This window comes from Ruegeria sp. HKCCD7221, from assembly GCF_013031225.1.
Lineage (GTDB): Bacteria > Pseudomonadota > Alphaproteobacteria > Rhodobacterales > Rhodobacteraceae > Ruegeria.
On the sequence record NZ_WPZE01000006.1, the window covers coordinates 1 to 57671 of the forward strand.

At 58.0% G+C, this 57671-nt stretch carries 52 protein-coding genes, 1 other RNA gene and 1 riboswitch (1 of these 54 running past the window's edge); of the genes, 18 read left to right on the forward strand and 35 right to left on the reverse strand.

All coding sequences use genetic code 11. The features are described 5' to 3' along the window. Positions 1-139 precede the first annotated feature (139 nt). The 3 genes from fusA to rpsL are packed head-to-tail and all read right to left on the reverse strand — an operon-like array spanning position 140 to position 3133. Complete coding sequence (gene fusA, locus GOX73_RS14595) at positions 140-2257, reverse strand: elongation factor G (protein ID WP_171124295.1); 2118 nt, start codon at positions 2255-2257, stop codon at positions 140-142. An 18-nt stretch (positions 2258-2275) separates the two neighbouring features. Continuing rightward, positions 2276-2746: a 30S ribosomal protein S7 gene (gene rpsG, locus GOX73_RS14600; protein WP_010441203.1), complete on the reverse strand. Its 471-nt coding sequence runs from the start codon at positions 2744-2746 to the stop codon at positions 2276-2278. Positions 2747-2761: 15 nt separating this feature from the next. After that, positions 2762-3133, reverse strand: a complete 372-nt coding sequence (gene rpsL / locus GOX73_RS14605; protein WP_005621086.1) for a 30S ribosomal protein S12 — start codon at positions 3131-3133, stop codon at positions 2762-2764. Between the two features lie 398 nt (positions 3134-3531). Between rpsL and GOX73_RS14610 the strand changes: the two genes are divergently transcribed. Further along, positions 3532-4338: a putative rhamnosyl transferase gene (locus tag GOX73_RS14610; protein WP_171126295.1), complete on the forward strand. Its 807-nt coding sequence runs from the start codon at positions 3532-3534 to the stop codon at positions 4336-4338. On the opposite strand, the gene GOX73_RS14615 is transcribed toward GOX73_RS14610, so the two are convergent. The 5 genes from GOX73_RS14615 to rplJ form a co-directional block, all read right to left on the reverse strand. Continuing rightward, the gene (locus GOX73_RS14615; RefSeq protein WP_171126296.1) at positions 4280-5167 is read right to left on the reverse strand and encodes a DMT family transporter; all 888 of its coding nucleotides are present in this window, start codon (positions 5165-5167) and stop codon (positions 4280-4282) included. The two genes, GOX73_RS14610 and GOX73_RS14615, sit on opposite strands and share 59 nt — an antisense overlap. A 358-nt stretch (positions 5168-5525) precedes the next feature. Continuing rightward, entirely contained in the window at positions 5526-9767 is a 4242-nt protein-coding gene (gene rpoC / locus GOX73_RS14620; protein ID WP_171134991.1) for a DNA-directed RNA polymerase subunit beta', read from the reverse strand. A 50-nt stretch (positions 9768-9817) separates the two neighbouring features. After that, positions 9818-13954: a DNA-directed RNA polymerase subunit beta gene (gene rpoB / locus GOX73_RS14625; RefSeq protein ID WP_171134992.1), complete on the reverse strand. Its 4137-nt coding sequence runs from the start codon at positions 13952-13954 to the stop codon at positions 9818-9820. 248 nt (positions 13955-14202) lie between these two features. Further along, complete coding sequence (gene rplL, locus GOX73_RS14630; RefSeq protein ID WP_170485701.1) at positions 14203-14580, reverse strand: 50S ribosomal protein L7/L12; 378 nt, start codon at positions 14578-14580, stop codon at positions 14203-14205. Between the two features lie 80 nt (positions 14581-14660). Then, the gene (gene rplJ, locus GOX73_RS14635; protein ID WP_170355300.1) at positions 14661-15179 is read right to left on the reverse strand and encodes a 50S ribosomal protein L10; all 519 of its coding nucleotides are present in this window, start codon (positions 15177-15179) and stop codon (positions 14661-14663) included. Between the two features lie 452 nt (positions 15180-15631). On the opposite strand from rplJ, the gene GOX73_RS14640 reads away from it, so the two are divergent. Next, a complete protein-coding gene (locus tag GOX73_RS14640; protein ID WP_171126299.1) occupies positions 15632-16609 on the forward strand; it encodes a phosphotransferase in 978 nt (325 codons plus the stop codon). A 69-nt stretch (positions 16610-16678) separates the two neighbouring features. Here the strand turns inward: GOX73_RS14640 and rplA are convergent, their stop codons facing one another. Then, positions 16679-17377, reverse strand: coding sequence for a 50S ribosomal protein L1 (gene rplA, locus GOX73_RS14645; RefSeq protein ID WP_171124308.1), 699 nt, complete (start codon positions 17375-17377; stop codon positions 16679-16681). A gap of 1 nt (position 17378) precedes the next feature. Continuing rightward, the gene (gene rplK, locus GOX73_RS14650; RefSeq protein WP_113791694.1) at positions 17379-17828 is read right to left on the reverse strand and encodes a 50S ribosomal protein L11; all 450 of its coding nucleotides are present in this window, start codon (positions 17826-17828) and stop codon (positions 17379-17381) included. A gap of 333 nt (positions 17829-18161) precedes the next feature. Between rplK and gntH the strand changes: the two genes are divergently transcribed. Further along, a complete protein-coding gene (gene gntH / locus GOX73_RS14655) occupies positions 18162-19418 on the forward strand; it encodes a guanitoxin biosynthesis MBL fold metallo-hydrolase GntH (RefSeq protein ID WP_171126300.1) in 1257 nt (418 codons plus the stop codon). A 128-nt stretch (positions 19419-19546) separates the two neighbouring features. Here gntH and nusG read toward each other — a convergent pair whose 3' ends face one another. The 11 genes from nusG to ccoN form a co-directional block, all read right to left on the reverse strand. Continuing rightward, a complete protein-coding gene (gene nusG / locus GOX73_RS14660) occupies positions 19547-20080 on the reverse strand; it encodes a transcription termination/antitermination protein NusG (protein WP_171124312.1) in 534 nt (177 codons plus the stop codon). Positions 20081-20279: 199 nt separating this feature from the next. Then, positions 20280-20477, reverse strand: coding sequence for a preprotein translocase subunit SecE (secE, locus tag GOX73_RS14665; protein WP_171126301.1), 198 nt, complete (start codon positions 20475-20477; stop codon positions 20280-20282). Positions 20478-20545: 68 nt separating this feature from the next. Then, entirely contained in the window at positions 20546-20704 is a 159-nt protein-coding gene (gene ccoS / locus GOX73_RS14670; RefSeq protein ID WP_171124316.1) for a cbb3-type cytochrome oxidase assembly protein CcoS, read from the reverse strand. Between the two features lie 4 nt (positions 20705-20708). Then, the gene (locus GOX73_RS14675; protein WP_171126302.1) at positions 20709-22886 is read right to left on the reverse strand and encodes a heavy metal translocating P-type ATPase; all 2178 of its coding nucleotides are present in this window, start codon (positions 22884-22886) and stop codon (positions 20709-20711) included. A 3-nt stretch (positions 22887-22889) separates the two neighbouring features. Continuing rightward, positions 22890-23348 (reverse strand): FixH family protein, encoded by a 459-nt coding sequence (locus tag GOX73_RS14680; protein WP_171124320.1) that lies wholly within the window; start codon positions 23346-23348, stop codon positions 22890-22892. 2 nt (positions 23349-23350) lie between these two features. Beyond that, positions 23351-24778 carry a cytochrome c oxidase accessory protein CcoG gene (ccoG, locus tag GOX73_RS14685; protein ID WP_171126303.1) on the reverse strand — a complete coding sequence of 476 codons (1428 nt, stop codon included), beginning with the start codon at positions 24776-24778 and terminating at the stop codon, positions 23351-23353. Positions 24779-24878: 100 nt separating this feature from the next. Further along, on the reverse strand, positions 24879-25754 hold the full coding sequence (locus GOX73_RS14690) for a LysR family transcriptional regulator (protein WP_171134993.1): 876 nt from the start codon (positions 25752-25754) through the stop codon (positions 24879-24881). A 383-nt stretch (positions 25755-26137) separates the two neighbouring features. Continuing rightward, the gene (gene ccoP, locus GOX73_RS14695) at positions 26138-27001 is read right to left on the reverse strand and encodes a cytochrome-c oxidase, cbb3-type subunit III (protein ID WP_171124325.1); all 864 of its coding nucleotides are present in this window, start codon (positions 26999-27001) and stop codon (positions 26138-26140) included. After that, positions 26998-27210, reverse strand: a complete 213-nt coding sequence (locus GOX73_RS14700) for a cbb3-type cytochrome c oxidase subunit 3 (protein WP_171124326.1) — start codon at positions 27208-27210, stop codon at positions 26998-27000. The genes ccoP and GOX73_RS14700 overlap by 4 nt, the downstream gene beginning before the upstream one ends. An 11-nt stretch (positions 27211-27221) precedes the next feature. Further along, the gene (gene ccoO, locus GOX73_RS14705) at positions 27222-27950 is read right to left on the reverse strand and encodes a cytochrome-c oxidase, cbb3-type subunit II (protein WP_171124328.1); all 729 of its coding nucleotides are present in this window, start codon (positions 27948-27950) and stop codon (positions 27222-27224) included. A 14-nt stretch (positions 27951-27964) separates the two neighbouring features. Beyond that, positions 27965-29572, reverse strand: a complete 1608-nt coding sequence (ccoN, locus tag GOX73_RS14710) for a cytochrome-c oxidase, cbb3-type subunit I (RefSeq protein ID WP_171124330.1) — start codon at positions 29570-29572, stop codon at positions 27965-27967. Positions 29573-29768: 196 nt separating this feature from the next. Between ccoN and GOX73_RS14715 the strand changes: the two genes are divergently transcribed. Beyond that, positions 29769-30608 carry a universal stress protein gene (locus GOX73_RS14715; RefSeq protein ID WP_171126305.1) on the forward strand — a complete coding sequence of 280 codons (840 nt, stop codon included), beginning with the start codon at positions 29769-29771 and terminating at the stop codon, positions 30606-30608. A gap of 42 nt (positions 30609-30650) precedes the next feature. Here GOX73_RS14715 and GOX73_RS14720 read toward each other — a convergent pair whose 3' ends face one another. Both GOX73_RS14720 and fnrL read right to left on the reverse strand, forming a co-directional pair. After that, the gene (locus tag GOX73_RS14720) at positions 30651-30905 is read right to left on the reverse strand and encodes a GlsB/YeaQ/YmgE family stress response membrane protein (protein ID WP_171124335.1); all 255 of its coding nucleotides are present in this window, start codon (positions 30903-30905) and stop codon (positions 30651-30653) included. Between the two features lie 61 nt (positions 30906-30966). After that, entirely contained in the window at positions 30967-31710 is a 744-nt protein-coding gene (gene fnrL / locus GOX73_RS14725; protein ID WP_171126306.1) for a transcriptional regulator FnrL, read from the reverse strand. A 61-nt stretch (positions 31711-31771) separates the two neighbouring features. Here fnrL and hemN point away from each other — a divergent pair, with 61 nt between their 5' ends. Then, a complete protein-coding gene (gene hemN, locus GOX73_RS14730) occupies positions 31772-33127 on the forward strand; it encodes an oxygen-independent coproporphyrinogen III oxidase (RefSeq protein ID WP_171126307.1) in 1356 nt (451 codons plus the stop codon). A gap of 205 nt (positions 33128-33332) precedes the next feature. After that, positions 33333-35261 (forward strand): elongation factor G, encoded by a 1929-nt coding sequence (locus GOX73_RS14735; protein ID WP_171126308.1) that lies wholly within the window; start codon positions 33333-33335, stop codon positions 35259-35261. Positions 35262-35280: 19 nt separating this feature from the next. Here the strand turns inward: GOX73_RS14735 and GOX73_RS14740 are convergent, their stop codons facing one another. The 5 genes from GOX73_RS14740 to GOX73_RS14760 all read right to left on the reverse strand — a co-directional run bounded on the left by GOX73_RS14740 (position 35281) and on the right by GOX73_RS14760 (position 41651). Beyond that, complete coding sequence (locus GOX73_RS14740; protein ID WP_171126309.1) at positions 35281-36858, reverse strand: ABC transporter ATP-binding protein; 1578 nt, start codon at positions 36856-36858, stop codon at positions 35281-35283. After that, entirely contained in the window at positions 36855-37961 is a 1107-nt protein-coding gene (locus GOX73_RS14745; protein ID WP_170386007.1) for an ABC transporter permease, read from the reverse strand. Before GOX73_RS14745 ends, GOX73_RS14740 begins: the two co-directional genes overlap by 4 nt. Further along, entirely contained in the window at positions 37962-39056 is a 1095-nt protein-coding gene (locus tag GOX73_RS14750; protein ID WP_171126310.1) for a microcin C ABC transporter permease YejB, read from the reverse strand. A gap of 1 nt (position 39057) precedes the next feature. Beyond that, complete coding sequence (locus GOX73_RS14755; RefSeq protein ID WP_171126311.1) at positions 39058-40968, reverse strand: extracellular solute-binding protein; 1911 nt, start codon at positions 40966-40968, stop codon at positions 39058-39060. Between the two features lie 173 nt (positions 40969-41141). Next, entirely contained in the window at positions 41142-41651 is a 510-nt protein-coding gene (locus GOX73_RS14760) for a cytochrome c family protein (RefSeq protein ID WP_171126447.1), read from the reverse strand. A gap of 119 nt (positions 41652-41770) precedes the next feature. Here GOX73_RS14760 and GOX73_RS14765 point away from each other — a divergent pair, with 119 nt between their 5' ends. Continuing rightward, on the forward strand, positions 41771-42604 hold the full coding sequence (locus GOX73_RS14765; RefSeq protein ID WP_171124351.1) for a prephenate dehydratase: 834 nt from the start codon (positions 41771-41773) through the stop codon (positions 42602-42604). A 32-nt stretch (positions 42605-42636) separates the two neighbouring features. On the opposite strand, the gene GOX73_RS14770 is transcribed toward GOX73_RS14765, so the two are convergent. Then, positions 42637-43104, reverse strand: coding sequence for an SRPBCC family protein (locus tag GOX73_RS14770; RefSeq protein WP_171124353.1), 468 nt, complete (start codon positions 43102-43104; stop codon positions 42637-42639). 40 nt (positions 43105-43144) lie between these two features. Then, positions 43145-44125 carry an NAD(+) diphosphatase gene (nudC, locus tag GOX73_RS14775; protein WP_171126312.1) on the reverse strand — a complete coding sequence of 327 codons (981 nt, stop codon included), beginning with the start codon at positions 44123-44125 and terminating at the stop codon, positions 43145-43147. Between the two features lie 200 nt (positions 44126-44325). On the opposite strand from nudC, the gene GOX73_RS14780 reads away from it, so the two are divergent. The 3 genes from GOX73_RS14780 (at position 44326) to GOX73_RS14790 (ending at position 47142) form a co-directional block, all read left to right on the forward strand. Continuing rightward, a complete protein-coding gene (locus tag GOX73_RS14780) occupies positions 44326-46170 on the forward strand; it encodes a bifunctional 2',3'-cyclic-nucleotide 2'-phosphodiesterase/3'-nucleotidase (protein ID WP_171134994.1) in 1845 nt (614 codons plus the stop codon). A 39-nt stretch (positions 46171-46209) separates the two neighbouring features. Next, positions 46210-46308: signal recognition particle sRNA small type (ffs, locus tag GOX73_RS14785), an RNA gene on the forward strand. A gap of 120 nt (positions 46309-46428) precedes the next feature. Further along, a riboswitch (cobalamin riboswitch) is annotated at positions 46429-46652 on the forward strand. Between the two features lie 82 nt (positions 46653-46734). Then, positions 46735-47142, forward strand: a complete 408-nt coding sequence (locus GOX73_RS14790) for a hypothetical protein (protein WP_171126314.1) — start codon at positions 46735-46737, stop codon at positions 47140-47142. 2 nt (positions 47143-47144) lie between these two features. Here GOX73_RS14790 and GOX73_RS14795 read toward each other — a convergent pair whose 3' ends face one another. Beyond that, positions 47145-47537, reverse strand: a complete 393-nt coding sequence (locus GOX73_RS14795; protein ID WP_371808650.1) for a dual specificity protein phosphatase family protein — start codon at positions 47535-47537, stop codon at positions 47145-47147. Positions 47538-47811: 274 nt separating this feature from the next. Here GOX73_RS14795 and GOX73_RS14800 point away from each other — a divergent pair, with 274 nt between their 5' ends. The 3 genes from GOX73_RS14800 (at position 47812) to recR (ending at position 50808) form a co-directional block, all read left to right on the forward strand. Next, entirely contained in the window at positions 47812-49572 is a 1761-nt protein-coding gene (locus GOX73_RS14800; protein WP_171126315.1) for a DNA polymerase III subunit gamma/tau, read from the forward strand. A 233-nt stretch (positions 49573-49805) separates the two neighbouring features. After that, positions 49806-50150 carry a YbaB/EbfC family nucleoid-associated protein gene (locus GOX73_RS14805; RefSeq protein WP_170386032.1) on the forward strand — a complete coding sequence of 115 codons (345 nt, stop codon included), beginning with the start codon at positions 49806-49808 and terminating at the stop codon, positions 50148-50150. Between the two features lie 64 nt (positions 50151-50214). Continuing rightward, positions 50215-50808 carry a recombination mediator RecR gene (gene recR, locus GOX73_RS14810; RefSeq protein WP_170415635.1) on the forward strand — a complete coding sequence of 198 codons (594 nt, stop codon included), beginning with the start codon at positions 50215-50217 and terminating at the stop codon, positions 50806-50808. Positions 50809-50842: 34 nt separating this feature from the next. On the opposite strand, the gene GOX73_RS14815 is transcribed toward recR, so the two are convergent. After that, positions 50843-51364 (reverse strand): hypothetical protein, encoded by a 522-nt coding sequence (locus GOX73_RS14815; protein WP_171126316.1) that lies wholly within the window; start codon positions 51362-51364, stop codon positions 50843-50845. Between the two features lie 100 nt (positions 51365-51464). Between GOX73_RS14815 and GOX73_RS14820 the strand changes: the two genes are divergently transcribed. Continuing rightward, entirely contained in the window at positions 51465-51953 is a 489-nt protein-coding gene (locus tag GOX73_RS14820) for a hypothetical protein (RefSeq protein WP_171126317.1), read from the forward strand. On the opposite strand, the gene GOX73_RS14825 is transcribed toward GOX73_RS14820, so the two are convergent. Beyond that, entirely contained in the window at positions 51950-52591 is a 642-nt protein-coding gene (locus GOX73_RS14825; protein ID WP_171134995.1) for a ribonuclease T2, read from the reverse strand. The two genes, GOX73_RS14820 and GOX73_RS14825, sit on opposite strands and share 4 nt — an antisense overlap. 130 nt (positions 52592-52721) lie before the next feature. On the opposite strand from GOX73_RS14825, the gene GOX73_RS14830 reads away from it, so the two are divergent. Continuing rightward, positions 52722-53483 carry a DUF1013 domain-containing protein gene (locus GOX73_RS14830; RefSeq protein ID WP_170485727.1) on the forward strand — a complete coding sequence of 254 codons (762 nt, stop codon included), beginning with the start codon at positions 52722-52724 and terminating at the stop codon, positions 53481-53483. Positions 53484-53535: 52 nt separating this feature from the next. Further along, positions 53536-53925 carry a hypothetical protein gene (locus GOX73_RS14835; RefSeq protein WP_171126319.1) on the forward strand — a complete coding sequence of 130 codons (390 nt, stop codon included), beginning with the start codon at positions 53536-53538 and terminating at the stop codon, positions 53923-53925. Between the two features lie 82 nt (positions 53926-54007). Here the strand turns inward: GOX73_RS14835 and GOX73_RS14840 are convergent, their stop codons facing one another. Both GOX73_RS14840 and GOX73_RS14845 read right to left on the reverse strand, forming a co-directional pair. Then, positions 54008-55039 (reverse strand): permease, encoded by a 1032-nt coding sequence (locus tag GOX73_RS14840; RefSeq protein ID WP_171126320.1) that lies wholly within the window; start codon positions 55037-55039, stop codon positions 54008-54010. Further along, positions 55032-55340, reverse strand: coding sequence for a helix-turn-helix transcriptional regulator (locus GOX73_RS14845; RefSeq protein WP_171126321.1), 309 nt, complete (start codon positions 55338-55340; stop codon positions 55032-55034). The genes GOX73_RS14840 and GOX73_RS14845 overlap by 8 nt, the downstream gene beginning before the upstream one ends. Positions 55341-55464: 124 nt before the next feature. On the opposite strand from GOX73_RS14845, the gene GOX73_RS14850 reads away from it, so the two are divergent. Both GOX73_RS14850 and xsc read left to right on the forward strand, forming a co-directional pair. Then, on the forward strand, positions 55465-56925 hold the full coding sequence (locus GOX73_RS14850) for a PLP-dependent aminotransferase family protein (RefSeq protein WP_171126322.1): 1461 nt from the start codon (positions 55465-55467) through the stop codon (positions 56923-56925). Positions 56926-57050: 125 nt separating this feature from the next. Further along, a protein-coding gene (gene xsc, locus GOX73_RS14855; RefSeq protein ID WP_171126323.1) for a sulfoacetaldehyde acetyltransferase crosses the window boundary here: on the forward strand, positions 57051-57671 show its start. The gene runs 1158 nt beyond the window's last position; the window shows 621 of its 1779 coding nt (coding positions 1-621); its start codon is at positions 57051-57053; its stop codon lies off the right edge, out of view.

A 57671-nucleotide genomic window follows, 5' to 3' on the forward strand; every position in this document is an offset into this window, starting at 1 on the left:
CAATCGTGCCGATGTTGACGTGCGGTTTTGTACGCTCAAACTTTTCCTTTGCCATGATGGCCTCCTTAATTTGCGGGTGCCGGGCTAAAGCCCGGCCTACGGGTATTTGGTGGGCCGGGCCTTAGCCCGGCGCACCGTCTTATGCGTATTTCGCCTGAATCTCGTCCGAGATGTTCTGCGGAACCGGATCGTAGTGGTCGAACTGCATGGTGAACTGGGCACGGCCCGACGACATCGAACGCAGGGTGTTGATGTAGCCGAACATGTTCGCCAGCGGAACGAACGCGTCGATCGCGATTGCGTTGCCGCGCGGTTCCTGACCAGACACCTGGCCACGACGCGAGGTCAGGTCGCCGATGATACCGCCGGTATATTCTTCCGGTGTGATCACTTCGACCTTCATGATCGGTTCCAGCAGTTTCGCGCCAGCTTTGCGCATGCCTTCACGCATACACATACGGGCCGCGATTTCGAACGCCAGAACGCTCGAGTCAACGTCGTGGAACTTACCGTCCAGCAGGGCAACCTTGAAGTCGATCACGGGGAAGCCAGCCAGCGGGCCGCTGTCCATGACCGAGTTGATGCCTTTTTCAACGCCCGGAATGTATTCCTTCGGAACGGCACCACCAACGATGCGGCTTTCGAACGAATAACCTTCGCCCGGTTCAGTCGGCTGGATTTCCAGCTTAACTTCACCGAACTGACCCGAACCACCCGACTGTTTCTTGTGGGTGTAGGTGTGCTCGACCGGCATCGAGATGGTCTCACGATAGGCCACCTGCGGTGCACCAATGTTCGCTTCAACCTTGAACTCGCGCTTCAGACGGTCAACCAGGATGTCCAGGTGAAGTTCGCCCATACCCTTCATGATGGTCTGACCCGATTCCAGATCAGTTTCCACACGGAAGGACGGGTCTTCGGCGGCCAGACGGGCCAGACCCTGAGACATCTTCTCTTGGTCGCCCTTGGTTTTGGGCTCGACCGCGATTTCGATCACCGGATCGGGGAAGGTCATGGTTTCCAGAACCACCGGCTCTTTCGCGTCACACAGTGTGTCACCGGTGGTGGTGTCTTTCAGACCCGCCAGCGCGATGATGTCGCCTGCAAACGCTTCTTCGATCTCTTCCCGGTTGTTCGAGTGCATCATCATCATACGACCGATGCGCTCTTTCTTACCTTTGGTCGAGTTCAGGATCGAGTCACCCTTGTTCATGGTGCCCGAGTAGATCCGGGTGAAGGTCAGCGAGCCAACGAAGGGGTCGTTCATGATTTTGAACGCCAGACCCGAGAACGCCATGTCGTCGTCTGCACGACGTGCGATGTTACGCTCTTCGTTTTCGTCGCCGGGGGCGAAGCCCATGTAATCAACAACGTCCAGCGGGCTGGGCAGATAGTCGATCACAGCGTTCAGCAGCGGCTGAACACCTTTGTTCTTGAACGCCGAACCACCCAGAACCGGAACAAACGCGATGTCCAGGGTCCCTTTACGCAGCAGGGCGCGCAGAGTCTCAACGTCGGGCTCATTGCCTTCCAGGTATTCCATCATCGCGTCGTCGTCCATTTCGACGGCCGCTTCGATCATCTTGCCGCGCCATTCGTCAGCCATGTCTTTCAGGCTGTCGCGGATCGGAGCTTTGATCCAGCTTGCGCCCAGATCTTCACCTTGCCACAGCCATTCTTCCATGGTGACCAGGTCGATCAGACCTTCCAGCTCGGACTCGGCGCCGATCGGAATGCCAACCGGAACAGCACGTGCACCGGTGCGGTCTTCGATCATGCGAACGCAGTTGAAGAAGTCTGCGCCGATCTTGTCCATCTTGTTGACGAAAACCATACGCGGAACCTTATAGCGGTCAGCCTGACGCCACACGGTTTCGGTCTGGGGCTCAACACCGGCGTTTGCGTCCAGAACGCAGACGGCACCGTCGAGAACCGCCAGCGAACGCTCAACTTCGATGGTGAAGTCAACGTGGCCGGGGGTGTCGATGATGTTCAGGCGGTGCTTGGGGGTATCGGCGGTTTTACCGTCTTCGGTGCGCTCCCAGAAAGTGGTAGTCGCAGCCGAAGTGATGGTGATGCCGCGTTCCTGCTCCTGCTCCATCCAGTCCATGGTGGCTGCACCATCGTGCACCTCACCGATGTTGTGGGATTTACCAGTGTAATACAGGATACGCTCCGAGCAGGTGGTCTTACCTGCGTCGATGTGCGCCATGATACCGAAGTTACGGTATAGTTCGAGCGGATATTCGCGTGCCATTTTTGATAAGCCTCTGGATTACCAACGGTAGTGGCTGAAGGCTTTGTTCGCCTCGGCCATCTTGTGGGTGTCTTCGCGCTTCTTCACGGCGGTACCGCGGGACTGTACAGCGTCCAGCAGCTCACCGGCGAGGCGTTCTTCCATGGTGTTTTCGTTGCGGCCGCGCGCAGCGGTGATCAGCCAACGGATGGCCAGTGCTTCGCGGCGTTCGGGGCGGACTTCGACCGGAACCTGATAGGTTGCACCACCAACCCGGCGCGAGCGAACCTCGACCGACGGTTTGATGTTGTCGAGCGCTTCGTGGAACACTTCGACCGGTGCGCGCTTTACCTTGTTCTCGACGCGGTCAAACGCGTTGTAAACGATGCGCTCTGCGACCGACTTCTTGCCGTCGATCATCAGGTTGTTCATGAATTTGGTCAGAACCTTGTCGCCAAATTTGGCGTCAGGCAGGACTTCGCGTTTTTCGGCGGCGTGACGACGTGACATATCAGCCTCTCCTTCTTACTTGGGACGCTTCGCGCCGTATTTCGAACGACGTTGCTTACGATCTTTGACGCCCTGAGTATCCAGAACACCGCGTAGGATGTGGTAACGCACACCGGGAAGGTCTTTCACACGGCCGCCACGAATCAGAACAACCGAGTGTTCCTGCAGGTTGTGGCTTTCACCGGGGATGTACGAGATGACCTCGAACCCGTTGGTCAGGCGCACCTTGGCAACCTTACGCATAGCCGAGTTCGGCTTTTTCGGTGTGGTGGTATACACACGTGTGCAGACGCCGCGTTTCTGCGGGCACTGCTCCAGGTGCATGGACTTCGAGCGTTTTACTTTGGGCTGCCGCGGCTTGCGGATCAGCTGTTGAATAGTTGGCATTCCGGTTTCTTCCCCGTTTTGCAACACACATGACATGCACGCGCATTGCGTGCGGTTAAACTTTGCTGCACTCATGCGTCCACAAGCGCAAAACCCGCGAGCGTTCCCATTCCGAGGTGAACGTCGCGGTTGGTTATCAGAGGGCGCGAACGGCAAAATTGTCCGGGCCTTGACCAGTTCATTACTGAAATCGGTTATGGGGCGGCCCCCGGTACCGAGATGACGCGCGTAATAGGGGGAGTCGGCCCAAGTGTCAACAGCACACCTGATCTGGTGCCCGACTGACGGCTTCGCCTTGAATTATCGCAGTTTGCCCAGCACTTCCAGCACATCAGACGTTGCGAGTTTCGGGTCGTGTGGGCATAGTCCCCGGCAACGCCCCGCCTCATGGATGAAACATGCAAGTTATCGGCTTGTGCCGCTTTTCTTACCCTGCTTATGGCGGCTTTCAGATCGAACATGAAACGATCGAAGAGCGCCGCGCCTATCTCTATAACCCCGCTCGTCTGGAAGAGCGGTTTCGCCTGTTCGAAACAACCACCCTGCCCTGTTTCAAAGAACAGACCGACGAGGATTTTCAACTGCTGGTCGTGATAGGTGATTGCCTGCCCAAGCCCGCCTTTGACCGGCTGCACGATCTGACGGCGGGCATGAAGCAAATCAGGATCATCGCCCGAGAGCCCAAGCGACAGCGCCTCGTCATGAAAGAAGTTCTGAACGCCGCACGTGAAAACCCCGATGCGCCTTGTCTGCAATTCCGTCATGACGACGACGATGCAGTATCCGTTGATTTCGTCGAACGGCTGCGAATTGCCCTGCAGGACGGCAAAGGGCTGATTGAAAAAAATAAAACTGTCGCAATCGACTACAACAACGGATTTCTTGCACGGTTCGGTCCCAATGGGATTTTGGCAGCGCCGAAGTTTCAGCCTTTGCTTGGTGTGGGTTTGGGCATGTATGTGCGCGGCGGGTGTGACCTGACGATCATGAATTTCTCTCATTACCGGATGGGGAATTTCATGCCGGTGATCAGCTATCCTGATGCGCCAATGTGGGTACGCACACTGAACCAGTTCAACGACTCACCCCACGCCCGCAAAAACAGCGCCGAGCTTTTGCCCCTCACGCCGGAACAGGAAGGCGAGTTTATCGCGCGTTTCGCGATTGAACAGGACGCTGTCCGGCGCGTTCACGGAACAGCGTAAACAGACCCGCGCCAACGACAAGCACTGCGCCCAGCATTGTAATTGCGTCCGGCCAGTCACCGAACACCACCCAACCCAGCCCCAGTGCCCAGATCAGGCTGGAATAGCGGAAAGGTGCGATAAAACCCACATCCCCTTCGCGCATCACCATAACGCTGAACAGGTATCCCATCAGAACAAACACGGCGGCGGAGGCGACCAATATACCCGCCTCGGTCGGCACGGGCTGCCATCCCGTTACAAACGTGGCGACACTTGCAGCCAACGTAATCGTCACAGTCGTTGCGAGTGTCACAACAAGCGAAGGCACATGGCTGGACATGCGTCGTGTGATCAAGTCCCGTGCAGTCACCGAAGCCACCGCAATCAGCGCATAAATTGAGAAAACGCTAAAACCCTCGGGGCCGGGCCGCACGATCAACAACATGCCGACAAAGCCCATCCCGATCGCAGCGACCCGTCGCCAACCGATATATTCGCGGAAAAACAGCGCAGCCCCCAGTGTTACAGTCAACGGCAAGGCCTGAAGGACTGCCGTCACATTCGCCAGCGGCATGTGTAGAAGCGCCGTCAAAAAGAAGAATGTGGCCGACAGTTCGGCCAGGCATCGCGCGGCGACAAGCCATTTGTCATGGCGCGGAAAATTCAGATGCAGGGCCCCAAAATGGCGAACCAGCAGGAAAACAAGTACCGTCGCCAGAATACCCCGCATTGCCACCATCTGAAACAAAGGAACCTCGGCCCCTGCAACCTTTACCAAGGTATCGTTGATGGTAAACGCAGCCATGCTGCCCATCATCAACAGGGCGCCTTTCATGTTTGGGGTCATTGAAACAAAACTCGAATATCGTCCCGCACATTCGCGCGGACGAAGCATGACAAGTCAATACTCGACCCCGAAACGCATAATTGTCATTTTGTATAAAATACTGAAATTAAAAATTATTTTTGAGATTACTATTTTTTCCAAGACTATTTTCGAGAAAGACCCTCAAGGTTTCAGGCAATAACCGCATCACCACCAATCCATAGCGTATCGGCAAAAGGTGCGTTTAATGTATTCGCGCTCGACTTTCTGGTCTTAACCCTCAGCGCTTGGCACCCATCATCCGGCGAAGGCGACGGCTTTGACCAAAAGAAAAGGCCCCACGTTTCCGCAGGGCCTGTTCATAGTTCTAAAGGTTCGCTTATTCGCGGCTTTCCGGAGTGTCGACCACCACGTCCAGCTCATCACCAACCATGTCGTCGTCAATGACCGGAGCGGCAAGGGCAGCGGCGGCTTCGGCCTCTTCCCGGCGGGCTTCGATGACCACGTTGTCACGCGATTGCGCAACCTGACGCACGGCTTGTGTCGCACCACCGGTACCGGCGGGGATCAGACGACCGACGATGACGTTCTCTTTCAGGCCAACCAGTTTGTCTTTCTTGCCCTGAACCGACGCTTCGGTCAGCACACGGGTGGTTTCCTGGAACGACGCCGCCGAGATGAACGAACGCGTTTGCAGCGAGGCTTTGGTGATCCCCAGAAGGATCGGTTCGCCCTGTGCCGGACGACCACCGCGCGCGATGGTCTTCTCGTTGGCTGCGTCGAACTCTTGCTTGTCGACATGTTCGCCTTTCAGCAGGGTGGTATCGCCTGAATCCAGGATCTCCCACTTCTGCAGCATCTGGCGCACGATGACCTCGATGTGCTTGTCGTTGATCTTCACGCCCTGCAAGCGATAGACGTCCTGCACCTCGTCGATCATGTAATCCGCCAGTGCTTCGACACCCATGATGGACAGGATGTCATGCGGAGCCGGGTTACCGTCCATCAGGTATTCACCCTTCTGGATGAAGTCCCCTTCGGCGACCGGGATGTGCTTGCCCTTGGGAACCATGTATTCGATGGTCTCCATGGACTCGTCAGCCGGTTCGATGCTGATGCGGCGCTTGTTCTTGTAGTCGCGGCCAAAGCGCACGTAACCATCGGCTTCTGCGATGATCGCGTGATCTTTTGGACGGCGAGCTTCGAACAGTTCGGCCACACGCGGCAGACCACCGGTGATGTCCTTGGTCTTGGCACCTTCACGCGGGATACGCGCGACAACGTCACCAGCTGCGATTTGCTGACCGTCTTCAACCGACAGGATCGCATCCACCGACATCGGATAGTGAACCGGGTTGCCCGCGTCGTTGCGGACCGGCTCGCCATCTTCACCGACCAGAATGATCTCGGGCTTGAGGTCGCTGCCTTTAGGGGCGGCGCGCCAGTCGATCACGATCTTCTGGGTCATACCGGTTGCTTCGTCGGTCTCGTCGCGGACAGCAAGGCCCGAAACAAGGTCAACGTATTTCGCAGTACCGGCTTTCTCGGCGATGATCGGCAGGGTGTAGGGATCCCACTCGAACAGCTTGTCGCCACGGGCAACGGTTGCGCCATCCTTGACGAACAGCTTGGAGCCATAGCCCAGCTTGAAGCTGGCACGCTCTTCGCCGTGTTCGTCGTTGATCACCAGCTTCATGTTCCGGCCCATGACCAGGCTTTCGCCTGCGGCATTGACCAGAATCTGCGGGTTTTCGAACGCGACAACGCCTTCCTGGCTGGCTTCCTGGAACGACTGCTGACCACCTTGCGCAACACCACCGATGTGGAAGGTCCGCATGGTCAGCTGTGTACCGGGTTCACCGATCGACTGCGCGGCGATGATGCCAACAGCTTCACCCGTGTTCACCATGGTACCGCGAGCCAGGTCACGACCGTAGCAGGTTGCACAAACGCCTTCCTCGGACTCACAGGTCAGAGGCGAGCGGATGCGCATCGAGGCAACGCCAGCTTCGTCAATGGTGTCAGCCATACGTTCGTCGATCAGCTGCCCGGCTGCCACGATCACCTCATCGGTGCCCGGACGCAGAACATCGTCTGCGGCCACACGGCCCAGCACGCGTTCGGCCAGCGAGGCGACAACCTCACCATCGTTCACGGCTGCTTCGGCAGTGATCGCACGCTCGGTGCCACAGTCGATCTCACGAACGATACAGTCTTGCGCCACGTCCACCAGACGACGGGTCAGGTAACCCGAGTTCGCCGTCTTCAGAGCGGTATCCGACAGACCTTTACGGGCACCGTGGGTCGAGTTGAAGTACTCGAGAACGGTCAGACCTTCTTTAAAGTTCGAGATGATCGGCGTTTCGATGATGTCGCCGTTCGGCTTGGCCATCAGGCCGCGCATACCACCCAGCTGTTTCATCTGAGTGACCGAGCCACGCGCACCCGAGTGTGCCATCATGTAGACCGAGTTCGGTTCCTGTTCAGACCCATCCTCTGCCCGATCCGAGGATGAGATTGTGCTCATCATCGCGTCGGTCACCCGGTCGTTACACTTCGACCAGGCATCGACAACTTTGTTGTACTTTTCGCCCTGAGTGATCAGGCCGTCCATGTACTGCTGTTCAAAGTCTTTCACCTGATCGCGGGTGTCATCGACGATGCCCCACTTATCGCCCGGAATGACCATGTCGTCCTTACCGAACGAGATGCCCGCCTTGAACGCTTCTTTGAAGCCCATCGACATGATCTGGTCACAGAAGATAACCGACTCTTTCTGACCGCAGTAACGGTAGACGGTGTCGATCACCTGCTGCACTTCTTTCTTCCGCAGTAGGCGGTTGACCAGCTCGAACGGCGCTTTGTTGTTCATCGGCAGCAACGCACCCAGACGCAGACGGCCCGGAGTGGTCTCGTAACGCTTCTGAACTTCGTTGCCTTCGTCGTCGATCTGCGTGATCCGCGCGGTGATCTTGGTGTGCAGGTGCACTTCACCGGCGTCCAGCGCGTGCTGAACTTCTTCGATCGAACCAAAGACCTTGCCTTCACCCGGCATGCCTTCGCGTTCCAGGGTCACATAGTAGAGACCCAGGATCATATCCTGCGACGGAACGATGATCGGCGCGCCGTTTGCAGGCGACAGAACGTTGTTCGTTGACATCATCAGAACACGGGCTTCCAACTGCGCCTCAAGGCTCAGAGGCACGTGAACCGCCATCTGGTCACCATCGAAGTCGGCGTTAAAGGCCGAACAGACCAGCGGGTGCAACTGGATGGCTTTGCCTTCGATCAGAACCGGTTCGAACGCCTGAATGCCAAGACGGTGCAGCGTAGGCGCACGGTTCAGCATGACAGGGTGTTCGCGGATCACTTCGTCGAGGATATCCCACACTTCGGGACGCTCTTTCTCAACCAGTTTCTTCGCCTGTTTCACGGTCGAAGACAGACCCTTGGCTTCAAGGCGCGAGTAGATGAACGGCTTGAACAGCTCCAGCGCCATCTTCTTGGGCAAGCCACACTGGTGCAGCTTGAGTTCCGGGCCGGTCACAATGACCGAACGGCCCGAGAAGTCGACGCGCTTACCCAGAAGGTTCTGACGGAAGCGACCTTGCTTACCTTTCAGCATGTCAGACAGCGATTTCAGCGGACGCTTGTTGGCGCCGGTGATCACGCGGCCACGACGGCCGTTGTCGAACAGAGCATCAACGGATTCCTGCAACATCCGCTTTTCGTTGCGGACGATGATGTCAGGCGCGCGCAGCTCGATCAGGCGCTTCAGACGGTTGTTCCGGTTGATGACACGGCGATACAGATCGTTCAGATCCGAAGTCGCGAAACGGCCACCATCCAGCGGAACCAGCGGACGCAGTTCCGGCGGAATGACCGGGATCACGGTCATCACCATCCATTCGGGCCGGTTGCCCGACTCGAGGAAGGATTCAACAACCTTCAGGCGCTTGATGATCTTCTTGGGCTTCAGTTCGCCGGTTGCTTCGGCCAGATCAGCGCGCAGCTGCTCGGCTTCGGCTTCCAGATCGATCTGGGCCAGCATCTCACGGATAGCTTCGGCACCGATATTCGCGGTGAACGCGTCCATTCCATAGGCATCCTGCGCGTCCATGTACTCTTCTTCGGTCAGCATCTGGCCGTAGGTCAGGTCGGTCAGACCGGGCTCGATGACGACATAGTTTTCAAAGTACAGAACGCGTTCCAGATCGCGCAGCGTCATGTCCAGCATCAGACCGATGCGGGACGGCAGCGATTTCAGGAACCAGATATGTGCAACGGGCGCAGCCAGTTCGATATGGCCCATACGCTCGCGGCGGACTTTCTGCAGGGTGACTTCCACACCGCATTTCTCGCAGACAACGCCGCGATACTTCATCCGCTTATATTTGCCGCACAAACATTCGTAATCTTTGATCGGGCCAAAGATACGCGCGCAGAACAGACCGTCACGCTCGGGCTTGAACGTCCGGTAGTTGATGGTTTCGGGTTTCTTGATCTCGCCATAGGACCAAGACAGGATCCGCTCGGGCGACGCCAGTGAGACCTTGATCTCGTCAAAGACCTTCGGCGGCGTCAGCGGGTTGAACGGGTTGTTGGTGATTTCCTGGTTCATTTGTTACCTCAAATCTTGCGGAAGGGGGGACGGGAGAAAGGGCAGCGCCCTTACTCCTCAACCTCCGCATCCAGGAGTTCCATATTCAGGCCGAGGCCACGGACTTCTTTAACCAGAACGTTGAATGATTCCGGTACGCCCGCTTCAAAGTTATCCTCGCCCTTGACGATCGACTCATAGACCTTGGTCCGGCCGGCGACGTCATCCGATTTCACGGTGAGCATTTCCTGCAGGGTGTAGGCGGCGCCGTAAGCTTCCAGAGCCCAGACCTCCATCTCACCAAAGCGCTGACCACCGAACTGCGCCTTACCTCCCAGCGGCTGCTGAGTAACCAGGCTGTAGGGCCCGGTCGAACGCGCGTGGATTTTGTCGTCCACAAGGTGGTGCAGTTTCAGCAAGTACTTGATGCCCACGGTCACCGGACGTGCGAATTGCTCACCGGTACGACCGTCGAACAGAACCGACTGACCGCTTTCCGAGAAGCCCGCACGCACCAGCGCGTCGTTGACGTCAGCCTCTTTGGCACCGTCGAAGACCGGGGTTGCGATCGGAACACCTCGGGTCACGTTGCCCGCAGCCTCGATCAGGCCATCCTCGCCCAGACCGGTGATGCCTTCTTCGTAGACATCTTCGCCATAGGCCAGCTTCATCGCTTCGCGCACCGGGGTCAGGTCGCCGGACCGGCGGTACTCACCCAGAGCGTCGTCGATGTTCAGACCCAGACCGCGTGCGGCCCAACCCATGTGGGTTTCCAGAATCTGACCTACGTTCATACGCGAAGGCACACCCAGCGGGTTCAGACAGAAGTCAACCGGGGTACCATCGGCCAGGAACGGCATGTCTTCCATCGGAACAACCTTGGAGATCACACCTTTGTTCCCGTGACGACCGGCCATCTTGTCGCCCGGCTGCAGCTTGCGCTTCACGGCGATGAAGACTTTGACCATCTTCATCACACCCGGCGGCAGGTCGTCGCCACGGCGGACTTTCTCGACCTTGTCTTCGAAACGGGCGTCCAGAGCACGCTTTTGCACTTCGTACTGCTCGTTCAGAGCTTCGACGATCTGTGCGTCCTGCTCGCCTTCCAGCGCCAGCTGCCACCACTGACCACGGGTCAGGGTTTCCAGCAGATCCTCGGTGATCACCGACCCTGCCTTGACGCCTTTCGGGCCTTTGACAGCGGTTTTACCAAGGATCAGACCTTGCAGACGCGCATAGATGTTGCGGTCAAGGATCGCCAGCTCGTCGTCCCGGTCACGGGCCAGACGTTCGACTTCCTCGCGCTCGATCTGCAACGCACGCTCGTCTTTCTCGACGCCGTGACGGTTGAAGACGCGGACCTCAACGACCGTACCGTAATCGCCCGGCTTCACGCGCAGCGAGGTGTCGCGCACGTCAGATGCTTTCTCACCAAAGATGGCGCGCAGCAGCTTTTCTTCCGGGGTCATCGGGCTTTCGCCCTTCGGAGTGATCTTGCCGACCAGAATATCGCCCGGCTCAACATCCGCGCCGATGTAAACGATGCCCGCCTCGTCGAGGTTACGCAGCGCTTCTTCACCGACGTTCGGGATGTCGCGGGTGATCTCTTCCGGGCCCAGCTTGGTGTCACGGGCGGCGACTTCAAATTCCTCGATATGGACCGAGGTGAAGACGTCATCACGCGCGATACGTTCCGAGATCAGGATCGAGTCTTCATAGTTGTAACCGTTCCACGGCATGAACGCGACGACCACGTTCTTACCAAGGGCCAGTTCACCCATATCGGTCGACGGACCATCGGCAATGACCTCGCCCTTCTGGACGGTGTCACCCACCTTGATCAGCGGACGCTGGTTGATGCAGGTGTTCTGGTTCGAACGCTGGAACTTGCGCAGACGATAGATGTCTACGCCAGCGTCGCCCAGTTCCAGATCTTCGGTGGCGCGGATAACGATACGCTGGGCATCGACCTGGTCGATGATACCGGCACGTTTCGCCTGAATTGCAGCGCCCGAGTCGATCGCAACCTTTTCCTCGATGCCGGTACCGACCAGCGGCGCTTCGGCGCGCAGCAGCGGAACCGCCTGACGTTGCATGTTCGAGCCCATCAGAGCGCGGTTGGCGTCGTCATTTTCAAGGAACGGGATCAGCGATGCAGCGACCGAGACCAGCTGTTTCGGCGACACGTCGATCAGGTCAACATTCTCACGCGGGGCAAGAGTGTAGTCACCCGCCTGACGGGTCGAGACCAGATCGTTGATGAACTTGCCATCAGCATCTAGCGTCGCGTTCGCCTGCGCCACAGTGTGACGCATTTCCTCGGTCGCGGACATGTAGTGAACCTCATCGGTCACCTCGGCGTCTTTGACGACGCGATACGGTGTTTCGATGAAGCCATACTTGTTCACGCGGGCGAAGGTGGCCAGCGAGTTGATCAGACCGATGTTCGGACCTTCAGGCGTTTCAATCGGGCACATCCGGCCGTAGTGGGTCGGGTGTACGTCACGCACCTCAAAGCCCGCACGCTCACGCGTCAGACCACCGGGGCCAAGCGCCGAGAGGCGGCGTTTGTGGGTGACTTCCGACAGCGGGTTGGTCTGGTCCATGAACTGCGACAGCTGCGACGAGCCGAAGAATTCGCGGACGGCAGCCGCAGCCGGTTTCGCGTTGATCAAGTCTTGCGGCATGACGGTGTCAATCTCGACCGACGACATACGCTCTTTGATCGCGCGCTCCATGCGCAGCAGGCCAACGCGGTACTGGTTTTCCATCAGTTCGCCGACCGAACGCACACGACGGTTGCCGAGGTGGTCGATATCGTCCACGTCGCCTTTGCCGTCGCGCAGTTCCACCAGCGCCTTGATGCAGGCCACGATGTCTTCGCGGCGCAGGGTGCGCAGGGTGTCCGGCGCGTCTAGGGCCAGACGCATGTTCATCTTAACGCGACCAACGGCAGACAGGTCATAACGCTCGCTGTCGAAGAACAACGTGTCGAACAGGGCCGAGGCCGCTTCGACGGTGGGCGGCTCACCCGGGCGCATGACGCGGTAGATGTCCATCAGAGCGCTTTCACGGTTCAGGTTCTTGTCCTGAGCCATGGTGTTGCGCATGTAGGGGCCAACGTTGACGTTGTCGATGTCCAGAACCGGAATATCGGTGATGCCCGCATCCATCAGTTCTTTGACAGAACCACCAATCAGATCGCCGTCCTTGTCATATTCCAGGGTCAGCTCATCACCGGCCTCGACATAGATCGCCCCGTTTTCTTCGTTGATGATGTCCTTGGCGACAAACTTGCCGACGATGTGGTCAAACGGAACCAACAGGTCGGTGACAGTGCCTTCGTCGATCAGTTTCTTGACCGCACGCGGGGTGACTTTCTTGCCCGCTTCGGCAATCACTTCGCCGGATTTCGCGTCGATCAGATCATATGTCGGACGGGTACCACGCACGCGCTCGGGGAAGAACGGTGTGACCCATCCCTTCTTCTTGTCCAGCTTGTAGGACACGGTCTCGTAATACGCGTCCATGATGGCTTCCTGGTCCAGACCCAGCGCATAAAGCAGGGTGGTCACAGGCAGTTTGCGACGGCGGTCGATGCGGGCGAACACGATGTCCTTGGCGTCGAACTCAAAGTCCAGCCAGCTGCCGCGATACGGGATTATGCGGCAGGCAAACAACAGTTTACCGGACGAGTGGGTCTTGCCCTTGTCGTGGTCAAAGAACACACCGGGCGAACGGTGCATCTGGCTGACGATCACACGCTCGGTACCGTTCACGATGAACGTACCGTTCGGCGTCATCAGGGGCATGTCGCCCATGAACACGTCCTGTTCCTTGATGTCCTTGACCGATTTCGCGCCGGTGTCCTCATCGACATCAAACACGATCAGACGCAGAGTCACCTTCAGCGGCGCGCTGTAGGTCATGTCGCGCTGCATGCACTCTTCGACGTCATATTTGGGTTTTTCCAGGTCGTATTTCACGAACTCCAGAACGGAGGTTTCGTTGAAATCCTTGATCGGGAAAACCGACTGGAACACGCCTTTGATGCCTTCGCCGTCAGTGGGCTGCTCTGCATCGCCGGAGCGTAGGAAAAGATCATAAGAAGATTTCTGGACCTCAATGAGGTTCGGCATTTCCAAAACTTCACGGATTTTGCCGTAATATTTACGAAGACGTTTCTGGCCAAGGAACGTTTGAGCCATGTCAGATGTCACCTTTCGATGTTCTCAGCGGGCAAAGACACCGTCGGGCCCCGGCATCTTGCACATTCGAGACGACACGTCCGGATCAATTCATGGCCACCGTCCCGAAGGCAGCCTCCCGATCCAAGAACCGCGTCTTAGAAAACGCCCCAAAGTTGAGGCCCTTTCTAAGACAGGTTCGGCTGGACCCGGATTTCTCCGGACCCAGCCAAATTTTCGACGCATCAGCGATGCGCCATTGGACTGACTTAGGCCAGTTCGACCTCGGCGCCAGCTGCTTCCAGCTTGCCTTTGATCTCTTCGGCTTCTGCTTTGTCCACGCCTTCTTTGATCTTGCCGCCAGCTTCGACCAGTTCCTTGGCTTCTTTCAGGCCAAGGCCGGTGATGCCGCGAACTTCTTTGATGACGTTGATTTTCGAAGCGCCGGCGTTCTTCAGAACGACGTCGAATTCGGTTTTTTCCTCAGCAGCTGCACCGCCGGCGTCGCCAGCTGCACCTGCGACCATTACGGCGCCGCCAGCTGCGGGCTCGATGCCGTACTCGTCTTTGAGGATGGTTTTCAGTTCTTGTGCTTCCAGCAGGGTCAGACCCACGATGCTTTCTGCCAGTGCTTTCAGATCAGCCATTGTATTAGCTCTTTCCGTTTTACAGTGTGTGTTCCAACGTCAGGGTATTCACCCCACGCAGATCATTCAGTGCCAACCGCTTACGCAGCTTCCGCCTTCTCTTCGATGGTGGAAAGGATGCTTGCGATGTTGCTTGCAGGTGCGCCAATTGCACCGGCGATGTTCGAAGCAGGCGCGCCAAGCATACCAGCGATCGTAGCAATAAGCTCTTCACGCGACGGCATTTTCGACACGGCTGTAACACCAGCCCGGTCCAGAGCGTTCTCGCCCATTGCACCGCCAAGAATTTCGAACTTTTGGTTCTCTTTGGCGAAGTCCTCGGCCACCTTGGCTGCTGCCACGGGGTCCTCGGAATAGGTCAGAACGGTCATACCCGTCAGCAGGTCACCAATGCTTTCACATGGCTTTCCGTCGAGGGCGATTTTGGCAAGCCTGTTCTTGGCAACACGCACGGCACCACCCGCGTCACGAGCACGTGCGCGAAGGTCCTGCATCTCGGCAACTGTCAGACCGGCGTAATGGGCTACCACTACGACGCCAGAGCTTTCGAAGATTTGGCCGAGTTCCTCGACCACTTTCTCTTTCTGGGCTCTATCCACAGTTCTCTCCAAGTTTGGGATGTTGGACATCCCGGCTCATATTTGCCGAGGGTGAAACCCCGGCGTTCAGGTCCGTTGTTACGGGATTGGCCAAAATGCGCCCGAGGATCGCGACCCTCAGAATTCTTTGGTCTTACCCGTCTCAGGCAGGAGATTAAGGGGCCGAATGGCACCACCCACCGTCTTGGACGAAACGAAATAAAGCGCACGACGAATCGCACGCTTTACTCCGCAAGTCTTATTAGGGCAGTTGGATGGGGTTTCCAAGGGGTAAATTGCGAATTTGGCCACGCCATTTTGCACCCCAGTTCGAACCCACCAGAACCCATCCAACTGTGCGGATTTCATAGCGTTTTCCGCCAACCGGCAACAAAACCTATTTCTTGCCGTTGACACGCAAATCCCGCTGCGTTCCAGTCCGGTGAAAGGCACATCACCAAGGACATGGCCCGTTGGCTACTTCTCTTCCGCTCTCGGATCAAGAACATGACCGGGTCACCGCATTTATTGACGAGTTTTCCAATGCGGTCCTGCACGCCCCAGTGACACAGTATGACTGTATCTACCGGTCGCACGCCTTCGCAGAGTCTCGGGCCGTTCTGGTTCTGCGCTCGACAGCGGGATCCTTCGCCCTCAAGATCGACACCGAGTCTCCGGCGACCGGTCGACTGAAAGACGAATTCGAGTTATTGGTTGACCTGTCCCGATACTTTGAACGCACAGACTCGTCCCGTGTCGTGCAGCCTGTCTACCTATCGCCCGGAGGGGCCTTTCTGGTCACAGAGTTCCTCGACAGGCCCACTGCCGTTGATCTGATTTATAACAGCAAGGACGATAACCAAGTGGTGCAGGTCTATCGTCGGGCGGGGTCCTGGCTCAGTGATTTTCACAGCCGCCTGGCGCCCGTCAACTATGGGTTCCGCCCGAAATGGATGATTGACAGCATTTGCGATCTTGCAGCGATGGTCCCGGATGACATCGCGCAGAAAAGCCGGAAAATGATTGATGCCATTGTGACCGACGGCGAACGCCTTAAGGGGATCGAAGACCTGAGGGTCTTTTCACACGGTGATTTTCACGGGCAGAACCTGATTATCGGACAAGGCAAAACTCACGGTCTGGACTTTACTGAGGTATGCGAAAAACTGGCCGTCTACGATATCGTCGACTTTCTCAAGGCTGATATCTTTCGGGATGGTCCAGCCAGCGCGGTGGATCAGAGCGGCATTCTGCGGCGAAATAAGCAAATGTTCCTGCGCCGCTACCGCCTGCCGATTGACACCGATATCCTCGATTTCTGCATTCGTGGCCGATTGCTCAAAGACTGGCTGGACTATTGGCGCACTGACTTTACCTGCAGCGCGTTCGAGAAATTTCGGCGCACGCGTCTGGAAATGCGGCTGGATATCGCCTTTGGCACGGCAAACTAGACTATGGAACGAAAAAGCCCGAACAGTTTGCACTGCCCGGGCTTAATACTTTTTGCTTCGCGTTAAGGCTTATTCGCCCGCAGCAGCCGCCACATCCAGAGTCACACCCGGGCCCATGGTCGAGCTCAGCGCGATTTTCTTCATGTAGGTGCCTTTGGCGCCCGACGGCTTGGCCTTGGCAACAGCCGAGACAAAGGCACGGACGTTTTCAACCAGCTTGGCTTCGTCGAACGACGCTTTGCCAACGCCAGCGTGCACAACGCCGCCTTTTTCCGCCTTGAACTGAACTTCACCGCCCTTGGCTGCTTCCACGGCCGCTTTCACGTCCATGGTCACAGTGCCAACCTTGGGGTTCGGCATCAGGTTGCGGGGGCCCAGAACTTTACCCAGACGGCCAACGATCGGCATCATGTCCGGGGTGGCAATGCAACGATCGAATTCGATGGTGCCGCCCTGAATGGTTTCCATCAGGTCTTCTGCGCCAACGATATCCGCGCCTGCTTCCTTCGCTTCGTCCGCCTTCGGGCCACGAGCGAATACAGCGACGCGCATCGCTTTGCCGGTGCCGTTGGGCAGGCCGACAACGCCACGAACCATCTGGTCTGCGTGACGGGTGTCAACGCCCAGGTTCAGAGCGATTTCGATGGTCTCGTCGAATTTCGAGGTCGCGTTGCCTTTTACCAGAGCAACAGCTTCTTCGATCGACAGGTTTTCCTTGCCAGCGACAGCTTCGCGCGCAGCGCGGGTACGTTTACCAAGTTTTGCCATCTTACTTCACCTCGATGCCCATAGAGCGGGCCGAGCCCAGGATGATCTGCATTGCGCCTTCGACGTCGTTGGCGTTCAGATCTTTCATTTTGGCTTCGGCGATTTCGCGAACCTGCTTGGTGGTCACGGTTGCCACGGTCTCACGACCTGGGTTTTCCGCGCCACGGGGGCGGTTACGCTTGCCAACCGGCTTCAGACCAGCTGCTTTTTTCAGGTAATAAGACGCGGGCGGCGTCTTGATGTCCATGGTGAAGGACTTGTCCTGATAATAGGTAATCACGGTCGGGCAAGGAGCGCCTTGCTCCATGTCTGCGGTCTTGGCGTTGAACGCCTTGCAGAATTCCATGATGTTGATGCCGCGCTGACCCAGCGCCGGACCAACTGGCGGCGACGGGTTCGCCTGACCTGCAGGAACCTGCAGTTTCATTGTACCAGCAAGCTTCTTGGCCATTTGGTTTTCCTTTCAACTCGGGCGAAACGCGTTTCACCCAGATTATGTTGCGTGGTCCGATCCGGGATCGCGATCCCAGCAACCTCCCACGAGAGAATCTCGCCCGAAGACGATAGAGGCGGCGTTTACAGCGGAATGTGGGGGTTGGCAAGGGGTGCAAACCCACCAACAGATAAGCTTTCGCCCTAGTAAGCTAACCCCGATCACAACTCGTGCAACTGCTCCGATCTGCCAAAGATTAAGCAACCTTGCCAGACGCACTCAAAAATTGCGAACCTTGTATGGGGCGAATCTTTGCGCTGTTTCGGCGAAATCGTTGAGGGAGGACTTTTTATGACGCTTTCCAGACTTATTGCACCTGCAATTGTGCTGGGCGCTGGGCTTGTTGCAGCCACTGCGATGACTGCCGTTGCGCAGAACAAAGAACCTTCGGAGTGGTCCAGAACTGAACCTTACCCGAACCAGACCGTCTATTATCCCGGAACGGAAACTCTGGGTCCTGACGAAATGCGCGTCATCGCGTGTGGAACCGGAATGCCCCAGCCACGCCTCAAGCAGGCTGCGGCGTGTTTTCTTGTTGAGCTGGGCAACGGCGAAAAGTTCATCTTTGACATGGGCGAAGGCTCGTATGAGCGTATCATGGCGCTTGGGATACCGTTGGATCAGCTAGACAAAGTGTTTCTGGGCCACTTGCACCTTGATCACGCAGGCGATTTTCCGGCCTTCTACTTTACTGGCCCCGTAAACAACCGTCTGACACCCGTTCGCCTTTGGGGGCCTGAGGGGATCAAGCCCGAATGGGGAACAAAAGCCTGGGCTGACCATATGATGAAGATGTGGGCCTGGGAAGAAGCAACCAGGGGCGCGGCAGTTGATCCGCGTGGGTTGCAGTTAGAGGTAAATGAATTCGATTGGAAAGCTGTAAACAACGTCATCTTTGATGAAAACGGTGTTCAAGTTAGGACTCTGCCCGCGATTCATGGTGAACAATCGGTTAGTTTTCTGTTGGAATGGAATGGCCTCAGATTTGCGTTTTCGTCCGATACGCTGCCAACGCGCTGGTGGAGAGAACATGCCGCCGGTGTGGATCTTGCCATCCACGAGTGTTTCACCCCACCAGAATTCATGATCGAAAAATACGGCTTTGAACCATCGGAAGCCATATTTGTCGGCTCTCAGGGACACACCGCCGCGCAAGCGTTCGGTAAGATCATGTCGGAAACCGAACCTCGGCTGGCCGTTTGCTATCACTTCCAAAACGATCACGACATTGCGTTGGCCGTCTATTCAGCAATCCGGGAAACCTATGATGGCCCCTTGGATTTGGCAGCCGACTTTATGACTTGGAATGTAACAAAGGATAGCATTCGAACACGCCAAGGTGTGCCCAACGAAGAGTCTTTCCCTGCGCCCGTTCAGATGGCAAAGCAACCACCTGACTCTGCTGCAGAGTTCCCGTTCTCTGAATTTGATCTTGAAAGCATCGACCTCGGCGCGGCCGAAGCCACAAATGACATGATCAATGATTTCAACGAACGCACAGGAAACGACGAAGTCGGCGCGTATACCAGCCTTCCCTTCAAAAACTAATAGGCTGAGCGGGCCTGTTTGGGGCCCGCCTTTGCTTTGCTGGCGTTTCGACACCAAGGCGCAAGAGAATACGAAAACACCGCACCGTCTGAGATGGCGCGGTGTTAATATACTAGCAAAGCGCTAATTTAGGCCTGCTTGGTCACCTGCGTGAAGTCCAGCTCGACCGGGGTCTCGCGGCCAAAGATCGAGACCGAAACTTTCAGCTTCTGGTTCTCGTCGTCCACGCCTTCGACCATGCCGTCGAAATCCTCGAACGGGCCGTCGTTGACTTTGACCTTTTCGCCGACCTCGAAGCTTATCATCAGTTTCGGCGCTTCTTCGCCTTCCTGAACGCGGTTGAGGATCTGGTTCACCTCAGCGTCGCGCATCGGCATCGGGCGGCCTTGCGGGCCCAGAAAGCCGGTCACGCGGTTGATCGAGTTCACAAGGTGATAGCCCTGATCCGACATCTCCATATGCACCAGTACGTAACCGGGCATAAAGCGGCGTTCGGTCGTGACTTTCTTGCCCCGGCGCACTTCGATCACCTCTTCGGTGGGCACCAGTACTTCGTCGATGTCGTCCTCAAGGCCCTGTTCAGCCACCGACGTGCGGATCTGCTCTGCGATCTTCTTTTCGAAATTCGAAAGAACGCTGACCGAGTACCACCGTTTCGCCATGAACCTGTCGTCCTTGTTTACTTTCGGCGCATCCAGTCAATCAGACGCAGCCGTCATTGAATTTCCATCACGTGACCCGGAATAAAAAGCGGCGCGCAGCCCGAATCGCCGCACGCCCATTCCGAATAGTCCCGCGTCACTACTCTGACATCGCGCGCGGTGCAAGGGGCAAGCCGCGTTTCCGCGCGCCTTAACCGGTTTACCCGAACGCGCCCAAGATCAGTTGCAGACTGCCGCGAATACCAAGATCGACCAGCGCAAAGAACACGGCGGTCAGGGCCGCCATGATGAACACCATGACCGTGGTCAGCAGAACCTCACGGCGCGTCGGCCAGACGACCTTTGCAACCTCGGCGCGGACTTGCTGAATAAACTGGATCGGGTTTGTGGTGGCCATTTGGCTTGGATCTCTCTGCTAGCGGATAGGCCGGACATAACCGGGCATTGCGGCGATTTCAAGGGCTGTCAGGGCTTGGGCTTGTCGTCCCATTCATCGTTGAGGATACGGCGGGCGTCGCCTTCGGGATCGTCATATTGGTTTGATCGCACCGTGTAGACAAATGCCACCAGCCCAACCCCGCCCAGAAACAGGGAAATCGGTATCAGATAGGCCAGAACTTCCATCGCTTTATCTTACCCGTAGCGCATTCAAAGATACAGTGATCGACGATGTCGACATCGCCAGCGCCGCAATCAGGGGCGTGGCCAGGCCGGCCACTGCCAGCGGCACCGCGATAATATTATAGACAGTGGCAATGCGAAAGTTTTCGCGAATCCGTTTCGTCGCCTTGACCGCCGTATCACAGGCGTCAGAGATCGGCGACAGGTCATTGCCCAGCAGCACGATGTCCGAGGCCACCCGCGCCGCATCCAAAGCCGAGGCCGGGGAAATCGAAACATGCGCCGCCGCGAGTGCCGCCGTGTCGTTCAGCCCGTCGCCCACCATCAGCACGTGGTGACCCTGATCGCGCAGCGCCTCGACATGCTTGGCCTTGTCCTGCGGCAGAGCCTGCGCGATCCAGTTCTGGATGCCGAGCTTATCAGCCAGCGCCTGAACCGAGCCCTGCGTATCGCCCGAAATCAGGATGACCTCTTTACCCGCGTCGCGGAACGCTTGCACCGCCTCGGCCGCGCCGGTTCGCAGGCTGTCCGAGAACAGGAAGGCCTCAGGTGCCTGCCCTTCAACAGAGAGCCACGCGGCGGTCTGGTCGCCCTCTTCCGCGCCGGTCCACGCAGCCCGCCCAAGGCGGACACGCTGGCCTCGGTAAGTGCCTTCGGTGCCGAATCCCGGAACCTCGGTGATGTCGTCCAGGGTGGCGGGTTTGATCCCGGCCTCGCGCGCGGCCTGTGTCAAAGCAACTGACAAAGGGTGCGAGGATGCCTCGGCCAGCGCCAGCGCAATCTCAAGATCAGCGCGGGAATGATCGCCCAGATTGGTCAACTCGGGCGTACCCGAAGTCAGCGTGCCGGTTTTGTCGAAAACGACCGTGTCTACCTCGGCCAGACGTTCCAGCGCGGTGGCGTGTTTGATCAGCATCCCCTTGCGGAACAACCGCCCCGAGGCCGCAGTGGTCACCGCTGGCACGGCCAGACCCAGCGCGCAAGGGCAGGTGATGATCAGCACGGCGGCGGCGATATTCAGCGCTGTTCGCACGTCGCCGGAATAGATATACCACCCCAGAAAGCTGAGCGCCGACAGGATATGAACACCGGGCGCATAAAGCTTGGCCGCCTTGTCGGCCAGCGAGGTATAGCGCGAGCGCCCCGATTCCGCGACGGCCACCAGATCGGCCATACGATGTAACGAGGTGTCTTCACCCACCGCCGTCGCGCGGATGGTCAGGGGGCCGGTCAGGTTCACCTCACCGGCGCTGACCGTCACGCCCGCCTCGGCGAACACCGGCAGGGTTTCTCCGGTCAGCAAGGACCGGTCGAGTTCCGACTGGCCCGAGACAATCTCTCCATCCACCGGCATTCGTCCACCGGGGCGGACAAGGATCAGATCGCCGACGTTCAGCATGGCAACAGCAACCTCTTCCTCGGCCCCATCCAACAAGCGGATAGCCCGGGGGACTTCGAGCGCGGTTAGCTCTTCTGCCGCGGATCGGGCAGCAGCGCGGGTGCGATAGTCCAGATAGCGACCAGCCAGCAGGAAAAAGGTCAGCGTAAGGGCGGCGTCGAAATAGGCGTGCTTACCGCTGAGCGCGGTTTCCCAAAGCGACGTAACCAGCGCCAAAAGGATAGCCAGCACGATCGGCACATCCATGTTCAGGCGGCGAACCCGCAAAGCCGACCACGCATTCGAAAAGAAGGGTTGCGCCGCAAAGCCAATCGCAGGCAGCGCGATCGCGGCCGAAATCCAGTGGAACATGTCCCGCGTCGCGTCTGTGGCACCAGCCCAGACCGAAACCGACAAGAGCATCACGTTCATCGAGGCAAATCCGGCCACCGCCAGTCGCATCAACAGGTCGCGCCCCGCCTTGTCGGACTGTGTGGCGGATAGGGCACCGGGATCAAGCTCATGCGCCTCATAGCCCACGCGCTCCAGTACCGAAATCAGGTCAGCAGCGCGCAATTCTGGCGCGGCTTTGATCATTGCTCGTTTCAGAGTCAGGTTGACCCGCGCGTCTTCCACGCCGGGATGGGCGTTAAGCTCCCGCTCGACGGTGGCGATACAGGCCGAGCAATGGATGCCCGGCAGTGACAGCGCAATCTGCACATCTTCGGGGATTGGGCGCGCGGGCTCCGCCGGGCTTGCAATGCAGCCCGGGCAGGCGGCCGTGCCTGATGTAAGCTGCGCCGTCATTCCCTATCCCTTTACGTACAGCGGCACGCGCTGAGCGAACTCTGCCCCGCTATGATCCTTTGCGATCAAACGGATATTCCAGTTTCCCTTGCCCAGTGACGCGGGCGTGGCGTAAGCGGTACCATCAAAAATGAAATCCGGTGTGAAATCTTCTTTGACATGCGTGGCCCGTCCAACGACAGCCTGCAACTCGGCCACTTCGACAGGGGTGCCGGTCTGGTCTGTAATATGCAGAATCAACAGCCCCCCAGACAATTCAGCACGGATATCCCATCCCAACGCCTGTTGTTCCTGCAAACGCTCGTTGAACTCTTGGCTGGCGACGTAAGAGTTTTTGACCTCGAGCCCCGGAAAAGTTTTCACCGCGCTGTAGGCCAGCACAAGATTTACCGCGATGATCACGCCAAATGCGGCCACGAAGACGGCCAGTGCATGTTTGCCGGTGAATTTGCGTTCGGCCATGTTCACTTCCCTTGCCCGTTAAAGGTGGTGTCCTTGTAGGCACGCTCTCCGCTTTGCAGGTCTTCGACCCAGATGCGCACCGGAGTAACGTCAGTTGACGCCGGGCCGGTGCCACCGGAGGCCAAGATATAGACGCGCGTCAATTGTGCCGTATCCGCAGCGACAATGACAGTATCACCGTCATTGCCTTCGATCTGTACCTGCAGGGCCGGATCCCCCGCAAGCGTCAGCTTGAACGGCCGTTCCTCACCATGTTTGTTGCGCAGGCGCACGTCATAGGTGTTGCGGATCGTGCCATCGGACAGGGTCACGAAAGTCGGGTTCCGAACGGGTGCCACGGTCAGATCAATATCGGATCGGATGAACAGCGCAAACAACAACGCAAAGCCAACCGCAGCCCACATCCCTGTATACATGATCGTCCGGGGACGCAGAATGTGTTTCCAGACGTTCCGAGGCGACTCACCCGCACGCTCGCGCGTTTCATCGCTCAGCGCCATATAGTCGATCAGACCGCGCGGCTTGCCGATCTTGGCCATCATGTCATCGCAGGCGTCGATGCACAGCGCGCATGTGATGCATTCAAGTTGTTGCCCGTCGCGGATGTCGATCCCGACGGGGCAGACATTGACGCAGGCCATACAGTCGATGCAATCCCCCAATTCGGAATCCGCAGTACGCTTGCCTTTGCCGCGCGGCTCACCCCGCCATTCGCGGTAGCCAACGACCAGAGTATCCTCGTCCATCATCGCCGCCTGAATACGTGGCCAAGGGCAGGCATAGATACAGATTTGTTCGCGCGCGAACCCGCCGAACAGGAAAGTCGTACCGGTCAGGATCAACATCGTAGTATAGGCCACGGGGTGGGCGTTGCCCGTCACCAGATCACGCAAAAGCGTCGGCGCGTCGGCAAAGTAAAACACCCACGCCCCACCAGTGGCCAGACCGATCAGCAACCAGACGGTCCACTTCGTCACGCGCAACCGCGCCTTGCGGAAGTCCAGTTTTTCCTGCCGATGCAGGCGCAAGCGCGCGTTTCGGTCGCCCTCAATCCAGCGTTCAACCAGAATATACAGATCCGTCCACACGGTCTGCGGGCAGGCATAACCACACCAGACGCGACCCAATGCCGAAGTGAACAGGAACAACCCCAACCCGGCCATGATCAATAGACCTGCGACAAAGTAGAACTCATGCGGCCAAATCTCGATCCAAAAGAAATAGAAACGACGATTCGCCAAATCCAACAGCACCGCCTGATCCGGCAGGCTGGGCCCGCGGTCCCATCTGATCCAAGGCGTCACGTAATAAATGCCCAGCGTGACGGCCATAATGATCCATTTCAGGTTACGAAATGGCCCGGATACGCGCCGGGGAAAGATAGGCTCCCTTGCGGCGTAAAGGCTGGGGGCGGGGTCGGAATCGCTCACGGGATGGCTCCAGATGTAGCTATTTTTTCGCGTCTTGTTCCAGATCACAAAGGTAGTCTCTTTGACATGGGTCAAAAGAGCATCGTACAGACACCTTTTGTCACAGCGCCCCGGACTGCGACCGAAGCCAACGGACAAAGATCTTGGTAGCAGGGCGAAGTGGAAAATCACCCGTTACAATATGATACCCGCTATTTTGTGGCTCGCAAAACAGTTCGACAAGCTGCCCCGACGCAATGTCGGCTTCGACAAAATGCCGCGCCGTGACGGTTACGCCCTGCCCGGCGCGCAACGCGTCCAGCAAGAGGTTTCCAGGCAAGGCGATCCGACCCGCGCGTGGACCGTGTTCGACGCCGTGCCGCGCCAGCCATGTTGTGGCTTCGGTCGTCCCCAACTCTTCCAGCCACGGGAGCTGGCTCAATTCCTGCGGCGTCCAATCGGACCGACCGCCCAAAAGGGTCCGCGCCGCGACGATCACGATGGGGCTGCTCAACAACAGGTCCGAGGCGATGCCAGACCAATCACCGCCGCCATAGCGGATCGCAACATCCACACCTCCGGGGCTTGGGTTGACCAGTTTCGGCGTCGGGTCCAAAGCCAAGGGAATATCTGGGAATTCTGCTTGAAAGGCAGGCAAGCGCGGCATCAGCCAGGACGCTGCGAACGAGGGTGTCAGCGAGACGTGGACGGGGCGGTCCTGATCCGTTTGCATCAGGGCTGCGACCGCGGCCTCGATTGTGCCAAATCCCAGATGAGTTGCGCGCGCCAGCTTTTCCCCCTCGGGGGTCAGGATCATGGATTTCCCTGATCGGTCCAACAGCGATACGCCTAGGTGCTTTTCCAAAACCCGCAATTGCTGACTGATGGCTGCGTGACTGACGTTCAACGCCGCACCTGCCTGCACAATATTCTCGGCCTCGGCGAAGGCGGAAAATGCCCGAAGCGAGGCCAGAGGTGGCATTTTCATCCAATCCATTTGTAAGCCTTACTTACACAAGGGAATTGGAATTGAGTCGCATTTTTCAGTCAGAAGTTCAATCTTTTCTGCATTCTCAGTTTAAATAATGGAGAGGCAAAATGCTCTCAATCCTTGCAAAAAGCTTCATGATCGCCACTCACACCAGAGATCGCGATGAACGTACCGGCAAGCCCCGCCTGGGGTCGAGGCCAAAACACTGGCCAGCACATGATCATTGGAAAAGAAAAGGCCCAGCGCACAAAAAGGTGCATCTGGACCTCATCATTCGGGATTAGTAATCTGTGAAATTAGCACCGGCTGTTCAGGAAACGCGCGAACAGATAGAACAGCCGGTGCCTCAACCTTCGGGCGGCGAACCGTCCGAAGGTATTCTTCAAACCTTACTGACCACCACCCAACTGGTGGACATAGGCAGTCACAGCGCGGATTTGCGCCTCAGTCAGGCGGTTTTCCCAAGCGGGCATCACGCCGAAGCGACTGTAAGTGACTGTCTGGGTCAGAGCTTCTTCGCTGCCACCATAGAGCCATATCGCATCGGTCAGGTTCGGCGCACCCTGGAACACATCGCCCGTGCCGTCTTCGCCATGACAAGCGGCACAGTTGTCTTCGAAAACAACCTTGCCCGCTTGCGCTGCGGCGTCATCGGTCTGCGCGTTGGTCAGGGACATGACGTACTGAACGACCTGCGTGATCTCTTCTTTCTCAAGAAGCTCTCCAAAGGCCGGCATCTCGGAATAGCGCGCGTCGTCGCTTTCTTCGTTCCGAATACCGTGGGCAATGGTGAACTCGATATCTTCGAGCGTTCCGCCCCACAGCCACGCATCATCCAGCAGGTTCGGGAAGCCGGGTGCACCCTGCGCGCCTGAACCGTGGCACTGCGCACACCAGGTACGGAATACCGCGCCGCCCGAGTTTACCGCGAATTGCTGCAGCTCAGGGTCTTTCGAGATGTCCTCAAGCGACGTTTCCACCAGCTTGGCATTCCAAGGTGCGTTGGCCTCCTGGAAGGCAACCATCTCTTCCTGCACCAGCTCACGAGACGACCAGCCAAGAACACCAGCGGTCGCTGATTGAACCAACGGCCACGCCGGATACATGATCGTGTAGATCACGCCCCAGATAATCGTGACGTAGAAGGTCCACAGCCACCAGCGGGGCATCGGGTTGTCAAACTCTTCGATACCGTCCCAGCTGTGACCCGTGGTGTTCGGATCACCCGGCAGTTTATCAGATGTCTTGCTCATGGCCGCGCCTCCTTGGGTGTGGCGGGTTTATCGTCGCCCTGCAGGGGCGCTGGTGCGTCTGCATGCCGGAAGGGGATATTGGCGGTGTCCTTGTATTCCTTGCTGGCACCGGGGCGGAAAACCCAGATCACGATGCCAACGAAGAATGCGAACAACAGCAACAACATCCAGCTATCCGCGAACTGCCTGAGGAGTGTATACTCTTCCATCACACCCTCCTTTAGCGGCTTGGGTCCGGGGTGAAGGTCGAGAAGTCGACCAGCGTGCCCAGCATCTGAAGATAAGCCACCATCGCGTCCGCTTCGGTCAACTCGGGCTGACCGTCGAAGTTGCGCACGCTGACCTTGTCGCCATAGCGCTCCAGCAGCCCGTCATAGTCGCTGTCGGGATCAGCCTGCGCACGGAAGTCAGCCTCGGCATTGGCCAGCATTTCTTCGGTGTAGGGCGTGCCGACAAGGGCGTTCGCCTTCATGATGTCACCGATATACTTGCCGTCCAACTTGCGATGCTCGAGGAAACCGTATTTCGGCATCACCGATTCCGGCACAACCGACTGCGGATCACGCAGGTGGTCCACATGCCACTGGTCCGAGTAACGGCCACCCACACGGGCCAAATCAGGCCCGGTGCGTTTCGACCCCCACTGGAACGGGTGGTCATACATCGACTCGGCCGCCAGCGAATAGTGCCCGTACCGTTCGACCTCGTCCCGCATGGGGCGGATCATCTGGCTGTGGCAGACATAGCAGCCTTCGCGGATGTAAATTTCACGCCCTGCCATTTCGAGGGGGGTGTAGGGGCGCATCCCCTCCACCTTCTCGATGGTGTTCTCAAGATAGAACAGCGGGGTGATCTGCACGATGCCACCGATGGTCACGACCAGAAAGCTGAACACCAGCAGGAGGGTCGCGTTGGTCTCGAGGATCTTATGTTTGTCGAGAATTGCCATTGCTCCGGCCCTCCTTATTCAGCCGGGACCGCGACGGACAGGCTGGCCTCTTTGGCCGGCGCTTTCCGCACAGTCATCCACAGGTTGTAGCACATGATCACGGCACCAGCGACGAACATCACGCCACCCAAGGCACGCACCACATACATGGGGAACTTGGCAGCCACGGTGTCAGCGAACGAGTTCACCAAGAAGCCGTTGGCATCCACTTCGCGCCACATCAGGCCCTCCATGATACCGGTGACCCACATCGACGCGGCATAGAGAACGATGCCGATCGTAGCGAGCCAGAAGTGCCAGCTAACCATTTGCAGCGAGTACAAACGCTCACGCTTCCACAGGACAGGCACCAAGTAGTACAGCGCGCCAAAGGTGATCATACCGTTCCAGCCCAACGCGCCCGAGTGTACGTGACCAATGGTCCAGTCAGTATAGTGAGACAGGCTGTTCACGGCACGAATCGACATCATCGGGCCTTCGAAGGTGGACATGCCATAGAAACCGACCGAGATGACCATCATGCGAATGATCGGGTCAGTGCGCAGTTTGTCCCATGCGCCCGAAAGGGTCATCAGACCGTTGATCATACCGCCCCACGAAGGCATCCACAGCACAACCGAGAACACCATGCCCAGCGTCGAAGCCCAGTCAGGCAGCGCGGTATAGTGCAGGTGGTGCGGACCGGCCCAGATGTACAGGAAGATCAGGGCCCAGAAGTGGATGATCGACAGCTTGTACGAGAATACCGGACGTTCCGCCTGTTTCGGGATGAAGTAATACATCATGCCCAGGAAACCCGCAGTCAGGAAGAAGCCCACGGCGTTGTGGCCGTACCACCACTGGATCATAGCGTCTTGCACGCCCGACCAGACGATGACGGATTTAGATCCCCAGATGCTGACCGGGATGGTCAGGTTGTTGACCACGTGCAGCATCGCAACGGTGACGATAAAGGCTAGGTAAAACCAGTTGGCCACATAGATATGCGGCTCTTTCCGTTTGATGACTGTGCCCAGGAAAACGGCCAGATACGCGACCCAGACGATAGTCAACCACAGGTCAACATACCATTCGGGTTCGGCATATTCCTTGGATTGCGTGCCACCCAGAACATAGCCGGTCGCCGCCAGCACGATGAACAGCTGATAACCCCAGAACACGAACCATGCCAAATTGCCGCCCCAAAGACGCGCAGCGCTGGTGCGCTGTACCACGTAGAACGAGGTCGCAATCAACGCGTTGCCGCCAAAGGCGAAAATCACCGCAGATGTATGCAGTGGACGCAACCGACCAAAGTTCAGATAGCCCTGCGCCCATTCAAAGTTCAGCGCGGGAAAGGCCAATTGAAAGGCGATGAACGTTCCGGCGATGAACCCGATCACGCCCCAGAAGGCAGTCGCGATAACGCCATAGCGGATCACGCCGTCCATATACTCGGCCGAGTGGTCCACGAGGATATCTGGCTCATCGGTGTTTCTAAGCGTCCAGATGAACAATCCGCCGGCGATCAGCATCACCAGAATTGCATGCACCTGATACGCCAAATCGCGTGCATAATTTGTCCCGATCGCGGCAAAAACCACGATCAGACCAAGCACGATCAGCTTGATGTAATTTGACATATTGCGTCCCTTTGCCATGCTCTGCGCGATTCTATTATATCGCAGAACCTTTTTGATTGGCTGCTCTTTTGTCGGACAGCCGCTTTAACTGCTTTGATCTGTGTCAAGACAGGACGCTGAATACTATGACAATCCTAAAGAAACGACTGGGCTGGAAAGTCGCAGCTTACAACGGTTCGAAGGTAAGAGGTCAAAAATGGCTTACAAATCTCTTCTCACTGTGATGACAGATTCCACGCAATCGAATGCGGCCCTTGCGCAGATGGCGGCACTTGCTTTGGCACAGGATGCCCATGCCGAGGCGCTGTGTCTGGGCGTGGATCGTAGTCAGACAGGGTATTACTATGCCGGCGCAAATGCGTTGATCCTGCAAGAAACACTAAGCCGCGCCAACGCCGAAGCAGAAGAAGTTCTGGAATATACCAACACGTTTCTGGGGAAATCCGGTGTTCGGTGGTCTGCCGAAAGTGGCGTGGCTCAGATCGCCGATATTGGACGTCATGTCGCCCATCGCGCGCGGTTTTCGGATCTGGTTGTTCTGCCCCAGCCCTATGGCGAAGATCGGGGCGCAGAATGCGAACCCATAGTCGAAGCCGCGATGTTCGAGGGACACGCGCCCGTGCTTATCACCCCGGAGAACGCAAAGCCGTTCGAACGACCGGGGACGATTCTGATCGGCTGGAACGAAAGCGTTGAGGCCATGCGCGCCATACGCCGCGCCCTGCCCTTCCTGCAACAGGCCGAACTTGTGCGGATCGTCGTGATCGACCCACCCCGCCACGGGCCGGATCGGTCCGACCCAGGGGGGATGCTGTCGCAAATGCTGGCACGGCACGGCGTTAAGTGCGAAATCGACGTTCTCAGCAAAACGATGACACGCGTGTCAGACATCCTGAATCGCCACGCCTCGGACACCGAAGCTGACATGATTGTCATGGGCGCCTACGGGCATTCGAGATTCCGCGAAGCCATTCTGGGCGGCGCCACTCGGAACATGCTGGAACAATCCCCGGTTCCCGTATTTCTGGCGCATTAAAGCCGGTAAGTTAGTAAAACCGCCCCTAATAAGGGCGGTTTTTTACCCTCGTCTTACAAGGCCGATCAGGAACAGCAGAATGACTGCGCCGATCGTGGCAAAGAATATTGACGAGAACAGGCCGCCCCCGACCGAAAAGCCAAGCGCCGGAAAGACCGTCCCCGCCAGAAACGCGCCAACGACTCCGACAATAATGTTTCCAAACAGACCGAAGCCCCGGCCTTCCATGATCTTGCCGGAAAGCCAACCGGCAATGGCGCCAATGAAGATCATGGCGAGAAGGCTACTGAATTCCATGGTTTGCTCCTGAATTGACTGCACTCAGGCCACTAAACCACGACTACTGCGTCAGGTCACGTCAGACCAGAAAACCACCGTCTGAATCGTCACCAGCTTCTTCCATCAGACGTCCCATATCGGGGATGGTCACGTGACGCTTGCCCTCAAGGGTAATGACGCCGTCCCGTTTCAGCGCCGAAATCTGGCGGCTGACCGTCTCCAAAGTCAAACCAAGGTAGTCCGCCATCGCCTCGCGGGTCAGAGGCAAATCAAAGACGATCGGGCCGGCGTTCCCCTCGTGGCTGATCGAAGCATCCCGACGGGCGATGATGGACAACAGGCTGGCAATCTTTTCACGGGCGGTCTTACGCCCTAGCACCAACATCCATTCACGTGCTGCATCCAGTTCATCCAACGTCATCTGCAGCAGGCGATGAGCGATATGCGGGGTTTCGTTCATCATCTCTTCGAAGGGCTTCTTGCGAAAGCAGCACATCACCAGATCTGTCGTAGCCTGCACGTCGTAGGGCGCCGATTCGCGACCGGGGCGCCCCACAAAATCGCTGGGCAGCAATAGACCGACCATCTGAGTACGGCCGTCTTCCATCGTTTGCGTCAAAGACGCGATGCCCGACACGACCGAACCCACGAAATTCATCTGATCCCCAGACCACAGGATTGTCTGACCAGCCTCGAAACTGCGGTAATACTTAATGCCTTCAAGCTTTTCCAACTCATTGGCATCGCAATGCGCGCACACCGCCCGATGTCGAATGGGGCAGTCGGCACAATTGGTATGGTCGATCTTGAACATCGGTGTCATGCGGGTTTCCACTTGATCTCTATCAAGGTTTATTTGCGAGCCGTCCTCTAACGGTATCGCCATGATTGTTAAACCACAACTGGCACAGCTTGGACTATTTGACGCGAAAGTACCGCGTTACACAAGCTATCCAACCGCCCCCCACTTCAACAATGGCGTGGGGGAAAATCGTTATGGCGACTGGATTTCCAAGATTAAGCCCGGCAGCGCCATCTCTTTGTACATCCATGTTCCGTTCTGCCGCAGGCTTTGCTGGTTCTGTGCCTGCCGCACGCAAGGAACCCAGACCGACAATCCGGTCATTGCCTATGTGGACGTGTTGAAGGCCGAGCTGGATCTGCTGGCCGAACGCCTGCCCCAAGGGGTGACACTGTCGCGCCTGCATTGGGGCGGCGGTACGCCCACCTTGCTGAACCCGGATCTGATGAGAAATCTCGCGGCTCATATTCTGGATGTGGTTCCCTTGGGTGCTGACGCGGAATTCTCGGTCGAGATCGACCCGAACGAAATTGACGCAGATCGGCTGAATGCATTGGCCGAGGCGGGTATGAACCGGGCCTCGATCGGGGTTCAGGACTTCGACGATGAAATCCAGAAAACCATTGGCCGGATTCAAAGCTATGACACCACGCGCAACGCGGTCGATATGATCCGCGCCCGTGGGATTTCCAGCCTGAATGCAGACATCCTGTATGGCTTGCCGCATCAGACCAAAACACGAATGACCGAAAGCGTGCAGAAGCTTCTGTCTCTTAACCCGGACCGGGTGGCGCTTTATGGATACGCCCATGTGCCATGGATGGCCAAGCGACAGCAGCTGATCCCGTCAGATGCTCTGCCCACGCCGGAACAGCGGCTGGATCTTTTCGACACGGCTCGCCGCCTTTTCATGTGGGACAACTACGCGGAAATCGGAATCGACCACTTCGCCACGCAGGATGACGGTCTGACCCATGCCTTGAAAGCAGGGCGGCTCAAGCGAAATTTCCAGGGATATACTGACGATCAGGCCGAAGTGTTGATCGGAGTCGGGGCCAGTTCGATCTCACGCTTTCCACAAGGCTATGCCCAGAACGCACCCGCGACGTCGGCCCACACAAAAGCAATCCGCGAAGGGCGTTTCTCGACGTCCCGCGGGCATATGTTCAAGGGGCAGGATGTTCTGCGAGCGCGTTTGATCGAAGCGCTGATGTGCGACTTTCAGATCAATTCGGCGGAGATCCTGCGCGATCACGAAGTCTCGGCCACTGAACTGAATCAGATGTTCCAAACGGCCAATGCCGCGTTCGACAACCTGTTGCGCGTCACCGACGAAGGGCTGTTTATTCCACCCGAGGCCCGCGCCCTGACCCGGATGATTGCTCGCAGTTTCGACGCCTATGACCTGAGCAAAGCTGGCCACAGCTCGGCGATCTGACGTCTTGCATTTGCGCTGATCCTGCGGCCTGCCATCGTAACATTCGCGCGGGGGCTTGACGCAGGTATCCGATTTTCTCCACACTTGGGGTGTGCGATCCGCACCCTGAGGCAGGTGAATTCGCAGACAGTTCTTGCCGACGCATCCGCGTGGGACGGACCTTTTCGTGCAGGTATTACTGCAACCTGAAAGAGGGACAGCACTCATGCGCGTTTTCACCGTCCTCGGCCCCAGTCAGTCGGGCAAGACAACCCTGGTCGAGGCCATCAGCCGCCTCGACGGTCGACCCACCACATTCGACGTGTCCGGAACCGTGCATTTGCACGGTTTTTCTTATTTGGGCGAGCAATGGTGCGCCGTTGACGTGGATGGCGGCGGGGATAACCTGGGCTATGTCGGCCCGGCGATGGCCATTTCCGACGCGGCTGTTGTGGTTGTGCCCCCGGACCCGGACGCAGCCGTTCTGTGCGCCCCTTATCTGAGATTGGTAGAAGAGGCCGGGATTCCCTGCTTCCTGTTCATCAACCGGATGGACAGCCCAAACGGGCGCATTCAGGACATCATCGCGGCACTACAGACCTATTGCGTTCATCACATCGCGTTGCGGCAGGTCCCCATCCGTGACGGAGAAACCATCGTCGGTGCGGTCGACCTGATTTCGGAACGGGCCTGGAAATACCAGGAAGGGAAACCTTCCAATCTGATCGAACTTCCGCAATCTGTGGAAGACCGTGAACAAGAGGCCCGAACCGAGCTTTTGGAAACTCTGTCCGACTTTGATGACAACCTGCTCGAGCAACTGATCGAAGACAAACAGCCTCCCAGCGCCGAGATTTACGACCTTGCCGCGCAGGTGTTGCAGAACCATCAGCTTATCCCGGCCTGTCTGGGGTCCGCCAGCCATGGAAACGGCCTGACACGCCTGATGAAAGCCCTGCGGCATGAAGCGCCCGAGTTTGACATCGCAGCCGGACGCGACGAAGCCGCCGAAAACGCCCGCGCGATCGCCGGGTTTGCCGATGTGAAAAAACATATCGGCAAGATCATTGTCCTACGCGGACTAGGCGACGGCGTAAAAGCCCATGAGCCGCTGGGAGGTGAAACCGTTGGCAATCTGACGGGACTGGATGCAAAAACCCAGATCGACAAGCTGGGCGCGGGTCAAATCGGGTTGGCGGTCAAATCTGATCACCTGAACCCCGGCAATCTCTATGACAGCAAAGAGGCCACGCCGTTGCCCGAGTGGGCCTTATCCCATCCGGCGGCTCACCGTCAGGTGGTCTCACCCGCGCATGAACGCGACGATGTGCGTTTGTCCAATGCCCTGACCCGGCTGGTTGAGATTGACCCGGGCCTACACATGGAACAGGACGAACTTAGCGGTCATTCAGTTCTGGGATCGCAGGGTCCGCAGCATATGCGCCGTGTCAGCGCGAAACTGGCCGAAGACTTCGGGATCGAGATCGTCGCCGATCCGGTTGAAACCGCGTATCGGGAAACCATTCGCACACCGATTGAACATCGCCATCGCCATCGCAAACAGTCCGGCGGGGCCGGGCAATTCGCCGATGTCGTGATCTCGGTTGCGCCCATGCCACGCGGATCGGGGTTCCAGTTCGAAGAGGTGGTCAAGGGCGGTGCGGTGCCGCGCAACTATATCCCCTCGGTCGAACATGGGGCCAAAGACGCGCTTGAACAGGGTCCCGAGGGGTTCCCGGTTGTCGATGTGAAAATCACGCTGAGCGACGGCAAGCATCACAACGTAGACAGCTCGGATTATGCCTTCCGCACCGCCGGAAAAAACGCCGTGCGAGAAGCGCTGCCACAGGCCAAGCCCGTGGTGCTGCAGCCGATCCTAAATGCCGAGATTCACCTGCCTTCGGATTTCGTGGGCGACCTTGTTCCCACGATCAGCTCGCTTCAGGGTCAGGTTCTGGGCTTTGAGGGCAATCCCAACGCCTCAGGCTGGGAGATTTTCAACGCGCAACTACCGGCAGTAGCCGAGGATGAACTGCACCGCAGTCTGGCCAGCGCGACACGCGGCACCGGCTGGGTCAAGCTGAGCTTTGATCACTATGAAGAACTGCGCGGCCCGGTGCCAAAACCGGTGGCTAAGGAAAAAGCTAGCGCCTGAGCAAATTGTAGGGCGGGCTTCAGCCTGCCGCTGCGATCAATTCACGGGTGTAGTTTGTCTGGGCGTTCTCAAACAAATCCTCGGCCGTGCCCATTTCAACCACATCACCGTTTCGCATAACGATAACGTTATGGGACATGGCGCGCACGACCTTCAGATCGTGGCTGATGAACAGGTAGGCCAAACCGTATTTCTTCTGCAGGTCACGCAGCAAGTCGACGATTTGAACCTGCACCGTCATGTCCAGCGCACTGGTCGGTTCATCCAGAACCAGCAACTTGGGCCGCAACACCATCGCACGCGCGATGGCGATCCGCTGACGCTGACCGCCTGAAAACTCGTGCGGGTACCGGTCCATTGCAGCCGGATCCAGCCCCACTTCCGTCATCACCTCAGTCACCAGTTCACGCGGGGCGCGGTGCGGGTCGACTTTGTGAATTGCCAAACCTTCGGCAATGATCTGCTGGCACGTCATACGCGGGCTCAGGCTACCGAACGGGTCCTGAAACACGATCTGCATGTCCTTGCGCAGGCGCCGCAGTTCTCGCGTGGACCAACGCCGGACATCCTGATCGCGGAAGGTGATGCCACCCTCGGACGCAATCAGGCGCATGATCGCCAAAGCCAGCGTTGTCTTGCCCGAACCACTTTCGCCCACAATTCCCAACGTCTCACCCGCGCGCACGCTAAGCGTGGCATCGTTGACCGCCTTGACGTGTCCCACCGTCCGCTTCAGGAACCCGCGCTGGATTGGAAACCAAACCTTAAGATGATCTGTTCGCGCGACTTCTTCTGCGTCTGCGGCCACCGCTTGCGGGTGACCGGACGGCTCGGCCGCCAGCAGCTTGCGCGTATAAGGGTGTTGTGGGTTGTCGAAAATCGCGACCGTCGGGCCGGTTTCGACGATTTCACCATCCTTCATCACGCACACACGGTCCGCAATCCGGCGTACAATGCCAAGGTCATGGGTAATGAACAGCATTCCCATGTTTTCGGATTTCTGCAACTCGGCCAGCAGTTCCAGGATCTGTGCCTGAATAGTGACGTCCAGCGCCGTTGTCGGTTCATCCGCGATCAGAATGTCGGGCTTGTTGGCCAGCGCCATCGCGATCATCACGCGCTGGCGCTGCCCGCCCGACAACTGGTGCGGATAGCTGTCTAGGCGATCCTGCGGGTCGCGAATACCAACCTTTGTCAGCAGCTCGACAATTCGGTCACGCGCCGCATCACCGGTCAAGCCCTGATGCAGGGCCAGAGACTCAGCCATCTGTTTCTGGATCGTGTGCAGCGGGTTGAGCGAGGTCATCGGCTCTTGGAAGATAAAGCTGATGTCGTTGCCGCGCACATCCATCAACCTGTCCTCGGACGCGCCGATCATCTCATTCCCGTCATAGCGAACCGAGCCTTCGACGATCGCGCTGTCGCCCAGCAGCGACACTGTCGACAAGGCCGTAACGGATTTTCCCGACCCGGACTCACCTACCAGAGCTACCGTTTCACCACGATCGACGGTGAACGACACCCCTTTCACCGCCGCGCTGACCTGCCCGTCCTGTTTGAACGAGACCTTGAGGTTGTTCACATCCAAAAGGCTCATGAGAAGGTCTTTCTGGGATCAAACGCATCGCGCACGCCTTCAAAAATGAAGACCAGCAACGACAGCATGATGGCAAAGGTGAAAAAGGCAGTGAAGGCCAGCCACGGTGCCTGCAGGTTCTGTTTCGCCTGCAAGGTCAGTTCACCCAGCGAGGGGGCCGAGGATGGCAGGCCAAAGCCAAGGAAATCCAATGAAGCCAGACCGCCAATGGTTCCCGTGACGATAAACGGCATGAAGGTCAGCGTCGCGACCATCGCATTCGGCAGCATGTGCCGGAACATGATGGTCATGTTGCCTACGCCCAGCGCCCGCGCCGCGCGCACATATTCAAGGTTCCGGGCCCGCAGGAATTCGGCCCGGACAACCCCAACCAGCCCTGTCCAGCTAAACAGGATCATCAACGCAACCAGCAACCAGAAACTTCGGCCCAGAATGGCAAACATAATGATGATCACGTAAAGCGAGGGGGTCGCGGACCATATCTCGATGATCCGCTGGAAGATCAGGTCCAGCCATCCGCCAAAGAACCCCTGAATGGCTCCGGCGAAAATCCCGATCAGACTGGCAACGCCGGTAACCATCAGGGTGAACAGGATCGACAGCCGGAATCCGTAAATCACCCGCGCCAGCACATCGCGCTTGGTGTCGTCCGTGCCCAGAAGGTTCTGGCCGTTTGGCGGCAGCGGCGCGGCACCCGGCCGGTCAACGCTGGTGTTGAAGGAATAGGGGATCAGGGGCCAGATGGCCCATCCGCGCTCGAACCCTTCGGCTTGGAACGTACCGGCGTCGATCTGCTCGATAATGCCCTCGGGGTCGTCAAAACATTGCTCCAACCCGCCGCTGTCGATCAGGCAGCGCACCTCAGGATCGCGATAGATCGCTTCGGTCTGGAAGTCGCCCCCAAATTCGGTTTCGGCATAGAAGTTGAAGACGGGCGTGTAAAACTCGCCCCGGTATTTCACGAGGATCGGTTTATCATTGGCGATGAATTCGGCAAAGAGCGACAGGCCGAACAGGATCGAAAATATGATCAGCGACCAGAATGCACGGCCATTACGCCGAAAATTGCGCCAGCGACGTTGGTTCAGCGGAGAAAGCGCCATCTACCCCTCCCGCTTTTCGAAGTCGATGCGCGGGTCGACCAGCACATACATCAGATCACTGATGATGCCGACAACCAGACCCATCAGGCCAAAGATAAACAGCGTGCCAAAGATCACCGGGTAATCGCGCGCAACGGCGGCCTCGAACCCCAATCTGCCCAACCCATCCAGCGAGAAGATCGTTTCGATAATGATCGACCCGCCAAAGAACACGCCGATGAACACAGCAGGGAACCCGGCGATCACGATCAGCATGGCGTTGCGGAACACATGACCGTAAAGCACCTTGCCTTCGCTCAAGCCCTTGGCGCGGGCTGTCATCACGTACTGTTTCTTGATCTCGTCCAGGAACGAGTTCTTGGTCAGCAGCGTCAGGGTCGCAAAGGCCGAGATGGTCAGCGCGATAATCGGCAAAGTGATGTGCCAGAAATAATCCGCAATTTTTCCCATCAGGCTAAAGCTGTCCCAATTGTCCGATGTCAGCCCCCGCAACGGGAAAATCTGCCAATATGACCCACCAGCGAACAGCACCAGCAACAGGATTGCGAACAGGAAACCGGGAATGGCATAAGCCACGATGATCGTTCCGCTTGTCCAGGTATCGAAGGTCGAGCCATCCTTGATTGCCTTGCGAATGCCCAGCGGGATCGACACCAGATAAGCAATCAGCGTCGACCACAGACCCAGCGAGATCGAGACAGGCATTTTTTCGAGGACCAGATCAATAACGCTGATCGACCGGAAATAGCTCTCGCCAAAGTCCAGTGTCAGGTAGTTGCCCATCATGGACAGGAACCGTTCCAGCGGCGGCTTGTCGAACCCGAACTCTTTTTCCAGCTCTGCAATGAATTCCGGCGGCAATCCTCGGGCGCCGACGTATTTGTCGTCAAACGAGCCTCCGGCGGGTTCGGCGGCGGCACCGGCATCTCCGGCACCGGCGAAGCCTGCAAAAACGTCGCCTTGGCCTTCGATCTGCGCGATAATCTGTTCGATCGGTCCACCCGGTACAAACTGAACCAGTGTGAAGTTGACGATCATAATGCCCAGAAGCGTGGGAATAACCAGCAACAGGCGTCTTAGTATATATGCGCCCATGTTACCGCAGCGCGCCCTTCGCCTTTAATGCAGCCTCTTTCTCGGGGTTGACCCACCAAAGATCGAGATAGCCAAGCGTAAATGGCGGCAGGTTTTCGGGGTACTCATACATGTCGTAATAGGCCGTCCAGTAGTCCGCCACATATCCATCGGGGATGATGAAGAACTCATACCGCAACACACGATCCAGCGCCATAAGCGCCGCGTCCTGTTCCGCCTGATTTGTGGTGTCAAAAGAGGCTTCGATCACGGCATCCACCAGCGGGCTGGCAAGTCCGGCGGGGTTGAACAGGCTGAACGCTGCCTCTTCCGAACCATACATCTGGCTCAAACCGCCACCTGTCGACAGGAATGATCCATACCGATTGGAATACACCATATCGTAATCCCGCTCGCGCCTGCGCAAGGTGAACTGAGACGGGTCCACCTTTTCCGCCGAAGCGTCAACGCCGATCGACTGCAGGTTCTGAACAAAGGTTTCGATCATCGTCGCGGTCGAGGTTGGAATACTGGACGCATAGGGAATGTTCACCTTAAGGGTTTCACCTGCCGCATTGCGACGCAGATTTCCATCGCCCACCGGCCACCCGGCCTCATCCAGAAGTTTCGACGCCTTGCGCAGGTTGCGGCGATCGTTCAACCGCGCCGGGTTGGACTCGTGCGTCAACAGGGCCGGTTCGCTCAGAACATCTGCTGGGACCACATCACCCAGCGACTCCAGAAACGCCAGTTCAGCACCTTCCGGCGCGCCGGTGGCTTCTAGATGCGTGCCCTGAACAAAAGAGTTCCGGGGAGTATTTAACCCGAACATCAGTGATTCATTGGCCCATTCGAAATTGAACGCCAGCGCCAAAGCCTTGCGCACGTTTTTATCCGCGAATTGGGGCTTGCCGAGGTTGAAGACAAAGCCCGATGGTGTCGGTGGGCTGCCATCGGTGATCTCATCCCGCACGACCGAGCCTGCGCTCAGTTTTGGAAAGTCATAGCTAGAGGCCCAGAGTTTTGGGTCACTTTCGATACGCATCGTATATTCACCCGCCTTGAATCCTTCGAAGGCGGCGGTTTGGTCGGCGAAATACTCGACCCGAATGGTGCCATAGTTGTTTCGGCCCACATTGATCGGCAGATCTTTCGCCCAATAGTCGTCCCGAAGCTTGTAAACGATGCGGCGATTGATGTCGTAGCTGTCAAGTTTGTACGGCCCCGAGCCCACCGCCACCTCAAGCCGGGGTTCATCCAGACGCCTGCTCTCGTCCGCTTCGAACCACGCTTTTGAGAAAACTGGCGTTGATCCGACGGTTTCAATCAACCCCCGTCTTGTCACGTCGGGGCTGAAGGTGAACTTGACAGTGTGGTCATCCAGCGCCTCGGCCCCGGTAACCATCCGCCCAACCGCCTGCGCATAGGATGGCAGACCCTGTTCGATAAACAGGCGATGGCTATAGACCACATCCTCGGCCGTGACCGGGGTTCCGTCCCAAAACGTCGCCTCGGGGCGCATGTGGAAAATCACATAATTGCGGCCTTCGTCGTATTCCATGCTTTCCGCAAGCAAACCGTAATATTGCCCGACGCTGTCCGAAGTACTGTCGATCAACGAGTCGTATTGCAGCGTCGTAAGCGCCCCGGCCCGGCCTTTGCGCGAGTACGGGTTCAGAGAATCGAATGTACCTGATCCAGCAAGCGACAACTCTCCGCCCTTTGGGGCATCGGGGTTCACATAGTTCAGGTGCGGATAGTCAGCGGGATAGTCGAGGTTTCCAAAGTAGGAATAGCCGTGGCTGCGGGTGACGTTTTCCTCGGCGGCAACAGCTTTGTCACCAACCCCAAGCATGAGCGCCGCGGCAATTCCCATAAAGGCTGCCCAAGGCCGAACAGTCGTTACGCGCGGTGCAGGCGGCAGGGGTTTCATATGCTCATCCTCTGGTTCGTTGACTTCTTTAACCTTGTAAGCGCCAGCTAAAAGACCAGCGCTGTCATATGCAAGTTTAGAATGCGTGAACGCTTTGTGAAGTTCTTCTTAAACAAAAATAAAGCCGCTGCGGGAAGCAGCGGCTTTGAAAATCGGTAAAACCGAGTATCGGATCAGTTGCCGATTGTCTGCAGATAAGCAATCAGGTCGGCGCGCTCTTGCGGCTTTTTCAGGCCGGCAAAGCTCATGGAAGTGCCCGAGATATACGCGCTTGGGCGCTCCAGGAAGGCATCCAGCGCTTCGGGTGTCCAGTTTCCGCCATGGGCCTGCATGGCAGCCGAGTAGCCTGTGAATCCGTTTGCCGAGGCGACCGGGCGGTCAACTACACCGTACAGGTAGGGGCCGGTGCCGTTCGCGCCGTCTTCCAGCTTGTGACATGCGGTGCACTTGCGGAAAACTCTGGCGCCTTTTTCGGGGTCAGCGGCGGCCAGCATATCTTCGAAAACCACCTCTTCGCCGTCAGCGCTTTCACCCGCGCTTTCGGTTTCGATGATATATGCGGCTGTCTCGCCATGCCCATCGGCGTGGTAAAGAGCTTCGGCACCCCATTTGGCCAGAAGCAGCACCAGAAAGGTGCCAAACAGGCCTGCGGCGGCCTTGGTAACTGTCATCGTGTCGAACATTGATCGCGAGTCCATTTCAGCTGTCTGCGGGGTGTCTAAGGCTTCCCCTAGCAAGAGGCAAGGTATAGACACCGCGACTAAACGCCCAATTCAAGAACTTGTTGCACGGAATCGACCAAATGACCAAACGTATCGCATTTCAGGGAGAACCCGGCGCCTATAGTCACGAGGCCTGCCGCAATGCCCGCCCCGACATGGAGGCCCTGCCCTGCCGCACATTCGAGGATGTGATCGAATCGGTCCGATCGGGTGAAGCTGATCTGGCGATGCTGCCGGTGGAAAACACGACCTATGGCCGCGTCGCCGATATACACCGTCTGCTGCCCCATAGCGGCCTGCACATCATTGACGAGGCATTTGTCCGGGTTCACATCAATCTACTGACCGTTCCGGGCGCCAAGCTTGAAGATATTACCGAGGCGCACTCTCATCTGGTTTTGCTGCCGCAATGTGCAGAGTTCCTGAAGAAGCACGGAATCAAAGGCCGTGTCAGCCCGGACAATGCCCGCGCCGCCCGCGAAGTTTCAGAGCAGGGCGATCTGCATTCGGCGGCGCTGGCCAGTGAACTGGCTGGCGAAATTTACGGCCTGAACGTCATGGCCCGACACATTGAAGATCGCGACAACAACACCACCCGGTTTCTGGTCATGTCGCGTCAGGCGGATATGTCCCGGCGTGGCGAACACGGCATGATCACCAGCTTTGTCTTTCAGGTGCGCAATATTCCTGCGGCGCTGTACAAGGCGATGGGCGGATTCGCGACCAATGGCATCAACATGACCAAGCTGGAAAGTTACATGGTGGATGGATCATTCACCGCCACGCAATTCTACGCGGACATCGTCGGGCACCCGGAAGACCGGAATGTAAAACTGGCGATGGAAGAGCTGGAGCACTTTACCACCAACGTCGAGATTCTGGGCGTCTACCCGGCTGCCCAGCCGCGCGGCTAGCAGCTTTTTCCAGCGGCGCCTGCCAAATCCGGTCAGATGCCATGCTGATGTCGTTCTTCCATCTCTCTGGCGAACTCGCTTAGGCGCGCCTGAAACCGACGCCGGAACCGGTTTTGACCCAGCCGGAGGGATTGCAGGAAAAGCCGGGCAGGCAGCGACTTGGCCGCGAGTGACATGTCCACTTCCAGCCGAGTGCGGCGCTGCGACAAGGCCATAAACTCGACGGTCGTCGTGCCGTTCAGTCCTTTTCCTGTTGCCTCGAACCGCATCTGTGATGGCGGATCGCATTCGGCCATCACAATCTCGACCTGCCGCGGTTTGCCACGCAGCCTGAATTCCGTTGTCCAGGTTGTTCCGGGGACCACGCCCATATGGCCGGTCAGGCGCCGCACTTCGATTCCCCGGCGCATCGCCATTCGTTCAAAACGCTCAAAATCAGTGACCATCTCGAACACGGCGTTGATCGGGGCTTGGATATCTTCACGCGCAGTGAATTGCATTTCAGTTCGCGGCTCTCTTACTTGTCAGCCCAGTATTTTGTCAGTCCAGCGTGTCCGCAAGCCAGTTTTGCAAAAGGAAATGTGCAATGGCACCTTTACGCGCAGGCAAAAGGTTTGGGTGTTCGCCTGCGAAGGCCTGCATCATCTCTGACTTGCTGACCCACATCGCGTCTTCAATCTCAACCGGATCAATTTTGATCTCTTTGGACAGCGCCTCACCCGCGCAGCCAAACATCAGCGACGCGGGAAAGGGCCAAGGCTGGCTGGACAGGTAAGAGACCCGGCCGACAGGCACGCCCGCCTCTTCCATGACTTCGCGCCTGACGGCGGCTTCCAGTGTCTCACCCGGTTCGACAAACCCGGCAAGCAGCGAATACATCCCCTCGGGCCAGCCCGGTGATCGACCGACCAGAACCGTTTCTCCGTGTGTGATCAGCATGATGACAACCGGATCTGTGCGTGGAAAATGGTGCCCTCCGCAACTAGGGCAGCTACGCTGCCATCCGGCCTGCGTCATTTCGCTGGCCGCGCCGCACCGGGCACAAAACCGATGCGTTTCGTGCCAGCCAATCACAGCCTTGGCCGAGGCCGCCAATTCTGCGTCACGCGGGGACAGGCGGGTCATAATGCGGCGCAGTTCGGCAAAGACGAACCCATTGGGCAGACCGGGATGCTGCTGCTCGGACCTGTCAAAGAAACCGCCGACCTGCGAGATATCCAGATCATCGGCGGCCCAGTTCGAAATATCGACGGCAAACACGGGCGCGTCGTCGGACAAGCCCAAAAATATCGGCTCATCCGTGATACCGCCGGGTCCGTTGTTCACCAGTTGATGCGTCATTGGAATGAAACCCAGCCGGTCCAGCGCCTCGCCCTGAACCAACAGCTTGCCACGCCACAGCAAAATGCACCGTGCCTCGGGATTCGCGCGCGCCAGCGCGATCTCATCTGCGTCTGCGCGAATATGCGCCGCACGATCCAGGCCAGAGCCACCAAACGTCACATGTTCCGCGTTTTTCATTGCAGTTCCTTCGGATTTTCCGCACAGGGCTGCCATGGCAGCCACGACGTTGCAACGGCTTTTCAGCTTCTTATGAAAAAGTTCCAGTGCCGCTGAAAAGCCTTAGCCTGACCTTGAAATTTGCACCTGATACGCTTTTTGTTGAAATTGATTAATAAAAAACTGCCAAAAGTAGAGTAGTGAAACCTCCCTCTTCCTTAATGACGGCGCAGATCCGGATATTGGCGACAACCGATCTGCACATGAATTTGACCGGATTCGACTATTATTCGGACGCTCCTGACCCTTCGATTGGCCTGAGCAGAACCGCAAGTCTGATCAAAGCGGCCCGAACGCAGGCCCAGTCTCAAGGGCACCTTGTCTTGCTGTTCGACAATGGTGACGCCCTTCAAGGTGCGCCCATTGGTGAAAGGGCAGTAGCGCAGACCGACAGCCGTCACATCCTGATGCAAGCCTTTGATGACCTTGGTTATGACGCCGGGGGATTGGGAAACCATGACTTTGGGTTCGGGCTTGAGGTACTGGACCGCATAGTCGCCCAAGCCACGTGCCCGGTCATTTGCAGCAATGCCACCAGAGCCGACCGCCCGGCAAGCTGGCAGGCGCATACGATTCTTGACCGGAACATCAAAATGCAGGGGCAAGATCTGGTTTTGAAAATCGGTGTGTTCTCTGTCCTCCCACCGCAGACAGCCAAGTGGGAAGCGCACCGCCTGCAAGGTGCCGTTTCGGTAGAGGACATCCTGACGTGCGCCCATCGAAAAACGCGGGAATTGCGATCCGGGGGATGCGATCTGATTGTGGCACTTGCCCATACAGGGCTTGGCGCCGCTGAACCCGCACCCAACCTTGAGAATGCGGTTATCCCCTTGGCAGCGGTGCCCGAAATTGATGCGATTATTGCTGGGCATTCCCACTTGACCCTGCCCGGCTCTGCTCATCAGGGTCTGAAGCATGTCGACCCACAACGCGGTCTTGTTCACGGAAAACCGGTTGTGATGCCGGGCGCGGCCGGTTCTCATCTGGGCATCATTGACCTGACGTTGCACCAAAAAGACGCGGACGGGTGGTCGATTGGGAACCAACATGTGGAACTGCATTCTGTTTCACCAGCGACGCCCGCGGCCCCGACGGAAGAGGACGCTGATCTGAAGCGTCTGTTCGCACAAGCACATAAAGAGACACGGTTGCACTCGGCCAAGCCTGTCGGCGAAACGCGTCAAAATTTGCACAGTTATTTCAGCTTCTGTGCGCCGGACAGGGGGCTTGCGCTGGTCGCGGCAGCGCAAGCCGCCGCGTTGCGCCCCTTCCTAAAAGGAACAACGCACGAGGACCTACCGGTTCTGTCAGCCGTATCGCTCTCGAAATTCGGAGGGCGCGCAGGGCCACGATCCTTTACCGACGTTCCGGCGGGTCAAATCCGGCTTCGCCATGTCAACGACCTGAACATCTTTCCAAACGAAATGCAGGCCGTCGTGGTTTCGGGCGCGCAGATTAGAGACTGGCTTGAGATGTCGGCTGGCGTGCTCAATCAAATGCACGCAGGTCAACAAATCGACCTGCGGAATTCCGCGCGCGCCGGTTACAATTTTGATATCCTGCACGGCCTTAGCCACCAGATCGACCTTGGTATGCCCGCGCGGTTCGACGCGGGCGGCAATTTGACGAATTCATCGCATAACCGCGTCAAGAATATTCGCCTTGCCGAGCACCCTATCGACGATCAGCAATCCTTTGTTGTTGCCCTCAACAACTACCGGGCCAGCGGAGGTGGGCATTTCCCCTTCGTAGACACCGCAAGGCAGATTCCGTTACCAGTTTTGTCGATCCAATGCATTGTTCGGGATTATGTCGCGGGCCGCCTTCCTGCGGATCCGTTGGCGGATGCGCCGCGGCCATTCACACTCAGACCGCTCTCCGGGGCGTTTGCGATTCTCAGAACCAGTCCCAAGGCGCAGCACCATTTAGCTGAATTGCAGACGTATAACCCGTCAGTCATTGGGCGCGATGACGATGGTTTTTTACTAATCCGGCTTACGCTGTGACGGGTTGTCATCCGCAAACGAAATGCATATATCCACCCCTGAGAGGTTGGCGCGGGCGAGCGCCTCGCCAACCTGGTCAGGTCCGGAAGGAAGCAGCCACAACGAGCCCCGCTTGGGTCGATGTCCAACCTCTCACTTCCCCCCAACATGCTTAAGGCTATTCCACGATCCGGCATGAACAAGCCCGCCGCCCTATCGGGAAGACAACCCTGCGTCTAAAGCGGTGACAAAGCCCGCTTGACTCGGACCGATTTCACCGGATAGCGATGACTTGATGGTTCTCGACCCGGCTTACCGGGAAGGGATGAAAAGGGAACACGGTGCGGTCCTGCCCCGGCGATGCCGAAACGGACCAATGCCGCGACTGCCCCCGCAACTGTAAGCGGTGAGCAATGCCGAGACACCACTGGCCCAACGGCTGGGAAGGTTGGCAAAGCGATGACCCGCAAGTCAGGAGACCTGCCATCTGACTGAAACCGAAACTCGGGCGGGGTGTCCGGGCAGGTCAAAGCCGCACAAAGCGACCTGACCCACGCCCCCCGTCCATCGCGCGGAGGGCGCACAATGATCTGGAAGACAAAAACGCACGAGTTTTCTGCAACGATTTGTCAGAAAACCGGCAAACCGTGTCCGGCCTTGGCAAGGATGGCACGTGCCATGGCGGACGCGATAGCAACAGCGCAGCCTGTCACAACCAAAGAGTTCGAGGTCGAAGGCAGCGGAGAGCTTTCGCATTGCGCAGAAGGGTGCACAGCACGGTTTCGCGCCCATTCAGATCTGATCAGGGTGTATTGTGGAACGGCCTCGGAAACCCCGACAACAAAGCTGGACGATTACGCCGACATGATGTTCGGGACCAGCCTGTCGGCCATGCCAACCGGAACGCTGTCCGATATGCCCTGCGCAATGCTCGAGGTTACAACCTTGGGACTGCGTCCCGCGGCTGGTGACCCACAACCAGCCATGGCGTGACGTCAAAGCCCGGTTGATGCCGGTGCCGTGGCCCAAGCCATCTGCGCGTCGGTTTCGACGGCGCACGGCCGGACCGCGCGCAACCGGCGCAGCGCCTTATCCGGGGCTTCACCGCCTTCGACCAGCAAGCGCAACACAATCATGCCGGACCGCCCGCATCCGCCCCGGCAATGAACCAAGACCCGTCCACCCGCAGACAGGACGCGGTGTGCATCGGTGCTGGCGTTTGGCCAATCACACCTTACGTTCGATGACGGTGCGCCAAAATCCTGCACCGGAAGATGAACCCAAGTGATTGCGCGGCTCTGCAGGTCGCGCCCGAGGTTGTGCGCTCCTGCGGCTTCCAACTCACCGGAGGTTGTCATCGAAATCACCATGACTGGGCGCCATTGCATGATCCGCTCAAGATCCCCGGCAAAGTCGCCGAGCCGACCTGGTATTTGCGCCAAGCCCAACAGACCGGACCGAACCGGCATTGAGTAAATTTCAAACCTGTCCAAGGTGCGCACTCTGCCCGAAGGAAATGGCTGGGCAAGCCGATACACGCCCACCCGAACCTGTATCCAATGCGCCGCAGTAATCCAAATCGAATTTCATCGCTCTCTGCGGTGGACGTGAGCGGCAGGGGTCACTACGCTGCAAAGCTGATACGAATCCGACAGAGCAGACATGACCGAAACACCAAGCCCCGCCTATCAGGTGCTCGCCCGCAAATACCGTCCTGAAACTTTTGCCGACCTCGTGGGCCAGGACGCCATGGTACGCACCCTGAAAAACGCGTTCGAGGCCGACCGGATAGCGCAGGCCTTTGTCATGACCGGCATTCGCGGTACCGGCAAAACCACCACCGCGCGGATCATTGCCAAGGGCATGAACTGCATCGGACCAGACGGTGAAGGCAAAGCGACAATCGAACCCTGCGGCCAGTGCGAACACTGCGTGGCCATCATGGAGGGCCGCCATGTCGACGTAATGGAGATGGACGCCGCAAGCCGCACCGGTGTGAACGACATTCGCGAGATCATCGAAAGCGTCCGCTATCGTGCCGCCAGTGCGCGCTACAAGATATACATCATCGACGAAGTTCACATGCTGTCGAACAGCGCGTTCAACGCTTTGCTCAAAACCCTTGAAGAACCGCCAGAGCATGTGAAGTTCATCTTTGCCACAACCGAAATCCGCAAGGTTCCGGTGACGGTCCTGTCGCGGTGTCAACGCTTCGACCTGCGCCGGATCGAACCCGAAGACATGATCGGCCTGCTGAAAAAAATCGCAACTGCCGAGAACGCTCAGATTGCCGAGGACGCCTTGGCGCTGATCACTCGTGCGGCGGAAGGTTCGGCCCGGGATGCGACCTCGCTGCTGGATCAAGCCATTTCGCATGGTGCCGGGGAAACCAGCGCGGATCAGGTGCGGGCCATGCTGGGGTTGGCTGATCGCGGGCGGGTGCTGGACCTGATGGACATGATCCTGCGCGGCGATACCGCCGGAGCGTTGACGGAGCTTGGCGGTCAATATGCCGAAGGTGCCGACCCGCTGGCCGTACTGCGCGATCTGGCCGAGATCACGCATTGGGTCTCGGTGGTCAAGATTACGCCGGACGCAGCCGAAGATCCGACAGTCTCGCCTGACGAACGCGCCCGGGGCGTCCAGATGGCCGAGGCCCTTCCCATGCGCATTCTGACCCGGATGTGGCAGATGTTGCTGAAAGCACTCGAAGAAGTTTCGGCAGCGCCCAATGCCATGATGTCCGCAGAAATGGCTATCATCCGGCTGACCCATGTCGCCGACTTGCCCACCCCGGAAGAGCTGATCAGACGTCTTCAGGACGCCCCGCCCCCTGCCCCGAACGGCGGGCCCGGCGGTGGAATGTCAGCGCCGACACAGGGCACCGTTCAGGCACATGCGCCAGCGGCACAATCCTACGCGGCGCCAGCGGGTGGTGGCGCGGGCGCACCCAGCGCGGCTTTGGCGCGGGACACACAGACCGCTCTGGCCCGGTATCCGACATTCGAACATGTGGTTGAACTGATCCGCACAAACCGGGATGTGAAACTGCTGGTCGAGGTTGAAAACGGCGTGCGTCTGGTTTCGTACCAGCCGGGGCGGATCGAATTTACTCCGGCCGACAACGCTCCGACGGATTTGGCGCAACGACTGGGGTCAGCGTTGCAACGCTGGACCGGAAATCGTTGGGCGGTATCGGTCGTATCGGACGGCGACATGGCGACAATTGCCGAAGTCAGGGACGCGGCAGACCTCGCCCTGCGCGCTGAGGCCGAGCAGCATCCGCTGGTTCAGGCGGTGCTGAAACAATTCCCCAAGGCTCGGATCAAAAGGATCGAAACGCCCGAGGAACGCGCCGCAAAGGTCGAAACCGAAGCCTTGCCCGAAGTCGAAGACGAATGGGACCCGTTCGAAGAGGACTGAACCCTTCGCGTAAAACACCCGAAATACTCCCGCACCCGCCACGGACCATCGGCTGACGCCGACAGCCCTGAGCGGACTTGGGCCCGGCAGCGCGGGCAAAGCCCGCGCTGCCGGGCCCAACGGGAGGAAAGGTCTTGCCAAAGACCTTGACGACAGGCGGGAGACCTACGGCCCTTGTGCCGCGCGGGTGCCGCCCGTATTTAGGCTTCAAACGGACTTACAGGAGAAACACGATGCTCAAAGGACTCGGCGGTCTGGGCGACATGGCCAAGATGATGAAATCCGCACAGGATTTGCAGACCAAGATGACCGACATGCAGGAAGAACTGAACACCATCATGGTTGTCGGCGAATCTGGTGCCGGGCTGGTCAAGGCCACCGCCACTGCAAAAGGCGAGCTGAAAGGTCTGGACATCGACCCGTCGATCTTCAATGGCGACGACAAGGAAGTGGTCGAGGACCTGATCCTTGCTGCCATCAAGGACGCACAGACCAAAGCCGCAGAGCGGTCGCAGGAAGAAATGGCAAAGCTCACCGAAAGCATGGGCCTACCCGCAGACATCAAGCTGCCGTTCTGATAGACACTCCTGACGAAACACAGGCCGGGCGCGCATGCCCGGCCCATTTGCAGGAGCGCGCGCAGTGAGTTCGAACAGCGACATCGACAACCTGATCGACCTGTTGGCCAAGCTGCCGGGTCTGGGTCCGCGCTCGGCCCGCCGCGCAGTGCTGCACCTGATCCGCAAGCGTGCCCTGCTGCTGACGCCCCTGTCAGACGCCATGCAACAGGTCGCCATCACCGCCCGCGAATGCCTGAACTGTGGCAACGTCGGCACCACCGATATCTGCGATATCTGCGACAGCGAGGCCCGCGCGACTGGTGAGCTTTGCGTGGTCGAAGACGTCGCCGACCTTTGGGCGATGGAGCGCGCGGGCGTGTTCAAAGGCCGCTATCACGTGCTGGGCGGCACATTGTCGGCACTGGACGGCGTCGGCCCGGACGAGCTGCGCATTCCGCGCCTCAAGGACCGGGTGGTCGCCGAAGGAGTTACCGAGGTCATCCTCGCCTTGAACGCCACCGTCGATGGCCAGACCACAGCGCATTACATCGCCGATCAGCTAGAGGGGCAGGTCCGCCTGACCTCTCTGGCGCAGGGCGTGCCGATTGGCGGAGAGCTGGATTATCTGGATGACGGGACGATTACAGCGGCGCTGAGGGCGCGGAAAGAACTTTGATCTTATCAAAAGTTCCGGGTGACAAATGCTCCGGCTAGTCTCTTGTGATTCCACATTGTACCACCCATTCGTGCGGCAAAACATTGACTGCGATGTTGTTTGGCAGTTGGTAAAACGACATGGTTCGGTAGCTCCAAGCATAAGGAACGCAGTCCTTAAGCGCAGCCGCATGCAAATAGAACTGAAACTCTCTTGGCGCATTTCGAAGCGTCTGAAAGAATGAGTTTCTGAACTCCGCATCCGCATCAAAAACGTTGATCGATCTAGCGCGCAGGACGCTTGCATAAGATCCGACAAAGACGCTTGATAGGCTCATGGCCAAGACAATGAATACTGGCAGGGTTATATGAGATTTGAATTTTAGCCTGCTTAAGAACGCACTGAACAACAACCCAAAAAATCCGCCAAAAAACACGAAAACCGGCCAAAAAGGGGCGCCCAATCGACCGCTCCAAAACGTAACAAATGCAATTGGCTGAAGAATATTTCCGAACAGGATAAGCGCCATTGCAGTGTATGCAAAAACACTGCAAAAAATGGCGAGCAGCAGTTTCAATGAACCAAATTACCCAATTCCATACAGAGAAATTATGCCTTTGTAGTTCAACAAAAAGTCACTAACGTCAACAGTACCAAATTAGCTATAGAGTTGTTTAGTGACCCGCCTTCTCGCCCTCACCCTCGCCGCCTTCACAGCAACCGCCGCCTGGTCGCAGGAACTCGTCGACAAAGGCTTTGCCGAGGGTTGGAACATCATGATGGACCCTGCGCTTGGCAACGGGTGCTTGATCCAGACGGTGTATGAGGACCTCTCGGTGGTTAGGATCGGTTACGACGCGCTGAACAATCGCGGGTATTTTACGGTTTTCAACAAGGCGTGGGGCGACATCGAACAGGGCCAAAGCTATCCCATCCGGTTCGAACTGGATGGCAAAAGTTTTGATGCCACGGCCACGGGGTTCAAATTGGACCGCGTGCCGGGTGCGACCGTGTTTTTCACCGACCGGAACTTTGTGAATGCGATCGCTCAGAACCGCACGATGACCGTTTACAATCCGGCAGGGGAAACTGTCATGGCCATAGACCTGAAGGGCACGGCCAAGGCGCTGGAATACGCGCGCGACTGTCAGAACAAGAAACTCTAGCGAATCGGATCGAACAGAGCATCCTTGGCTGCACAATCGCGGATCACGTCCCGGCCGCAAGGAACGGGTTTAAGATCGCGCGACAGGCACAAACGGGCTTCTTCAATGTAGCCTTGTTTGCAGGTGATGGTGATCATGTCCGGTTTTAGTCCCGGATTAGCTTTCAGAAACGCCTCCTCAACCACCGAAGCCGGCAGTTTGACGGCCTCTTCCAGCTTGCGAAAGACCTCGGGCCGCGCGACTTGCTGATATGCTTGGCGCGACAGCGCGAAATAGTCCGGCGCGGACAGGCCCGAGCAGGTTCCGTGTTTCTTCCACTGGTGCCACGCCAAACCGGACATGCCCTGAATATCCGCCATTTCCCGCGTCATACGACGGGTGGGTGGCGCCACGGCGGTTCGGCAATAGGACGGCCAGCCCTGATGAAACTGAGGCCACAACCCGTGCAGGATCCAACCATGATCGTGACGCGCATCGCATTGATCCGAGCTACGCGCATCCCCTTCACGCGCGCACCAGTTGGGCGACCAACTGAGGGACAGAACATAATAGTCGAATTCCCCTGCCTTTTCGCCCTCGGCCAGCGCCGTCGCCGCACTCAGAACGCATAATAACAGCCCCAGAATCCCTTGGCGCATTCGCCTCTTCCCTTCTTGACCTTGCGCGACTATATACGGGCCAAGTTCCCCGACAACGGAAACCTGCCCCAAGACCACGGGGCCGCCGAATTCCGGCGACGGGACAGATGTATTTAAAGGAGACGGGCTGATGGCAAAACCGCTTATGGCCAAGGCAACAGCCGTATGGCTGGTGGACAACACCACGATCAGCTTCAAGCAGATCGCGGATTTCGTGGGCATGCACGAGCTTGAGGTGCAGGGCATCGCCGACGGCGACGTGGCCGCTGGCGTCAAAGGCTTTGACCCCATCGCCAATAACCAACTAACCCAGGACGAGATCGACGCCGCGCAGAACAACCCGCTGCACAAGCTCAAGCTTAAGTTCAACGCTGCTGCGGCAGGCGAGGAAAAGCGCCGTGGCCCGCGTTACACCCCGCTGTCCAAGCGTCAGGACCGTCCGAACTCGATCCTGTGGCTGGTCAAGTTCCACCCTGAACTGAGCGACGGCCAGATCGCCAAGCTGGTCGGCACCACCAAGCCCACCATCCAGTCGATCCGCGAGCGCACCCACTGGAACATCGCCAACATGCAACCCATCGACCCGGTTGCCCTGGGCCTGTGCAAACAGTCCGAACTGGATGCGATCGTGCAGAAGGCGGCCGCCAAGAAAGCCGCCGAAGGTGGCGTCATGAGCGATGACGAACGCCGCAAGCTGGTTTCGACCGAGCAGTCGCTGGAAATGGACGCCGCGCCAAAAATCCCGACCGCCATCGAGGGCCTCGAGACATTCTCGCTGTCTGACGAGCCGGTCGAAGAAAAAGACGATGAGCCGGTCATCGACGCGGATAGCTTCTTCAACCTGCCCAAGGGCGGGGCCGAGGATGAAGACGAAGACGATCTGCGCCCCTAATCTACAGTCAGCCCCAGCCTGAACAGGCCGGGGCTTTTTTGACGGTGCCCCCATGCTGAATGTATTGTCTGCCGTATTTGGTCCACACCGTGCCGTGTCGATCTATGCTTTTATGAAGACCAAGGGCCTGGCTGTGCTCGGAGGTGTCGGAGTCGTTGCCGTTGCAGCGGCCCTCTTGCTTCTCAACGATGACGGGCGCCACGAACACGAAGCATTCATGACGGTTCCGGTCCTGTCTGCCACGCCGATCAACGGAGATCTCAAGAATGGGGTCATTGCCTCGGTACGGTTGCCGGACGGGTCTGCAACGTCGATCTCGTCGACAGAAGCACCAATTTCCCAGACCGTTGGCGACAGCGCCTGCATAGAAAAACGCGTATATGTCGAAAGTGGTGAACCGCGATACCGCTTCAAGCTGCCACGCTACTGCGACGCAAGCTGATCACGCAAAACCGCCCGGTGAGAAAACACTGGGCGGTTTTTCCTTTTACGCGTCTGGGGTTCAGCTTGGCACCCAAATCGCACTAAACCATCTGAAAGATGATCCCTGCGATAATGGCGCCGGTTATGCCCAGCCCCAGATAGGTCGCAAACACCTTCGGCTTGACCAGCGACCAGACTGCTGCCATGGCCGGGATCGAACTGACCGCACCTGCAACCATGAAGGACATAGCTGCACCGACGCTCATCCCTTGTTCAGTCAGACCGGCCAGCAGCGGCGGTGCGACGTATGAGTTCAGGTATGCCGGCATTCCAACCAGGGCTGCGATAACGATGGGCACGACACCCTCACCACCAACCACGCGGGCAATCAGATCGGCGGGCACATAGCTGACCAGCAGCGCCTCAAGGACATAGGCAAGGGCCAGCCATTTCAGCAGGAACAGACCGTTGTGAACAAACTCGGTGCGAAAGCGCTGACGACGCTCGGGCTGCTGCCAGAACCGCCAGACGGGTTTGTCGTCTTGCTTTGGGCCGCACCCGCAGCATCCAGCGGGTTTGTATTCCCGTAGCGGCTGCGCGAATGCGCCGCTGCGCATCAGACCGCGCACGACAAAACCACCGAACAATCCCAAGGCAACGGCGGCTACGGCTTTACCGATCGCGAACGGCCAGCCCAACGCACCTGCGGTGATCAGCAATGTGGGCGGGTCGATCAAAGGCGAACTGAGCCAGAATGCCATCACCGCCGACAAGGGCGCACCCAGCGCCAGCAGACCGGCGATAAACGGGATCACCTCGCAGGAACAAAATGGTGCCAACCCACCAAACAGAGCGGCGAGGAAAATCATCCGTGTCTCGCGCCCTTCAAACGCGCGCGCAACCATGACCTCGGCCCCGGTCGCCTTGAGGTAAGACAATAGCAGAACAGCAAACAAGATATATTGACCGGTGTGGGCAAGGGCCTTGCCTGCGAATGTGACGACCTCTGCCCAGTTTCCGGGGTCCAGAATCGCCACTGCAATCAAGATCGCAATGATCACAGCCCAAGGCGTTTTAATCACGTCCAGCGCGGCTTTTCCCGAAATCTTCGGGTTCTGTGTCAGTTCAGCCATCGTTCGCGGCCTTTCCTACTTCGTCCGCGCAGCACTCGGACAGGATGAACTGCGCCAGGTTTCGCAACTCGTCATAGCTGGCGCGGTTGATCGTGGTGCGCCCGATCTTTTCCTGCTGCACCACGCCTCCGGCTGCCAGAAACCGCAGGTGATGGGCCAGCGTAGAAGGCGCGATACCCGTGCGTTCTTGTATTTCCCCAACGGTCAGCCCGGCTTCACCTGCACGGACCAGAGTTTTCAGAACCTTCAACCGGGCCTCGGACCCCATGGCCGAAAATCCCGCAGCGGCGGTTTCCCACATTTCGTGCGCTCCACTAAACTAGATTTCTAGTTATTTAGGTGAGTCGATTTCTGGTGTCAATGAAAATGGTCAAAAACCAGTAAGTCCAGATTGCTCACCCCATAAGTCCACCCTATAAAGCCCTATGGGCATTTCGGTCGACACTTTCTTTCTGGAACTCAACGGTCAGGGCACGCTGCAGGCACAGATCCAGCAGATGATTGCCGAGGGTATCCTGTCGGGCCGTTTCCACGTGGGTGAGAAACTGCCGTCATCCCGCAAACTGGCCGCACATCTGGGTGTCAGCCGGATCACGGTAACGCTGGCCTATACGGAGTTGCTGGCCAATGACTACCTCACCTCCAAAGGGCGGTCGGGGTATTATGTGTCGGAAAATGCGCCGGTGCCGCCGAAATACACGCCCACCCCGCGCGGGAATGAAACGGTCGATTGGAACACGGCGCTGGCCCGGCGTTTTTCGGACGGGGATACCCTGACCAAACCCGCAGATTGGCGCGATTACCGCTATCCGTTCATCTATGGTCAGGCCGACCGGTCGCTGTTTGACCACGCCAACTGGCGGCTTTGCGCGGTCAGGGCGCTGGGGCATAAGGATTTCGATTCCCTGACCGGGGATTACGTGGATCAGGACGATCCCCTGCTGGTCGAGTTCATCGCCCGCCACACCCTGCCCCGCCGCGGCATCGCAGCCCGACCCGAAGAAATTCTGATTACAATGGGCGCGCAAAACGCGCTTTGGCTGGCCTCGCGCATTCTGTTGAACCGCAACCGGACGGCGGTGATCGAAGACCCGTGCTACTATGCCCTTCGCGACCTGCTGAACCATTCCGATTGCAAAGTGGCCCCGGTCGCCGTGGACCGCGACGGCTTGCCACCCGAGGCATTGCCCGACCAGACCGATGTGATTTTTACCACCCCCAGCCACCAAAGCCCGACCACCGCGACCATGCCTGTGGACAGGCGTACCGCTCTGCTGGCCCATGCCCGCGAATTGGACGCGATGGTGGTCGAGGATGACTATGAATTCGAGATGGCCTTTCTGGGTGCGCCCTCGCCCGCGCTCAAGTCGATGGACCGGGACGGGCGGGTGATCTATGTGGGCAGCTTCTCGAAATCGCTCTTTCCCGGCTTGCGCCTTGGCTACATGGTAGGGTCCGAGCCTTTTATCCGCGAGGCCCGCGCCCTGCGATCACTGGTCTTGCGCCACCCGCCAGGACATATCCAGCGCACGGCCGCCTATTTCCTGTCGCTTGGCCACTATGACGCGCAGATCAGGCGGATGTCCAAGGCGCTGGCCCAACGGCGCACGGCGCTAGATCAGGCCGTCGAACAGAATGGCCTGACTGTCGCCGGGCGCGGCGTTCTGGGCGGTTCATCAATCTGGATGTCGGCACCGGATCATGTGGACACAACCCAGCTGGCTAAGGCCCTGCAAGGCCAAAGCGTCCACATCGAACCCGGCGCGCCATTCTTTTCCGAACCCGACCGGCCCCGGAATTTCTACCGTCTGGGATATTCCTCAATCGCACCGGATCGCATCGCACCGGGCGTAAAACGCATCGCCGAGGCGATCCGCGACTATTAGCGGAATACTGGACCTATTCCGCTGCGCATTCTGGCCCTAACGTCGCCCTGCCCCATCCGTCAAAACCATATCTAAAGGCGGGGCGAAAGACCCGGCCATTCCACATATGCGCGGAGATCATTCAGATGAAAATGACCACGGAAGAGGCCTTTGTTAAGGTTCTGCAAATGCACGGAATCGAACATGCGTTCGGGATTATCGGCTCGGCCATGATGCCAATCTCGGACCTGTTCCCTAAGGCGGGGATCATGTTCTGGGACTGCGCGCATGAAGGCAGCGCCGGAATGATGGCCGACGGCTATACCCGCGCCACCGGCAAGATGTCGATGATGATCGCGCAGAACGGCCCCGGCATCACCAACTTTGTCACCGCTGTTAAAACCGCCTATTGGAACCACACCCCGCTGCTGCTGGTCACCCCGCAGGCCGCGAACAAGACCATCGGTCAGGGTGGTTTTCAGGAAGTCGAGCAGATGAAACTGTTCGAAGACATGGTCGCCTATCAGGAAGAGGTCCGCGACCCGTCCCGCGTGTGCGAGGTTCTGAACCGCGTGATCATGCAGGCCAAACGCGCCAGTGCGCCTGCGCAGTTGAACATCCCGCGCGATATGTGGACTCAGGTCATCGACGTCGACCTACCCGCAGTTGTTGAGTTCGAGCGCCCTTCGGGCGGCGAAAGCGCCGTGGCGCAGGCGGCCGATCTGCTGTCGAATGCCAAGAACCCGGTGATCCTGAACGGCGCGGGC

Excerpts from the sequence above, each read along its gene's own strand:
- GOX73_RS14825 (WP_171134995.1), bottom strand. The coding sequence starts at position 52,591 with ATGCGCCAAGGGATTCTGGGGCTGTTATTATGCGTTCTGAGTGCGGCG.
- ccoN (WP_171124330.1), bottom strand. The coding sequence starts at position 29,572 with ATGTCAAATTACATCAAGCTGATCGTGCTTGGTCTGATCGTGGTTTTT.
- GOX73_RS14805 (WP_170386032.1), top strand. The coding sequence starts at position 49,806 with ATGCTCAAAGGACTCGGCGGTCTGGGCGACATGGCCAAGATGATGAAA.
- GOX73_RS14835 (WP_171126319.1), top strand. The coding sequence starts at position 53,536 with ATGCTGAATGTATTGTCTGCCGTATTTGGTCCACACCGTGCCGTGTCG.
- GOX73_RS14755 (WP_171126311.1), bottom strand. The coding sequence starts at position 40,968 with ATGAAACCCCTGCCGCCTGCACCGCGCGTAACGACTGTTCGGCCTTGG.
- GOX73_RS14780 (WP_171134994.1), top strand. The coding sequence starts at position 44,326 with ATGACGGCGCAGATCCGGATATTGGCGACAACCGATCTGCACATGAAT.
- GOX73_RS14715 (WP_171126305.1), top strand. The coding sequence starts at position 29,769 with ATGGCTTACAAATCTCTTCTCACTGTGATGACAGATTCCACGCAATCG.
- GOX73_RS14700 (WP_171124326.1), bottom strand. The coding sequence starts at position 27,210 with ATGGAAGAGTATACACTCCTCAGGCAGTTCGCGGATAGCTGGATGTTG.
- GOX73_RS14765 (WP_171124351.1), top strand. The coding sequence starts at position 41,771 with ATGACCAAACGTATCGCATTTCAGGGAGAACCCGGCGCCTATAGTCAC.
- rpoC (WP_171134991.1), bottom strand. The coding sequence starts at position 9,767 with ATGAACCAGGAAATCACCAACAACCCGTTCAACCCGCTGACGCCGCCG.
- hemN (WP_171126307.1), top strand. The coding sequence starts at position 31,772 with ATGATTGTTAAACCACAACTGGCACAGCTTGGACTATTTGACGCGAAA.
- ccoO (WP_171124328.1), bottom strand. The coding sequence starts at position 27,950 with ATGGCAATTCTCGACAAACATAAGATCCTCGAGACCAACGCGACCCTC.
- GOX73_RS14610 (WP_171126295.1), top strand. The coding sequence starts at position 3,532 with ATGCAAGTTATCGGCTTGTGCCGCTTTTCTTACCCTGCTTATGGCGGC.
- fusA (WP_171124295.1), bottom strand. The coding sequence starts at position 2,257 with ATGGCACGCGAATATCCGCTCGAACTATACCGTAACTTCGGTATCATG.
- GOX73_RS14760 (WP_171126447.1), bottom strand. The coding sequence starts at position 41,651 with ATGTTCGACACGATGACAGTTACCAAGGCCGCCGCAGGCCTGTTTGGC.
- GOX73_RS14830 (WP_170485727.1), top strand. The coding sequence starts at position 52,722 with ATGGCAAAACCGCTTATGGCCAAGGCAACAGCCGTATGGCTGGTGGAC.
- GOX73_RS14745 (WP_170386007.1), bottom strand. The coding sequence starts at position 37,961 with ATGGCGCTTTCTCCGCTGAACCAACGTCGCTGGCGCAATTTTCGGCGT.
- rpsL (WP_005621086.1), bottom strand. The coding sequence starts at position 3,133 with ATGCCAACTATTCAACAGCTGATCCGCAAGCCGCGGCAGCCCAAAGTA.
- rplL (WP_170485701.1), bottom strand. The coding sequence starts at position 14,580 with ATGGCTGATCTGAAAGCACTGGCAGAAAGCATCGTGGGTCTGACCCTG.
- GOX73_RS14750 (WP_171126310.1), bottom strand. The coding sequence starts at position 39,056 with ATGGGCGCATATATACTAAGACGCCTGTTGCTGGTTATTCCCACGCTT.
- gntH (WP_171126300.1), top strand. The coding sequence starts at position 18,162 with ATGACGCTTTCCAGACTTATTGCACCTGCAATTGTGCTGGGCGCTGGG.
- GOX73_RS14615 (WP_171126296.1), bottom strand. The coding sequence starts at position 5,167 with ATGACCCCAAACATGAAAGGCGCCCTGTTGATGATGGGCAGCATGGCT.
- GOX73_RS14740 (WP_171126309.1), bottom strand. The coding sequence starts at position 36,858 with ATGAGCCTTTTGGATGTGAACAACCTCAAGGTCTCGTTCAAACAGGAC.
- GOX73_RS14675 (WP_171126302.1), bottom strand. The coding sequence starts at position 22,886 with ATGACGGCGCAGCTTACATCAGGCACGGCCGCCTGCCCGGGCTGCATT.
- GOX73_RS14790 (WP_171126314.1), top strand. The coding sequence starts at position 46,735 with ATGATCTGGAAGACAAAAACGCACGAGTTTTCTGCAACGATTTGTCAG.
- GOX73_RS14720 (WP_171124335.1), bottom strand. The coding sequence starts at position 30,905 with ATGGAATTCAGTAGCCTTCTCGCCATGATCTTCATTGGCGCCATTGCC.
- rpoB (WP_171134992.1), bottom strand. The coding sequence starts at position 13,954 with ATGGCTCAAACGTTCCTTGGCCAGAAACGTCTTCGTAAATATTACGGC.
- ccoP (WP_171124325.1), bottom strand. The coding sequence starts at position 27,001 with ATGAGCAAGACATCTGATAAACTGCCGGGTGATCCGAACACCACGGGT.
- rplK (WP_113791694.1), bottom strand. The coding sequence starts at position 17,828 with ATGGCCAAGAAGCTTGCTGGTACAATGAAACTGCAGGTTCCTGCAGGT.
- fnrL (WP_171126306.1), bottom strand. The coding sequence starts at position 31,710 with ATGACACCGATGTTCAAGATCGACCATACCAATTGTGCCGACTGCCCC.
- nusG (WP_171124312.1), bottom strand. The coding sequence starts at position 20,080 with ATGGCGAAACGGTGGTACTCGGTCAGCGTTCTTTCGAATTTCGAAAAG.
- GOX73_RS14770 (WP_171124353.1), bottom strand. The coding sequence starts at position 43,104 with ATGCAATTCACTGCGCGTGAAGATATCCAAGCCCCGATCAACGCCGTG.
- GOX73_RS14840 (WP_171126320.1), bottom strand. The coding sequence starts at position 55,039 with ATGGCTGAACTGACACAGAACCCGAAGATTTCGGGAAAAGCCGCGCTG.
- GOX73_RS14845 (WP_171126321.1), bottom strand. The coding sequence starts at position 55,340 with ATGTGGGAAACCGCCGCTGCGGGATTTTCGGCCATGGGGTCCGAGGCC.
- nudC (WP_171126312.1), bottom strand. The coding sequence starts at position 44,125 with ATGAAAAACGCGGAACATGTGACGTTTGGTGGCTCTGGCCTGGATCGT.
- secE (WP_171126301.1), bottom strand. The coding sequence starts at position 20,477 with ATGGCCACCACAAACCCGATCCAGTTTATTCAGCAAGTCCGCGCCGAG.
- rpsG (WP_010441203.1), bottom strand. The coding sequence starts at position 2,746 with ATGTCACGTCGTCACGCCGCCGAAAAACGCGAAGTCCTGCCTGACGCC.
- GOX73_RS14850 (WP_171126322.1), top strand. The coding sequence starts at position 55,465 with ATGGGCATTTCGGTCGACACTTTCTTTCTGGAACTCAACGGTCAGGGC.
- GOX73_RS14795 (WP_371808650.1), bottom strand. The coding sequence starts at position 47,537 with ATGCAATGGCGCCCAGTCATGGTGATTTCGATGACAACCTCCGGTGAG.
- GOX73_RS14680 (WP_171124320.1), bottom strand. The coding sequence starts at position 23,348 with ATGGCCGAACGCAAATTCACCGGCAAACATGCACTGGCCGTCTTCGTG.
- rplA (WP_171124308.1), bottom strand. The coding sequence starts at position 17,377 with ATGGCAAAACTTGGTAAACGTACCCGCGCTGCGCGCGAAGCTGTCGCT.
- GOX73_RS14800 (WP_171126315.1), top strand. The coding sequence starts at position 47,812 with ATGACCGAAACACCAAGCCCCGCCTATCAGGTGCTCGCCCGCAAATAC.
- ccoS (WP_171124316.1), bottom strand. The coding sequence starts at position 20,704 with ATGGAAGTTCTGGCCTATCTGATACCGATTTCCCTGTTTCTGGGCGGG.
- GOX73_RS14735 (WP_171126308.1), top strand. The coding sequence starts at position 33,333 with ATGCGCGTTTTCACCGTCCTCGGCCCCAGTCAGTCGGGCAAGACAACC.
- GOX73_RS14690 (WP_171134993.1), bottom strand. The coding sequence starts at position 25,754 with ATGGATTGGATGAAAATGCCACCTCTGGCCTCGCTTCGGGCATTTTCC.